Origin of the sequence: Achromobacter veterisilvae, from assembly GCF_900496975.1 — a bacterium.
Taxonomy (GTDB): Bacteria; Pseudomonadota; Gammaproteobacteria; order Burkholderiales; family Burkholderiaceae_B; genus Achromobacter; species Achromobacter veterisilvae.
In genome coordinates this window covers 115,343-169,739 of record NZ_UFQC01000012.1, presented here as the reverse complement: position 1 = coordinate 169,739, position 54,397 = coordinate 115,343, and the positions used below count along the sequence as shown (strand labels likewise).

56 protein-coding genes (2 of these 56 cut by a window edge) are annotated in these 54,397 nt (G+C 68.8%); 16 read left to right on the top strand and 40 right to left on the bottom strand.

Annotated features, from left to right (window positions below; all coding sequences use genetic code 11):
- Positions 1-1,396: the 5' portion of a formate dehydrogenase-N subunit alpha gene (gene fdnG / locus AVE30378_RS13700; RefSeq protein ID WP_165360182.1), read on the bottom strand. 1,673 nt of this gene lie to the left of the window's left edge; only the first 1,396 of its 3,069 coding nucleotides appear in the window; it begins with the start codon at positions 1,394-1,396; its stop codon lies off the left edge, out of view.
- A gap of 298 nt (positions 1,397-1,694) precedes the next feature.
- Between fdnG and AVE30378_RS13690 the strand changes: the two genes are divergently transcribed.
- Together AVE30378_RS13690 and AVE30378_RS13685 are read left to right on the top strand one after the other, a co-directional pair.
- On the top strand, positions 1,695-3,149 hold the full coding sequence (locus AVE30378_RS13690) for a DUF1254 domain-containing protein (protein ID WP_129241419.1): 1,455 nt from the start codon (positions 1,695-1,697) through the stop codon (positions 3,147-3,149).
- Between the two features lie 50 nt (positions 3,150-3,199).
- Entirely contained in the window at positions 3,200-3,709 is a 510-nt protein-coding gene (locus tag AVE30378_RS13685; RefSeq protein ID WP_129241418.1) for an acyl-CoA thioesterase, read from the top strand.
- Positions 3,710-3,738: 29 nt separating this feature from the next.
- On the opposite strand, the gene AVE30378_RS13680 is transcribed toward AVE30378_RS13685, so the two are convergent.
- Complete coding sequence (locus AVE30378_RS13680) at positions 3,739-4,704, bottom strand: GlxA family transcriptional regulator (RefSeq protein WP_129241417.1); 966 nt, start codon at positions 4,702-4,704, stop codon at positions 3,739-3,741.
- 106 nt (positions 4,705-4,810) lie between these two features.
- Between AVE30378_RS13680 and AVE30378_RS13675 the strand changes: the two genes are divergently transcribed.
- The gene (locus tag AVE30378_RS13675; protein WP_129241416.1) at positions 4,811-5,452 is read left to right on the top strand and encodes an HD domain-containing protein; all 642 of its coding nucleotides are present in this window, start codon (positions 4,811-4,813) and stop codon (positions 5,450-5,452) included.
- 13 nt (positions 5,453-5,465) lie between these two features.
- On the opposite strand, the gene AVE30378_RS13670 is transcribed toward AVE30378_RS13675, so the two are convergent.
- From AVE30378_RS13670 to AVE30378_RS13585, 18 genes are all read right to left on the bottom strand, one after another.
- Positions 5,466-6,473 carry a sterol desaturase family protein gene (locus AVE30378_RS13670; protein ID WP_129241415.1) on the bottom strand — a complete coding sequence of 336 codons (1,008 nt, stop codon included), beginning with the start codon at positions 6,471-6,473 and terminating at the stop codon, positions 5,466-5,468.
- A gap of 2 nt (positions 6,474-6,475) precedes the next feature.
- A complete protein-coding gene (locus AVE30378_RS13665) occupies positions 6,476-7,261 on the bottom strand; it encodes a polysaccharide deacetylase family protein (RefSeq protein ID WP_129241414.1) in 786 nt (261 codons plus the stop codon).
- Positions 7,262-7,358: 97 nt separating this feature from the next.
- Positions 7,359-8,339: a YVTN family beta-propeller repeat protein gene (locus AVE30378_RS13660; protein WP_165360181.1), complete on the bottom strand. Its 981-nt coding sequence runs from the start codon at positions 8,337-8,339 to the stop codon at positions 7,359-7,361.
- A 173-nt stretch (positions 8,340-8,512) separates the two neighbouring features.
- Entirely contained in the window at positions 8,513-9,379 is an 867-nt protein-coding gene (locus AVE30378_RS13655; protein WP_244235036.1) for a DUF2950 family protein, read from the bottom strand.
- A gap of 5 nt (positions 9,380-9,384) precedes the next feature.
- Complete coding sequence (locus AVE30378_RS13650) at positions 9,385-10,794, bottom strand: DUF3300 domain-containing protein (RefSeq protein ID WP_129241412.1); 1,410 nt, start codon at positions 10,792-10,794, stop codon at positions 9,385-9,387.
- 125 nt (positions 10,795-10,919) lie between these two features.
- Complete coding sequence (locus AVE30378_RS13645; protein ID WP_129241411.1) at positions 10,920-11,135, bottom strand: TOBE domain-containing protein; 216 nt, start codon at positions 11,133-11,135, stop codon at positions 10,920-10,922.
- 70 nt (positions 11,136-11,205) lie between these two features.
- Positions 11,206-12,105, bottom strand: a complete 900-nt coding sequence (locus AVE30378_RS13640) for an ATP-binding cassette domain-containing protein (protein ID WP_129241410.1) — start codon at positions 12,103-12,105, stop codon at positions 11,206-11,208.
- Positions 12,106-12,140: 35 nt separating this feature from the next.
- A complete protein-coding gene (locus AVE30378_RS13635) occupies positions 12,141-12,968 on the bottom strand; it encodes a MetQ/NlpA family ABC transporter substrate-binding protein (RefSeq protein ID WP_129241409.1) in 828 nt (275 codons plus the stop codon).
- 15 nt (positions 12,969-12,983) lie between these two features.
- Positions 12,984-13,646 (bottom strand): methionine ABC transporter permease, encoded by a 663-nt coding sequence (locus AVE30378_RS13630; RefSeq protein ID WP_129241408.1) that lies wholly within the window; start codon positions 13,644-13,646, stop codon positions 12,984-12,986.
- Positions 13,646-14,455, bottom strand: coding sequence for a methionine ABC transporter ATP-binding protein (locus AVE30378_RS13625; protein WP_129241407.1), 810 nt, complete (start codon positions 14,453-14,455; stop codon positions 13,646-13,648). The genes AVE30378_RS13630 and AVE30378_RS13625 overlap by 1 nt, the downstream gene beginning before the upstream one ends.
- A gap of 11 nt (positions 14,456-14,466) precedes the next feature.
- Positions 14,467-15,693 carry an acyl-CoA dehydrogenase family protein gene (locus AVE30378_RS13620; protein WP_129241406.1) on the bottom strand — a complete coding sequence of 409 codons (1,227 nt, stop codon included), beginning with the start codon at positions 15,691-15,693 and terminating at the stop codon, positions 14,467-14,469.
- Complete coding sequence (locus tag AVE30378_RS13615; RefSeq protein ID WP_129241405.1) at positions 15,693-16,481, bottom strand: ABC transporter permease subunit; 789 nt, start codon at positions 16,479-16,481, stop codon at positions 15,693-15,695. Before AVE30378_RS13615 ends, AVE30378_RS13620 begins: the two co-directional genes overlap by 1 nt.
- A complete protein-coding gene (gene ssuD / locus AVE30378_RS13610; protein WP_129241404.1) occupies positions 16,481-17,653 on the bottom strand; it encodes an FMNH2-dependent alkanesulfonate monooxygenase in 1,173 nt (390 codons plus the stop codon). Before ssuD ends, AVE30378_RS13615 begins: the two co-directional genes overlap by 1 nt.
- Before the next feature lie 15 nt (positions 17,654-17,668).
- On the bottom strand, positions 17,669-18,262 hold the full coding sequence (gene ssuE, locus AVE30378_RS13605; RefSeq protein ID WP_129241403.1) for an NADPH-dependent FMN reductase: 594 nt from the start codon (positions 18,260-18,262) through the stop codon (positions 17,669-17,671).
- Between the two features lie 21 nt (positions 18,263-18,283).
- Complete coding sequence (locus AVE30378_RS13600; RefSeq protein WP_129241402.1) at positions 18,284-19,084, bottom strand: MetQ/NlpA family ABC transporter substrate-binding protein; 801 nt, start codon at positions 19,082-19,084, stop codon at positions 18,284-18,286.
- A gap of 106 nt (positions 19,085-19,190) precedes the next feature.
- Complete coding sequence (locus tag AVE30378_RS13595) at positions 19,191-20,561, bottom strand: LLM class flavin-dependent oxidoreductase (RefSeq protein ID WP_129241401.1); 1,371 nt, start codon at positions 20,559-20,561, stop codon at positions 19,191-19,193.
- A 21-nt stretch (positions 20,562-20,582) separates the two neighbouring features.
- Positions 20,583-21,800 carry an SfnB family sulfur acquisition oxidoreductase gene (locus tag AVE30378_RS13590; protein ID WP_129241400.1) on the bottom strand — a complete coding sequence of 406 codons (1,218 nt, stop codon included), beginning with the start codon at positions 21,798-21,800 and terminating at the stop codon, positions 20,583-20,585.
- A 4-nt stretch (positions 21,801-21,804) separates the two neighbouring features.
- Complete coding sequence (locus AVE30378_RS13585; RefSeq protein WP_129241399.1) at positions 21,805-23,046, bottom strand: SfnB family sulfur acquisition oxidoreductase; 1,242 nt, start codon at positions 23,044-23,046, stop codon at positions 21,805-21,807.
- A gap of 203 nt (positions 23,047-23,249) precedes the next feature.
- Between AVE30378_RS13585 and AVE30378_RS13580 the strand changes: the two genes are divergently transcribed.
- Positions 23,250-23,444, top strand: a complete 195-nt coding sequence (locus tag AVE30378_RS13580; RefSeq protein WP_129241398.1) for a hypothetical protein — start codon at positions 23,250-23,252, stop codon at positions 23,442-23,444.
- Positions 23,445-23,549: 105 nt separating this feature from the next.
- Positions 23,550-23,987, top strand: coding sequence for a universal stress protein (locus AVE30378_RS13575; protein ID WP_129241397.1), 438 nt, complete (start codon positions 23,550-23,552; stop codon positions 23,985-23,987).
- Positions 23,988-23,999: 12 nt separating this feature from the next.
- Here AVE30378_RS13575 and AVE30378_RS13570 read toward each other — a convergent pair whose 3' ends face one another.
- The 4 genes from AVE30378_RS13570 to AVE30378_RS13555 form a co-directional block, all read right to left on the bottom strand.
- A complete protein-coding gene (locus AVE30378_RS13570; RefSeq protein WP_129241396.1) occupies positions 24,000-25,010 on the bottom strand; it encodes a 2Fe-2S iron-sulfur cluster-binding protein in 1,011 nt (336 codons plus the stop codon).
- A 12-nt stretch (positions 25,011-25,022) separates the two neighbouring features.
- The gene (locus AVE30378_RS13565) at positions 25,023-25,502 is read right to left on the bottom strand and encodes a GlcG/HbpS family heme-binding protein (protein WP_129241395.1); all 480 of its coding nucleotides are present in this window, start codon (positions 25,500-25,502) and stop codon (positions 25,023-25,025) included.
- A 44-nt stretch (positions 25,503-25,546) separates the two neighbouring features.
- The gene (locus AVE30378_RS13560; protein WP_129241394.1) at positions 25,547-27,007 is read right to left on the bottom strand and encodes an aldehyde dehydrogenase family protein; all 1,461 of its coding nucleotides are present in this window, start codon (positions 27,005-27,007) and stop codon (positions 25,547-25,549) included.
- Between the two features lie 85 nt (positions 27,008-27,092).
- Positions 27,093-28,625: a hypothetical protein gene (locus tag AVE30378_RS13555; RefSeq protein ID WP_129241393.1), complete on the bottom strand. Its 1,533-nt coding sequence runs from the start codon at positions 28,623-28,625 to the stop codon at positions 27,093-27,095.
- A gap of 226 nt (positions 28,626-28,851) precedes the next feature.
- Between AVE30378_RS13555 and AVE30378_RS13550 the strand changes: the two genes are divergently transcribed.
- Positions 28,852-29,595, top strand: coding sequence for a sulfite exporter TauE/SafE family protein (locus AVE30378_RS13550; RefSeq protein WP_129241392.1), 744 nt, complete (start codon positions 28,852-28,854; stop codon positions 29,593-29,595).
- Positions 29,596-29,674: 79 nt separating this feature from the next.
- Positions 29,675-30,394, top strand: coding sequence for a GntR family transcriptional regulator (locus AVE30378_RS13545; RefSeq protein ID WP_129241458.1), 720 nt, complete (start codon positions 29,675-29,677; stop codon positions 30,392-30,394).
- Between the two features lie 28 nt (positions 30,395-30,422).
- Here the strand turns inward: AVE30378_RS13545 and AVE30378_RS13540 are convergent, their stop codons facing one another.
- The 4 genes from AVE30378_RS13540 to AVE30378_RS13525 all read right to left on the bottom strand — a co-directional run bounded on the left by AVE30378_RS13540 (position 30,423) and on the right by AVE30378_RS13525 (position 32,204).
- Complete coding sequence (locus AVE30378_RS13540) at positions 30,423-30,773, bottom strand: 2Fe-2S iron-sulfur cluster-binding protein (RefSeq protein WP_129241391.1); 351 nt, start codon at positions 30,771-30,773, stop codon at positions 30,423-30,425.
- Complete coding sequence (locus AVE30378_RS13535) at positions 30,770-31,096, bottom strand: ferredoxin (RefSeq protein WP_129241390.1); 327 nt, start codon at positions 31,094-31,096, stop codon at positions 30,770-30,772. The genes AVE30378_RS13540 and AVE30378_RS13535 overlap by 4 nt, the downstream gene beginning before the upstream one ends.
- A 5-nt stretch (positions 31,097-31,101) precedes the next feature.
- Positions 31,102-31,401, bottom strand: a complete 300-nt coding sequence (locus AVE30378_RS13530; RefSeq protein WP_129241389.1) for a 2Fe-2S iron-sulfur cluster-binding protein — start codon at positions 31,399-31,401, stop codon at positions 31,102-31,104.
- Between the two features lie 71 nt (positions 31,402-31,472).
- Positions 31,473-32,204, bottom strand: a complete 732-nt coding sequence (locus tag AVE30378_RS13525; protein ID WP_129241388.1) for an iron-containing redox enzyme family protein — start codon at positions 32,202-32,204, stop codon at positions 31,473-31,475.
- Between the two features lie 226 nt (positions 32,205-32,430).
- Between AVE30378_RS13525 and AVE30378_RS13520 the strand changes: the two genes are divergently transcribed.
- Positions 32,431-32,646 carry a hypothetical protein gene (locus tag AVE30378_RS13520; RefSeq protein ID WP_129241387.1) on the top strand — a complete coding sequence of 72 codons (216 nt, stop codon included), beginning with the start codon at positions 32,431-32,433 and terminating at the stop codon, positions 32,644-32,646.
- 49 nt (positions 32,647-32,695) lie between these two features.
- Here AVE30378_RS13520 and AVE30378_RS13515 read toward each other — a convergent pair whose 3' ends face one another.
- Complete coding sequence (locus AVE30378_RS13515; RefSeq protein WP_129241386.1) at positions 32,696-33,088, bottom strand: DUF2809 domain-containing protein; 393 nt, start codon at positions 33,086-33,088, stop codon at positions 32,696-32,698.
- A 145-nt stretch (positions 33,089-33,233) separates the two neighbouring features.
- On the opposite strand from AVE30378_RS13515, the gene sorA reads away from it, so the two are divergent.
- The 3 genes from sorA to AVE30378_RS13500 all read left to right on the top strand — a co-directional run bounded on the left by sorA (position 33,234) and on the right by AVE30378_RS13500 (position 36,666).
- Positions 33,234-34,469: a SorA family sulfite dehydrogenase catalytic subunit gene (gene sorA / locus AVE30378_RS13510; protein ID WP_129241385.1), complete on the top strand. Its 1,236-nt coding sequence runs from the start codon at positions 33,234-33,236 to the stop codon at positions 34,467-34,469.
- Positions 34,470-34,479: 10 nt separating this feature from the next.
- A complete protein-coding gene (gene sorB / locus AVE30378_RS13505; RefSeq protein ID WP_129241384.1) occupies positions 34,480-34,818 on the top strand; it encodes a SorB family sulfite dehydrogenase c-type cytochrome subunit in 339 nt (112 codons plus the stop codon).
- A gap of 162 nt (positions 34,819-34,980) precedes the next feature.
- Complete coding sequence (locus tag AVE30378_RS13500; RefSeq protein WP_129241383.1) at positions 34,981-36,666, top strand: MFS transporter; 1,686 nt, start codon at positions 34,981-34,983, stop codon at positions 36,664-36,666.
- On the opposite strand, the gene AVE30378_RS13495 is transcribed toward AVE30378_RS13500, so the two are convergent.
- Genes AVE30378_RS13495 through AVE30378_RS13485 form a run of 3 tightly spaced genes read right to left on the bottom strand, consistent with a single transcriptional unit; the run spans position 36,602 to position 39,608 of the window.
- Positions 36,602-37,402: a phosphoribosyltransferase gene (locus AVE30378_RS13495; RefSeq protein WP_129241382.1), complete on the bottom strand. Its 801-nt coding sequence runs from the start codon at positions 37,400-37,402 to the stop codon at positions 36,602-36,604. The two genes, AVE30378_RS13500 and AVE30378_RS13495, sit on opposite strands and share 65 nt — an antisense overlap.
- Positions 37,399-38,607 carry a M20 aminoacylase family protein gene (locus AVE30378_RS13490; RefSeq protein WP_129241381.1) on the bottom strand — a complete coding sequence of 403 codons (1,209 nt, stop codon included), beginning with the start codon at positions 38,605-38,607 and terminating at the stop codon, positions 37,399-37,401. Before AVE30378_RS13490 ends, AVE30378_RS13495 begins: the two co-directional genes overlap by 4 nt.
- Before the next feature lie 17 nt (positions 38,608-38,624).
- Positions 38,625-39,608, bottom strand: coding sequence for a Bug family tripartite tricarboxylate transporter substrate binding protein (locus AVE30378_RS13485; protein WP_129241380.1), 984 nt, complete (start codon positions 39,606-39,608; stop codon positions 38,625-38,627).
- 131 nt (positions 39,609-39,739) lie between these two features.
- Between AVE30378_RS13485 and AVE30378_RS13480 the strand changes: the two genes are divergently transcribed.
- From AVE30378_RS13480 to AVE30378_RS13470, 3 genes are all read left to right on the top strand, one after another.
- Complete coding sequence (locus tag AVE30378_RS13480; protein ID WP_129241379.1) at positions 39,740-40,681, top strand: LysR family transcriptional regulator; 942 nt, start codon at positions 39,740-39,742, stop codon at positions 40,679-40,681.
- 97 nt (positions 40,682-40,778) lie between these two features.
- A complete protein-coding gene (locus AVE30378_RS13475) occupies positions 40,779-42,188 on the top strand; it encodes an MFS transporter (RefSeq protein WP_129241378.1) in 1,410 nt (469 codons plus the stop codon).
- 169 nt (positions 42,189-42,357) lie between these two features.
- Positions 42,358-43,956: a methyl-accepting chemotaxis protein gene (locus tag AVE30378_RS13470; protein WP_129241377.1), complete on the top strand. Its 1,599-nt coding sequence runs from the start codon at positions 42,358-42,360 to the stop codon at positions 43,954-43,956.
- Between the two features lie 14 nt (positions 43,957-43,970).
- Here the strand turns inward: AVE30378_RS13470 and AVE30378_RS13465 are convergent, their stop codons facing one another.
- The 6 genes from AVE30378_RS13465 to hutC form a co-directional block, all read right to left on the bottom strand.
- Complete coding sequence (locus tag AVE30378_RS13465; RefSeq protein WP_244235035.1) at positions 43,971-44,723, bottom strand: carbon-nitrogen hydrolase family protein; 753 nt, start codon at positions 44,721-44,723, stop codon at positions 43,971-43,973.
- 147 nt (positions 44,724-44,870) lie between these two features.
- Positions 44,871-46,088 (bottom strand): imidazolonepropionase, encoded by a 1,218-nt coding sequence (hutI, locus tag AVE30378_RS13460; RefSeq protein ID WP_129241375.1) that lies wholly within the window; start codon positions 46,086-46,088, stop codon positions 44,871-44,873.
- A 15-nt stretch (positions 46,089-46,103) separates the two neighbouring features.
- Positions 46,104-47,633: a histidine ammonia-lyase gene (hutH, locus tag AVE30378_RS13455; protein ID WP_129241374.1), complete on the bottom strand. Its 1,530-nt coding sequence runs from the start codon at positions 47,631-47,633 to the stop codon at positions 46,104-46,106.
- A 39-nt stretch (positions 47,634-47,672) separates the two neighbouring features.
- Positions 47,673-49,352: a urocanate hydratase gene (gene hutU, locus AVE30378_RS13450; protein ID WP_129241373.1), complete on the bottom strand. Its 1,680-nt coding sequence runs from the start codon at positions 49,350-49,352 to the stop codon at positions 47,673-47,675.
- 152 nt (positions 49,353-49,504) lie between these two features.
- Positions 49,505-50,110 carry a HutD/Ves family protein gene (locus tag AVE30378_RS13445; RefSeq protein ID WP_129241372.1) on the bottom strand — a complete coding sequence of 202 codons (606 nt, stop codon included), beginning with the start codon at positions 50,108-50,110 and terminating at the stop codon, positions 49,505-49,507.
- Entirely contained in the window at positions 50,107-50,850 is a 744-nt protein-coding gene (gene hutC, locus AVE30378_RS13440; RefSeq protein ID WP_422393641.1) for a histidine utilization repressor, read from the bottom strand. The genes AVE30378_RS13445 and hutC overlap by 4 nt, the downstream gene beginning before the upstream one ends.
- A 138-nt stretch (positions 50,851-50,988) precedes the next feature.
- On the opposite strand from hutC, the gene AVE30378_RS13435 reads away from it, so the two are divergent.
- Both AVE30378_RS13435 and AVE30378_RS13430 read left to right on the top strand, forming a co-directional pair.
- A complete protein-coding gene (locus tag AVE30378_RS13435) occupies positions 50,989-51,279 on the top strand; it encodes a metal-sensing transcriptional repressor (RefSeq protein ID WP_129241371.1) in 291 nt (96 codons plus the stop codon).
- Between the two features lie 28 nt (positions 51,280-51,307).
- Positions 51,308-52,417 carry an S-(hydroxymethyl)glutathione dehydrogenase/class III alcohol dehydrogenase gene (locus AVE30378_RS13430; RefSeq protein ID WP_129241370.1) on the top strand — a complete coding sequence of 370 codons (1,110 nt, stop codon included), beginning with the start codon at positions 51,308-51,310 and terminating at the stop codon, positions 52,415-52,417.
- 20 nt (positions 52,418-52,437) lie between these two features.
- Here AVE30378_RS13430 and AVE30378_RS13425 read toward each other — a convergent pair whose 3' ends face one another.
- Together AVE30378_RS13425 and AVE30378_RS13420 are read right to left on the bottom strand one after the other, a co-directional pair.
- Positions 52,438-53,583, bottom strand: coding sequence for a glycosyltransferase family 4 protein (locus AVE30378_RS13425; RefSeq protein ID WP_129241369.1), 1,146 nt, complete (start codon positions 53,581-53,583; stop codon positions 52,438-52,440).
- Positions 53,580-54,397, bottom strand: the 3' portion of a protein-coding gene (locus AVE30378_RS13420) for a hypothetical protein (protein WP_129241368.1). Its footprint extends 187 nt past the window's final position; the window shows 818 of its 1,005 coding nt (coding positions 188-1,005); the start codon falls outside the window, past its right edge; it ends in the stop codon at positions 53,580-53,582. Before AVE30378_RS13420 ends, AVE30378_RS13425 begins: the two co-directional genes overlap by 4 nt.

Below are 54,397 nucleotides of genomic sequence, written 5' to 3'. Positions count from 1 at the left end.
GCAGCAGGTTCGACATCAGCCCCAGATCGGTCAGGCCCTGGATGTTCGAGTGCCCGCGCAGCGCGTTCATGCCGCCGCCGGCGATGCCGATGTTGCCCAGCAGCAACTGCACCATCGCGCCGGTGCGGATGATCTGCGAGCCGATGGAGTGCTGCGTCCAGCCCAGCGCGTAGAGAATGGTCGCGGCGCGGTCCTTGCCGGCCGTGCTGGCCAGCATTTCGCACACCTTCAGGAACTTGTCCCTGGGCGTGCCGCAGACGCGCTCGACCATGTCCTCGGTGTAGCGCGAGTAGTGCTTCTTCAGCAGTTGGTAGACGCTGCGCGGATGCTCCAGCGTGGGATCGGTCTTGACGTAGCCGTCCTCGCCGCGCTCGTAGTCCCAGCTCGACTTGTCGTAGCTGCGCTTCTCGGCGTTGTAGCCCGAGTACAGCCCCGCGTCGAACATGAAGTCCTCGCGCACGATGAACGAAAAGTCGGTGTAGTTGCGCACGTACTCGTGCTGGATCTTGTCGTGATCCAACAGGTACTTGATGACGCCGCCCAGGAAAATGATGTCGGTGCCGGTGCGTATGGGCGCGTAGAAGTCCGCCACGGACGCCGAGCGCGTGAAGCGCGGGTCCACGACGATGAGTTTCGCCTTGTTATGGGCTTTCGCTTCCGTGACCCATTTGAACCCGCAAGGGTGGGCCTCGGCGGCATTGCCGCCCATGATCAGTACTACGTCCGCGTTCTTGATGTCGACCCAATGGTTCGTCATCGCTCCACGGCCAAACGTCGGGGCAAGACCTGCCACCGTCGGGCCATGTCAGACACGGGCTTGGTTGTCGAACGCCAGTATCCCCATGCTGCGCACGGTCTTGTGCGTGATGTAGCCGACCTCGTTGCTGCTTGCCGAGGCGGCCAGCATGCCGGTGGTCAGCCACCGGTTGACCGTCTTGCCGTCCGCAGTCTTCTCGACGAAGTTCGCGTCGCGGTCGGCCTTCATGAGCTTGGTGATGCGCGTCAGGGCGTCGTCCCACGACATCCGCACCCACTTGTCCGAACCGGGCGCCCGGTATTCCGGGTACTTCAGGCGGTTGGGGCTGTGGATGAAGTCGATCAGGGCCGCGCCCTTCGGACAGAGCGTGCCGCGGTTGACGGGGTGGTCGGGGTCGCCTTCGATGTGGACGATGCTGGCGCGCGCATTCTTGGCGCCGTCGCCCAGGCCGTACATCAGCAGGCCACAGGCGACCGAACAGTAGGGACAGGTGTTGCGCGTTTCAGTCATGCGCGCAAGCTTGTACTGGCGGACTTCGGCCATGGCCGTGCCGGGGGCTGCCCCGAGCAAGGCCAGGCTGGAGCCTGCCAGCGTCGCACCGGTCACCTTGAAGAACTGGCGGCGATTCATGTTGACCATGAAGCACTCCTCTCCGGGTGAATGAAGAAGGCCGGGCCCGCCGAAGCAAAAAGCCCTGCGGCCTCCAAGGACATGTGTTCGAGTATAGGCCTTGCGCAACGGACGCGCCATGCCCATCCGGCCCCCTCGGGTATCGTCCCTATGGCTGGAATTTGACGGCGAAATCTCGTCATTTCGCAGATTTTGGATGATTCCGGGACTGCTACCATGGCCGGCAGCCTGGAGGTCCCGGCGGGCCCGCGATTCCGGGGACGCCGCGCCGGCCTCCCGTTTTTCCCGCTAGACCATAGGAGCGCCGATGCGCCGCCTTGCTTTCCTGGCCCTGTGTTTCGCCGCCGCGCTCGCGCCCGCCGCCTCCGCCGGCGCGGCGCCCGCCGCCCCGACCCCGGCCGCCGCCGCGACGGAGGCCGCCCGCCAGGCCGCGATGGAGGGCTACCTCTATTTCTATCCCCTGGTGACGATGGACCTGGCCCGCCGCCAGTCCATCCACCCGTCGCGCGGCGCGCAAGGCGCGCCGGCCAACGCCTTCCTGCACGGACGCGCCTTGCCGGTGCCGGGAGCCGCCGCGCCCTGGGCCAACCCCGACATGCTGCGCAGCGCCGCCTGGCTGGACCTGACGGCCGGGCCGGTGGTGCTGTCCGTGCCGGACACCCAGGGGCGGCTCTACACGCTGACCCTGCTGGATATGTGGACGGACGCCTTCGCCGCGCTGGGCAAGCGCAGCACCGGCACGGCCAAGGGCAATACCGCGATCGTGCCGCCCGGCTGGACCGGCGCCCTGCCCTCGGGCATGTCCCGCATCGACGCGCCCACTGCCTACGTGTGGGCCAAGAACCTGATCCAGACCGAAGGTCCGGCCGACTATCCCGCGGTCCACGCCTTGCAGGACGGCTTCGTCCTGACGCCGCTGGCGCAGTGGAACCTGCCCCCGCAGGCGCAGCGGCCGCGGTCGGATTCCACCCTGGACCTGGCCACCCCGGTGCGCGAACAGGTGGAATCCATGCCGACGGACGCCTTCTTCACCTACGCGGCCGAGCTGCTGCGCAGGAATCCGCCGCATCCCACGGACCAGCCCGTGCTTGCGCAGTTGCGCCGCGTCGGGCTGGTCCCGGGCCGGCCGTTCGATTTCGACAAGCTCGACCACCCCGCCAAGCAGGGCATGCGCCGGGGGCTGCGCGCGGCGCGCGAACGCATGGCGGCCGCGGCGGGCGGCAGCGTGCGCGGCGTGAACGGCTGGCAGCAGGAAACCGGCAGCATCGGCGTGTACGGCAACGCCTATCTGCGGCGCGCGCTGGCCGCGCAGGCGCAGCCGGGCTCGGGCCTGCCCGAGGACCTGTCGGTGCTGCTGCTGGCCGCCGACAGCCAGGGCGCGCCGCTGGACGGCGCGCACGGTTATGCGCTGCGCTTCGAAAGCGGCCAGTTGCCGCCCGCCGGCGCGCTATGGTCGCTTGCGGCCTACGACGGCCAGGGCATGCCGGCCGCCAATCCTCTGGGGCGCTACGCGCTCGGCAGCCGCGATCCCCTGCGCTATAACGCGGACGGTTCGCTGGACCTGCGGGTCAGCCATGCCCCGCCCCCGCCCGAAGAGCAGGCCAACTGGCTGCCGCTGCCGCCCGCCGGCCCGGTCAGCGTGCTGCTGCGCGCCTATGCGCCGGAACCGGCGCTGCTGGACGGTTCCTGGACGCCTCCGCCCGCGCTGCGGGACGCGCCGCCGGAAGAAACCCCGGAGGCCGCCGAAAAGACGGCGCCATGACGGGCGCCTGCCGCTACCATAGGCGTTTTATCCGAGATTGAACGCCCGCCATGGACGACGCCTTTAGCCACCAATTGTCGATGACCATCCTGATGACGCCGGACATGGCGAACTTCTCGGGGAATGTGCACGGCGGAACCATCCTCAAGTACCTGGACCAGGTGGCCTACGCCTGTGCCAGCCGGTACGCCGGCCAATATGTCGTGACCCTGTCCGTCGACCAGGTCGTGTTCCGCGAACCCATCCACGTGGGCGAACTGGTGACCTTCCTCGCGGCCGTGAACTACACGGGCCGCACGTCCATGGAAATCGGGATCAAGGTCGTCACCGAAGACATCCGCAAGAAGCTCGTGCGCCACACCAATAGCTGTTACTTCACGATGGTGGCGGTGGACGATCAGGGCGCGCCCACCGCGGTGCCCCCGCTTGCGCCGCGCACGCTCGAGGAAAAGCAGCGCCTGGAAGCGGCCAGGCTGCGCCGCGAACTGCGCCAGGAAATGGAGCGCCGCCACGGCGAAATCAAGCGCGAAACCACGCACGACACCCAGGCCCGCCCCTGACCGCCGGGCGGCGGAATGGCTGCCGCGGTTCAGTCCGCGGCGCCGCCGTAATGCCGCCGGTACATCGCCGGCGATACCCCCACGTGCTTGACGAAGGCCCGGCGCAGCGTATCCACGTTGGCGAAGCCGCACTGCGCCGCCGCCTGCTTGGGCGTGGCGGCGCCCGTCTCAAGCAAGGCGCGCGCGGCCGACACGCGCGTCATCTCCACCCAGGCCGCCGGCGTGATGCCGACTTCCGCGTGGAACAGGCGCGCAAAGTGCCGGGGGCTGAGACCCGCATGCCCGGCCAGGGCCTCCACCGATAGCGGCAGTTGCGGGTGCGCGGCCACCCAGCGCTGCACCTCCTGGAGCACCGATCTGCCGACCGGCCCGGCCTGCCCCTTGCGGCTGAACTGCAACTGTCCGCCCGGGCGCTTGAAGAACATCACCAGTTGCGATGCCACTTTCGCCGCCACGCCGCGCCCCAGGTCTTCTTCGACCAGCGACAGCGCCAGGTCCAGCCCGGCCGTCACGCCCGCGGAGGTGCGCAGCTTGCCGTCGCGCACGTGCAGCGCGTCTTCCTCGACCACGACACGCGGATAGGCCTGGCGCAGTTCCCGGGCCGCGTTCCAATGCGTCGTCACCCGCCGCCCCTCCAGCAGGCCCGCGGCGGCCAGCACGAACGCGCCGGTGCAGACCGACCCGTAGCGCCTGGCGTCCCTTGCGGTCGCGCGGATCCATTGCAGCGCCGGCGTGCTGAGGACGGCGCGCGACGCCCGCGGCGTGCCGGCGACCAGCAAGGTGTCGATGCGCGGCAGCGGGTCGCCCACCGCCGCGTCGGGCAGGAGGCATACGCCCGACGAACTGCGGACGGGCCCGGGCTCGTAGCCCACCACGCGCAGCGCGTAGTACGGACGCCCCAGTTCCGCGTTGGCCTGGGCGAAGACGTCGAGCGGACCGGACACGTCGAGCATCTGCACGCCCGGCAGGGCCAGCACGGCGATGGTTTTGGTCATGGCAGCGGATCGCGGTATTTGGCAGGAATTGGCGTATTACTTCTATTGAAGCCATTCTAGCGCGGCAGCAGAATGAACGGCGTACCCCTACCAGGAGGCCCATGCCATGAATTTCTCCCTCGACGACGTCCGGATCCCCGACAGCCAATTGGTCCGCGAAATCACCGAGCTGGTGCGCGACACCGAATCCCCGCTGCTGTTCCATCATTCAAGCCGCGTCTACTACTTCGGCGCGCTGGCCGGCAAACAGCGCGGCCTGAAGTTCGACCCCGAATTGCTTTACTGCGGCTGTATGTTCCACGACATGGGGCTGACCCGGCAGCACAGCAGCGATTGCTGCCGCTTCGAAGTGGACGGCGCCAACGCGGCGCGGGATTTCCTGCAAAGCCGCGGCATCGCTCAGCGCGACATCGAGCTTGTCTGGACGGCGATCGCGCTGCACACCACGCCAGGCATCCCCGAGTTCATGGATCCGGTGGTGGCGCTGGTGACGGCGGGCGTGGAGATGGACGTGCTGGGCCTGACCTATGGCGAATACAGCGACGCGCAGCGCGAGGCGGTGGTGGCGGCCCATCCGCGCGGGCCCCGGTTCAAGGAGGAGATCATCCAGGCCTTCTACGATGGCATCCGGCACAAGCCGCAGACCACGTTCGGCAACGTCAAGACCGACGTCGTCGCCGACAAGGAGCCGGCCTTCCGGCCCGGAAATTTCTGCAGCGTCATCCGCAACTCGCGCTGGGCGGGCTGACGGCCGGAACGCGTCAGGCGCGCTCGGCGGCCGGCGGCGGATCGGCCGGCGCGCCGGCCGGTTCGCGGTCGCGGCCTGCCAGGCGCTTGAGGCCGAGCCACTGCTGCGACCAGAAGCCGCGGCCGTAGTCCCGGCCGCCGGCCTCGGGGTGCTGGTCATGGATGCCCGTGGGGCCGTAGCCCACGCCGAAGCGGGCGGTGCGGAACAGCACGTCCCAGATGGGGAACAGCGCGGCGAAGTTATAACCGCCCGCCGGCCCCGGCGACGAGGCGTCGTAGGCGATGGAATGGTGATGGCGATGGAACCGGGGACTGACCAGCAGGCGTTCGCCCACGGCGCCGAAATGCATGCGCAGGTTGGCGTGCGAAAAGCTCTGCGCCAGTTGGGTGATGGCCACCACCATCACGAACTGCGCCGGCGGCACGCCCACCAACTGCGAAACGAACACCACCAGCACGTCGCGCAGCATGTCGTCCAGCAGGTGATTGCGGTCGTCGCTCCAGATCGTCATCTGGCGCTGGCTGTGGTGCACGGCGTGCAGCGCCCAGAGCCAGCCGAACCGGTGCTGGGCCCGATGGTAGAAGTAGTCCACCGCGTCGAACAGCAGCAGGTAGATGATCAGGCTGACCCAGGCCTTGTCCGTCACGCCCGGCCAATACTGGTCCAGTTGGAAGCCGGCGTAGCCCCATACGTGCAGTTGCCCGAACACGCTGTCCCACAGCGGGTCGATGGTGAAGAACAGCACCAGCCGGAACGCGCCCAGCCGGTGGATCAGCGTGTACAGCACGTCCACGCCGATCTGGCGGCGGTCCGTGACGGGCTCCACCGGCCGCAGGCGCTGCAAGGGACCGAACACCAGCACCAGCACCGCGACCTGCAGCAGGCCGACCAGCAGCCACATCGTGGCGTCATAGCCGTCCTCGATGAAGTTGCTCAGGCCCAGGTGGAACAGCGCGGGCTGAATCGCCGTCTCGAAGATCCATTGCTGGCATTCTCCGAAAAGTTGACTAAGCGTATCCATGGTCAGTGATGAGTGGCGATCCAGCCGCGGTAGGACGGATGCGTGTTCAGGGTAGCGAAACAATAGCCCTTGCGCTGCAAACCTTCAATCAGCGGCTCCAGCACGGCCGGCGCCCAGGGATCCTGGCGCGACCAGATGCCCAGGTGGGCCAGCAGGATGTCGCCGGGCTTGATGGCGCGCAGCGCCTGGTCCAGCAGGCGGGCGTTGGGGTATTTATCGCTGGGCAGCTCATCGCCCAGGAAGCCGGCCGGCGCCCAGCCCACGTGCTCGAACCCGCAGGCCTTGGCGGCCTGCAGCAGCGCGGGCGAGGTCTTGCCGCCCGGCGCGCGGTACAGCGGGAGCATCTCCTGGCCGGTCATCTGGCGAAAGCGCGTGGCGGAGCGCTTGATCTCGGCGCAATACTGCGCCGCGGTCCATTCGGCGCGCTTGCCCGCGTCCGGGCCGGCGCTGGGCTTGACCCGGAACTTGCCGCCGGGCAGGTCGCCCTGCCAATAGACATGGTCGTACGTGTGCGACCCGAAGACGTGGCCTTCCGCCGCGCGCGCCTTCCACCACGGCGCCCACACGTCGTCCAGGCTGGAGCCGCCGGTCAGCGTGCGCTCGTTGGCCAGGAAGAACGTGGCCTTGACGCGGTGGCGGGCCAGCACCTCGGCCACCAGCGGCGCCACGCCCATGTGGCCGGTGTCGAACGTCAGGTAGACGGGCTTGTCGCAGACTGCCTGTCCGGCGGCGCCGAATGCCGGCGCGGCCAGGGCCAGAACCGCCACCACAGCAAACTTGCGCAGCATGGAGGCCCTTTTTGCCGCCGGGCCGCCCCAAGGCAAAAAGCGCCCCCTCGGGGGGCAGCAAGCACGCATAGCGTGCGCGGCGTGGGGGCTCTTCCCCTTACCTTGTAGGAGCATGGTTCAAGGTCCAGACGCCGTGGGGCGACTTGCCTACCGGCACCTGATTGACGACCTTCTTCTGCTCCAGGTCCACCACGGTGAGCTTGCGCGCCCAGCGGGAAGTGACGAGCAGCGTCTTGCCGTCGGCCAGCACGTCCATACAGTCGGGGCCGCCGGGCACCGGGAAGGTGTCGGTGACGGCAAGCGTCTGCAGGTCGATGCGGCTGATGGAGTTGGCCGTGCGGTTGCTGACGAACAGATGGCGGTGGTCGCCCTGGGCGCGGAAGGCGTGCGCGCCCGCGGCCGTCTTGATGCGCGCCACCAGCTTGGCCGGGCCGTTGCTGACGTCATAGGCCTCGACGTAGGAATCGCCCGTCAGGGCGATCAGCAGCGTCTTCTGGTCGGGCGTCAGGAATACGTCGGCGGGCGTCTTGCCCACCGGCACCGTCCACTTCGGCGTCTGCGTGGCCAGGTCGATGGCGATCAGCTCGTCGCTATCCTGCAGAGTCACGTAGGCCGTCGTGCTCTTCTTGTCGATCATGATGTGGCTGGGCGTCTTGCCCGCCGGGATGCGCTTGACCAGCGTCAGGTCGAACCCCTTTTCCAGCGGCTTCCACGCGTAGATGTCGATATGGTCCAGGCGGTTGGCCGCGGTCACGAACCACTTCATGTCCGGCGAGAACTGCAACTGGTAGGGATCGACGATGCCGGTCAGGGTGCGCTGCACCTCGCCGGTCTTGGGGTCCATCAGCGTGATCGTGTCGCCCGTGGCGTTGGCCACCATGAGCGACTTCTCGTCGGGGGTGAGATACAGGTGGTGCGGTTCCTTGCCGGTGGGCACGCGCCGCAGTTCCTTGTAGGTGGCCGGATCGATGATGCTGACGTTGGCGTCCAGGGAATTCAGGACGAAAATCGGGGCAGATGCCGCCGCAGCGCTAAGCGCCATCCCTACGCCGAACAGGGCGTAGCGGACAAAATGCATGGGGTTCAATTTCTAGGTCCGGCAAGGGAAAATCGGGCAAGGTCCCGACGCTCGCCATTGTAGGCACGGCGACCTGACAAAAGCGCGTCAAACGCGGGTTTCGCGACAAACGCACACGCCTGTTGCGACCCAGCAACAGGCGTGCGCCGATCCCGCCTCCGGCGCCGGAAAAATCATTTGGCGCCAAGGGGTTGCGCGGCCGCGTCGACCCAGTTTCCGGCCCCGATATCGCGCTCGCGCAGCGCCGCCGCGCGCGCCGCGGACGAGGGTCCCAGATCGGCCTCCAGGACGCCGCCCTCGGGCCCCACGACGAAGGATCCGATGCCCGTCTGCCCGTAGCGGACCGGCCAGGCGACGATGCGGTACGAATTGTCTTGGCCGCCGGAAATCACCTTGTAGCGGTATCCGAAATAGGCATCGTCCGGCGGCACGTCAGGCCCCATCGCCAGGGCATCCGGTCCAAAGGCCTGCGGCGGCGAGCCCGGCAGCTCCGGCCAGTACAGGCCGTCCCGCTCGCCCGGGCGGCTGACCAGGCGGGCCGCGTAGCGCCCCTGGCCCACGCCGTCCCGGTAGCGGGCCTGCGCCGCCTGCAACTGGCGCAGGGTTTCGATGGCGGTCAGTTCGTTGCGGCCGATCGCGCGGCGGCGGATTTCGGCCGTGCCGGCCGCCGGATCGAAGCGCCAGCCGTGCCCGGCGCGCACCAGGGGCACCGGCAGGGTCCAGCCCGAATCGCCGACCGCCAGCCAGGAACGGCCGCCGTCGGCCACGATGTCGTGCTTGCGCGACCATGCCGCCAGGAAACGGTAGATGTCGTCCTGCGCCACGCCGCCCGGCACGATCCGATGGTGATTCGGCCCCAGCACCTTGGCCAGCCCGTCGAGGTCGCCGGTGGCCAAGGCGTCGACGAAGGCGTCCGCCGCGGCCTGGGGGCTCGGGTACAGGCTTTGCGCCGCGGCGGGAACCGACAGTCCGAGCGCCAGGGCCGACGCGGCGCCCAGCGCGCGCAAACGGGCAAAAGTCATGAAAACGCTGTTTTCCATGGTGCTTATCTCCGGCCGCCGAAATGTCCGCCACCGCCACCGCCGCGTCCCCCGCCCATGTGCCCCCCGCCGCCGCGCTGGACGCCGCCCTCGCCGCCGCGGCTCACCTCGCCGCGATGGCTCTGCTGCCGCATGCGTTCACCGTTGCCGGCGTCGCTCAGCGCACTGGTGCTGTTGGAGGCGCGGGCCCGGTTGCGCGCGGCCGATTCGTCCGCGCGCTGGCGCTGGGCCGCGGCCTGCCGGTCTTGCGTCGACACGCTGGAAGAAGCCCGGTCGCGCTGCGCCTGTGCGCCGCCCTGGGGCCGTTCGCGCGTGCCCTGCCCCGCCTGGTGCGCCTGGCCTTGCCCGCGGCCCGCGCCGCCGGCTTGCTCCCTGCCGGCCGCGCCCTGCCCCCGTCCGGCGCCCGGCTGGGCATGGCCGGGAATGGCTTGCCCGGTGCGGCCTTCGAAGGACTGCGCCGCGCGTTCGCGGGCGGCGTCGCGGGAACCGGGAGCGGGCGTCCGGCCCGCCTGGCCAGGCTGCTGCTGCGGCCGGTTCTGCAGGCCGGCCTGGCGCTGGCCGTCGAAGCGCTGGCGGCTGGCCTGGTCGGCATACGGCGTATTGCCGCGGTTGGCGGCGTTGTGCTGCCAGGCGACCTTGTTGTTGTTGACGTTGGTCCGGTCTATGCGCTGGTTGACGTTGATGTTGTTGTACCGGTTGACGTCGATGTCGACGTCGTTGTGCCCCCAGTCGAAACCGCCCCACATGGAGTTGACCGCGGCGACGCCCAGGCCGAAACCGATGCCGGCCACCAGCGAGGTGGCGAACACCGAACCCGGCGGCGGCGGGTAGTAATAGGGAGGGTAGGACGGATAGGCCCAGGTGCCATAGACCACGCTAGGGTTATAGCTGGGCACGTAGACCACCTGCGGATCGGCCGGCTGGATCACCACCACCGTCTTGTCATTGGTGGTGCTGGAGGTGACCTTCTGCTGGGACGTGCTTTTCAGGTTGCCCGCGTTCTGGGCCTGGACGCGCAGCCGCTGGGCCGAATCCATGACCGCATCGGGTTGCGCCAGGAACGCGTCGCCCAGGGATTTCACCCAGTCCGGCTGCCGGCCCATCATGTCCATGACCGAGGGAAAGGCCACCAGGGACTTGACGCTGGGGTCCCAGGATTCGCCTTCGACCGCCTTGACGGCCGCGTCGCCGGATTCCGAGGCATGCGCCGCCGACCACTTGGCGGCCGCCGCCACGTCGTCGGGGTAGGTCGCCGCCATGAGTACCTGCGACAGCAGCGAGTCCGGATACAGCGCCACGGGCGCCATCAGTTGATCCAGTTGCGCGTTGTCCAGTTTGGTCTGCGCCACCGCGGGCAGGCAGGCCGCCAGCCCCAGGCATAACCAGCCGATGAACCACCGTTGCAGTCGACGCATTTTCCGTTCTCCGTGAATCGCAAAGCATGACGCCACAAACCAGGAGGAACCTGCCGGATATCGCGGAGATCAATATATGCCTAACGGCGGCGCAGGGGAAGCGCCGCCGAAGGCGGGCTCCAGCATTACAGTTTGGCGACGGAAACCTCGGTGGCCTTGACGAACGCCAGCACCTCGGTGCCTATCTGCAGATCCAGCTCCTTCACGGAACGCGTGGTGATCACGGACGTGACGATGCCGGCGGGCGTCTCGACGTCCACCTCGGACACCACCGGCCCCAGGATGATCTCCTTGATCTTGCCGCGGAACTGGTTGCGGGCGTTGATGGATTGAATGCTCATGGTTCTGCTCCTGAAAGGAAAAGGGCGGCGCCGCCTTGGCGCCTACGTGTGAATAACGGCCTGCGCGGCGTCAGACCGCGAGCCTCAGATGCCGGATCTGGATGACCGGCGCCAACGGCCTGTCCGCATCCGGTGAAGATTCCTGCCCGAGCGCCGCGCGCAGCACTCGCGCCTCCAGGGCGGCGAACGCCGCCGAACCGCGCGCCCGGGGCCGTTCCAGCGCCACGCGCTCGTCGAACACCACGCCGCCCTCGTCCAGGACGAGAATGCGGTCCGCCAGGGCCGCGGCCTCCGCGGCGTCGTGGGTCGCCAGCACGGCCGTGAAGCCCTCCTGCCGCCAGATGTCCTCGACGATCCGCTGCGTCTCGATCCGCGTCAGCGCATCCAGGCCGGCCAGCGGTTCGTCCAGCAGCAAGAGGCCCGGCCGGCGCGCCAACGCCCGCGCCAGCGCGACGCGCTGGCATTGCTCCTTGGACAACTGCGCGGGCCAGTCGCCGCCGCGGTCGCCCAGCCCCACCTGCCGCAGCGCGGCGGCGGCGCGCGTCCGCTCGGGCAGGCCCAAGGCCACGTTCTGCAGCACGCGCTTCCATGGCAGCAAGCGAGCGTCCGCCAGCAGCAGGCGCACGCGGCTGTCGGACGCCCACTGGGGAAAGTTGTCGAACAGCACCGGCGAACGCGCCGGCGCGCCGCCCTGCTCGCCGCTGGGGGATTCCAGGCCGGCCAGCAGGCGCAGCAGGGTGCTCTTGCCGCTTCCGCCGCGTCCCACCACGGCCACGAACTCGCCCGCCGCGATGTCCAGGTCCAGCTCCCGCAGGACGACACGGCCGCCGTGGCGCTTGGCCAGCTTGCGCAAGGTCACGCGCAAGGCGCGCCTGGGCTCGGGGTCTCCGGCGGCCTCCGCGTCCGGCCCGGTCCGCCCCGGAACGTCCAGATGCTGCAACAGTTCGAACTCGTTGGGATTGATGAACATGGCCGCGGCCTCCGCGCCGGCAGTCGCGGGCAGCCCTAGCGGGCCGCCTCCAGCTTCTGCTGATAGTCCGTCTTGACGAAGCCTGCGAAAGACTTCTCGGTCACTTCCAGGAATTCGCGGGACCCGTACGCCGCCGCGATGTCCTTCACAAAGGGCTTGTCGCGGTCCGCCGTCCGGACCGCCACCAGATTCTGGTAGGTGGGCGTGGTCTTCTCCAGCGCCAGCGCCTCGGTCAGCTTCAGGCCCGAGGCCAGCGCGAAGTTGCCGTTGACGAACGAATAGTCCGTGTCCTCGAGCGAGCGGGGCAGTTGCGCCGCCTCCAGCGGAATCAGCTTGATCTTCTTCAGGTTCACGGCCACGTCCTTCTCGGACACCTGCAAGGGGTCGTAGCCTTCGCGCAGTTTCACCCAGCCCAGTTCCTGCAGCACGACGAGTGCGCGCGCCTGGTTGGTCGGATCGTTGGGCACGGCCACGCTCACGCCGTCCGGCGCGGCGTCGACGCTCTTGTACTTCTTGCTGTAGATGGCGATGGGCGCCGTGGGCACCTTCACCAGTTCCGACAGTTCCAGTTTGTTCTTGGCCGCGAAGTTCTGGAGATAGACGATGTGCTGGAACGCATTGGCGTCCAGCGCGCCCTGCGCCAGCGCGAAGTTCGGCTGCACGTAGTCGTTGAACTCGACGATCTTGACGGTATAGCCCTGCTTTTCCAGGATCGGCTTGATGCCGAGCTTGATCTGGTCGCTGTAGGGGCCGGCGGTCGCGCCGAACACGATTTCCTTCTTGGCGGGATCGGCCGCGTGGGCCGCGCCCGACAGCGCCAGCACGGCCAGCGCCGCGCTCAGGATATTGCGGGTGAAAGACATGTCGGTCCTTTGGGTTCAGCGTTTGTCGATGCGTCGCGCGACGGTATTGCCGGCGAACTGGAGGATCTGCACCAGGATGACGAGCAGCGCCACGGTCAGCACCATCACGTCGGTCTGGAAGCGGTAATAGCCATAGCGGATGGCCAGGTCGCCGATGCCGCCGCCGCCCACCACGCCGGCCACCGCCGAATACGACAGGAAGCTGACGGCCAGCACGGTCAGCGCCAGCACCAGGCCGGAACGCGCCTCCACCAGCAGCACGCGGCGCACGATCTGTAGTTCCGACGCCCCGGCGGCGTGGGCGGCTTCGATCACGCCGCGCGGCACTTCGCGCAGGCATTGTTCGACCAGCCGGGCGAAGTAGGGAATGGCCGCGAACGACAGCGGCACCGCGGCCGCCACCGGGCCGATGGACGTGCCGGCGATGACCCGCGTGAACGGCACCAGCGCCACCAGCAGGATGATGAACGGGAAGGAGCGCACGGTATTCACCGTCCAGCTCAGGAGCCGGTGCGCGACGGGCCGGTCCAGCGACTGGCCGGGCCCGGTGAGGAACACCAGCACGCCCAGCGGGCCGCCCAGCAGGATGGACGCCGCCAGCGCGATGGCCAGCATCAGGAAGGTCTGTCCGACCGCCACGCCCAGTTCGGGCAGCAACTGCACAAAGGTTTCCAGCATCACGCGACCTCTTCATAGGGATGGGTGGCTTCACGGATCAGCTCTCGGCCCAGCGCCGACGACAGATGCACGTTGGCACCGGAGATCTCGGCCTGTTCCAGCACCCGGCCGTTCTCCATCACCGCCACGTGGCGGCACAGCGCCCGCACCACGGCCAGTTCGTGCGTCACGATCACGATGGTGACGCCCAGCCGCTTGTTGATGTCGCGCAGCACGCTCAGCACCGAACGCGTGGTTTCCGGATCCAGCGCCGAGGTGGGCTCGTCGCACAACAGCACCGCGGGCTCGCTGGCCAGCGCGCGCGCGATCGCCACCCGCTGCTTCTGTCCGCCGGACAACTGGGCGGGATAACTGGCGGCCTTGTCCGTCAGCCCCACGATCTCCAGGCATTCGCGCACGCGCGCCGCGATCTGCCCGCCGTTGCGCCCGCCGTGCACGCGCAGCGGAAACGCCACGTTCTCGAACACGGTCTCGTTCTGCAGCAGGTTGAACTGCTGGAAGATCATGCCGATGTTCTGGCGCGCGGCGCGCAGGTCGCGCTTGGACAGCGCGGTCAGTTCAGTGCCGGCCACGTGCACGGCGCCTTCGTCCGGACGTTCCAGCAGGTTGATCAGGCGCAGCAGCGTGGATTTCCCCGCGCCGCTCTTGCCGATGATGCCGAAGGTATCGCCGGCCCGGATCGACAGGGAAACGCTGCGCACGGCGTCGAACCGGCCGGCCCGCGTGCCGAACGACTTGCTCACTTCGTCCAGCCTGATCACGGGCTGCGGCACGACGGAGACGTCGGGAAAATTGGAAACTTCGGTCATTGAACGGTCCGTCAGGAATAAGCGGTGGCTTCGGGAAGCTGGTCCAGGAGCGCATAGCGGCCCAGGTCGCGGATCTTGTAGGCGACGGGATCGTGCAGCGTGTGCACCCGGGCGTTGCGCCAGTAGCGGTCGTAGCCATGGCGGGAAGCGGTGGAACTGGCGCCGGTCACGTCGAACAATTCCGATCCCACCTCCAGCGCCGCGCGGTGCGCCAGCACCTTGGCCTGCGCGCCGGCCACGGCCACCTCGCCGCGCTCGCCGGCGGTGACGGACGGGCCGCGGGCCAGCGCCGCGTCGAGCTTCAGCCCCGCCAGGTCGGCCAGCGCCTGCGCGGCCTGCACGCGCAGCCAGAATTCGCCGAAGCGTTCCTGCACGTAGGGGTCGTCGGCATGCCGCTGCACGCCGGCCGCGAACCAGGGCCGGGCGTCCTCGCGCACATAGCGCCGCGCTTCCTGGAGCGCGCCGCGGGCGATGCCCAGGTAGAGATTGGTCATGATCAACTGCGCCACCTGCGAGCGCAGCGTGGCGCGCGCGGTGGGCTCGGCGCCCGGCGCCTGCAGCACGTGCACGGATTCCAGGCGCACGTGGTCGAAACGCACCGTGCCGCTGTCCGTCTGGCGCTGGCCGAAGGCATCCCAGTCGGGGTTGACGGTGATGCCCTCCGTCCCCGTCGGCAGCGCGGCGATGAGCGCCGTGCCCGACGGCTTGTGCCAGGCGGAGAAGGTCAGCAGGTCCGAGCCCACCGAGCCGGAACTGAAACTCTTCACGCCGTCGATCCGGTAGCCGTCCAGCTCGGCGCGCGCGACGACGCGGCGGTCCAGCGGATTGAGCGCGTTGCCCCAGAACAGCTCGCGCTCGACGGTGGGCTGAAGAAAATAGGCATGCTGATCGGGGGTGCCGTACAGCAGCACGCCCGCGATCTGCAGGTGATGGAAACCGAACACGTGCGCCAGGGCGCTGTCGGCTTCGGCCAACCTGCGCACCGCCGCCAGTACCGTCGACCAGTTGGCGCCCGCGCCGCCGTAGGCGGTCGGCACCGACAGCCGCAGCAGGCCGCTGGCGCGAATCAGTTCGCGCTCGGCGGCGGCGTGGCCGCCCAGGCGGTCGCGTTCGACGGCGGTGGCGGCCAACTGCGCCGCCAGCGTTTCCAGCGCGCCGGCGGCGTCGGCCGCGCGCGCGGGCGCGGCCCCGGCATCGGCCGCCGGGCGCGCTTCTTGAGCAGAAGGGATCTTGGCCATCAGTTCATTCCTAAAGCGCGTTCAGGCCGCCACCGGGCCGGGCTCCACCGCAACAGGCGGCGCTCCAGCGCAACGGCCAGCCCATCGGCCGCCCAGCCCAGCGCGGCGTAGAGCAAGACGCCCACCAGCAACACATCGGCCTGCGCCATCAGGCGGCCGATGCCGGACGGCGCCAGGAAGACCTCGAACGCGATGAGCACCAGCCAGACCAGGCCCAGCGCCTGCCGCAAGCCCGTCAGGATCGACGGCAGCGCGCCCGGCAGGACCACGTCGCGATACAGGCGCCATCCGGCCAATCCGCAGGACCGGCCCATCTCGACCAGCGCGGGATCCACCGAACGGACGCCGCGGAAAGCCTGGAAATAGAGGGGAAAGAACGCGCCCAGCGATAGCAGCGTCAATCCGGCGGCATCCTCCGCGCCAAACCACGACAGGACCAGCGGGGCAAGCGCCAGCACGGGAACCGCGCGGGCCGCCCGCAGGATGCCGTCCAGCCAGGCGCCCGCCCGGCGCCAGGCGCCGTTCAGCGTGCCCAGAACCAGGCCTGCCGCGCCGCCCAGGAGCAGGCCGGCCAGCGCGCGCAGCAGACTGTCGCGCACCGGCGGCCAAAGCTCGCCCGACACCGCCAGCGATCCGGCCGCGGACGCGACGGCGGACGGGGCCGGAAGAATGCGGGGCGGCAGCCAGCCCGCCTGCGCGGCCCATTGCCACGCGGCCAGGAGGAGGACGGGCGCGAACCAGGACGCAAACCGCGCCCGCGGGCGGCCGGGATTGCCGGAGCGATCCATCAGCTTGCCGACTCCCTGGGCACCAGCTCGGTCGCCATGACCTCGCCGAAGGGACCGGTCAGCACGGTGCTGCCCGCCTTGCGCGCGTCCTTGCCGGGCAGCAGCGGGAACACCAGCTCGGCGAAGCGGTACGACTCTTCCAGATGCGGATAACCCGAGAAAATGAAGGTGTCGATGCCCAGGTCCGCGTATTCCTGGATGCGCTCGGCCACGGTCTTCGGATCGCCCACCAGCGCGGTGCCCGCGCCGCCGCGCACCAGTCCCACGCCCGCCCACAGGTTCGGCGATATCTCCAGGTGGGAGCGGCCGCCCTTGCCGTCGCCGAGCTTGCCGCCATGCAGCGCGGCCATGCGGCGCTGCCCCTCGGAGTCCATCTTGGCGAACGCCGCCTGCGCGGCGCTCACGGCGTCCTCGCTCAGATGGCTGATGAGGTCTTCCGCGGCGGCCCAGGCCGCCTGTTCGGTCTCGCGCACGACGACGTGCAGGCGGATGCCGAAACGCACGCTGCGGCCATGGCGCGCCGCGCGCTCGCGCACGTCGGCGATCTTGCGGGCCACGGCGTCGGGCGGCTCGCCCCAGGTCAGGTACACGTCCAGTTGTTCGGCGGCCAGGTCGTGGGCCGCCTCCGACGAACCGCCGAAATACAGCGGCGGGTAGGGTTTCTGCACCGGCGGATAGATCACCTTTCCGCCCTTGGAAACCAGTTGCTCGCCTTCAAAGCTGTAGCCTTCGGCCCGATGGCTGTTTTCCAGGATGCCGCGCCAGATCTTCAGGTAGTCGGCCGTGATGGCGTAGCGTTCGTCATGGCTGACGAAGACGCCGTCGCCTTCCAGTTCGCCCGGGTCGCCGCCCGTCACCACGTTGACCAGCAGGCGGCCCTCCGACAGGCGGTCGAAGGTGGCGGCCATGCGGGCGGAAACTTGCGGCGAACTGACGCCGGGCCGGATGGCCACCAGGAACTTCAGCCGGCGCGTCGCGCCGATCAGGCTGGAAGCCACCACCCAGGCATCCTCGCAGGAGCGGCCCGTCGGCAGCAGCACGCCGTCATAGCCCAGGGTGTCCGCGGCCACGGCGATCTGGCGGAAATAGTCGTAGCCGGCCGCGCGCGCGCCGCGGCTGGTGCCCAGGTAGCGCGAATCGCCATGCGTGGGAATGAACCAGAAAACATCCATCGGCGAACTCCGGGGTCAGACGCTGAAGCCGCCCGCAAGCGCGAGCCGGCCCAGGTCATAGGCTTCGTTGACGACGGCGCCGCGCGGCAGCACCTGCTCGGACAGACGGTCCACGGAGTCCTCCAGCCGCAGGCGCACGTCGTCGTCGATATCGGCCAGGCCCTGCTCGTCCACCCGCACTTGCTTGTCGGTGGCATAGACGCCGGCCAGGATGTGGCGCGCGCCCAGCGCGGACAGCACGGGCTTCAGGCCGTACTCCAGCGCCAGCAGGTGCGCGGGACTGCCGCCGGTGGCGATGGGCAGCACCACTTTGCCGGCCAGCGCCTTTTCGTCCAGCAGGTCCAGCACCGCCTTCAACCCGCCCGAAAACGAGGCCTTGTAGACGGGAGTCGAGATCAGCACCGCATCGGCGGCCGCCACCCTGGCCCGCAGCGCGCCCGCCGCGGCGCCGGTGTAATGGCCTTCGATCAGTTCTTCGGCGGGAATGTCGCGCAGGCCCAGTTCGCTGATGCCCAGTCCGCGCGAGCGCAGGATCTGCGCCGCGTGGCGCAGCAGGGCGGAAGAACGGGAACGCGGCGCCGGGCTGCCCGCCAGGGTAAGAATGCTCATGATGTGTCGCCAGGGGCCGGGTTAGAAAGCGGGAACGAGGGAACCCTTGAATTCCTTCTCGATGTAGGCCCGCACCTCGGGCGATTGATAGGCCGAAACCAGCTTCTTCACCCAGGGCTGGTCGCGGTCCTTGGTGCGCACGGCGATCAGGTTGGCGTACGGGCCATCGGCGGCCTCGCGCCCGATCGCATCGCGGGCCGGCACCAGGCCCGCCTGTTCGGCGTAGTCGTTGTTGATGGATGCGGCGGTCAGGTCGTCCAGCGAGCGCGGCAATTGCGCGGCGTCCAGGGCCACCAGCTTGAGCTTGCGCGGGTTGGACACGACATCCAGCGGCGTCGCGTTGTTCTTCTGCTCGGCCTCGGGCTTGAGCGTGATGAGCTTGTACGCGGCCAGCAGGCGCAGGGCCCGGTTGCCGTTGGAGGGATCGTTCTGGATGCCCACCGAGGCGCCCTCGGGCAGTTGGTCCAGGGACTTTATCTTGCGCGAATAGAACCCGAGGGGAGCGGTCACCGTCAGGCCCACGGGAACGATGTCGAAGCCGCGCGCCTTGATCTGGTTGTCCAGGAAGGGCTTGTGCTGGAACGCGTTGGCGTCGAGGTCGCCGGCGTTGAGCGCGGCGTTGGGAAGCTGGTAGTCGTTGAACTTGACCAGCTTGATCTGCAGGCCGTCGCGGGCGGCCACTTTCTGCACGACTTCGAAAATCTTCTCCGCGGTGCCGACGGATATGCCTACGGTGATAGAGGGCTTGTCCTGCGCATGCGCGCCGGCGGTGAATGCAAGGGCCAGCGCGGCGGTGGAAAACAAGCGGCGTAACGGGGACATGGAATCGTTTCCGGGTTTATTGAAGAGACCGGTTGATTCTGTCATCGCATCGCGGCCGGCAAAAATACTTAGTCGGCATGACCTTATGTCGGAGCGCGCCAATCCGCTAGGCGGGAACCGCGCGCGGGGCGGCGCCCGCGTGCGCTTCCGGCAGCCTTCCCCTGCCCGGCCCGAACAGTTTCTCCCGCAGCGGACCGTCCGCGTACGCCGTCTTGTACGATCCGCGCGACTGAAGTTCCGGAATGACCAGGTCTATGAAATCCTCGTAGCATTCGGGCGTCACTGTCCTGGCGAGATTGAAGCCGTCGATATCCGTTTCGGCCACCCAGGATTCGAGTTCGTCCGCGATCTGCGCGGCGCTGCCGACCAGCGCGGGATAGCGGCCGCCCAGCGCCATGTCCGCCAGCAGATCGCGCACCGTGCGGTCCGTCCTGGCGACCGTCAGGCTCTTCACCGCCGATTCGATGGCGTTGTTCTTCACGTAGCGGATCGGCTCGTCCGGCCCATAGCGGGAAAAGTCGATGCCGGTGGAGCTGGCGTAGTGGGCCAGGCCCGCCTCGGGATTCGCGTAGCGCAGATAGTCGGCGTGCTTTTCCCGGGCCAGGGCTTCCGTTCCGCCGGCAACCGCCGTGACGCCCATGAAAAACTTGATGTCGCGCGGGTCGCGGCCCTCGCGCGCGGCCGATTCCCGTATGTCCGCCACCAGTTTGCGCAGGCCCTCCTTGGTCTGGCTGGACACGAACACGCATTCGGCGTGGCGGGCGGCGAACGCCTGGCCGCGGCCGGACGAGCCGGCCTGGTACAGCACGGGCGTGCGCTGCGGCGAGGGCTCGGACAGGTGATAGCCCTGGACGCTGTAGTACTTGCCGGCGTGGTCCACTCGCCGGACCGCCCCGGGGTCCGCATAGACGCGGGCGCGCCTGTCGGCCCTCACCGCGCCCTCGTCCCAACTGCCTTCCCACAGTTTGTAGGCCACTTCCAGGAACTCGTCGGCGCGGTCGTAGCGTTCGTCGTGCGCGATCTGCTCGGACAGGCCCATGGCGCGCGCCGCGCTTTCCAGATAGCCGGTGACGATGTTCCAGCCGATGCGTCCGCCGGTCAGGTGGTCCAGGGTCGAGAAGCGGCGCGCCAGCAGGTAAGGCGCTTCGTAGGTCAGGTTCACCGTCACCCCGAATCCCAGGTGGCGCGTGGCGGCGGCCATGGCCGAAACCGTCAACAGGGGATCGTTCACGGGCAACTGGATGGACTCGCGCAGCGTCAGATCGGCCGAATCCCGATAGACGTCGTACACGCCCACGATGTCCGCCAGGAACAGGCCGTCGAACAGGCCGCGTTCCAGCAGGCGCGCGAGGTCCGTCCAGTAATCCAGCGTCTTGTACTGGACGGAGTTATCGCGCGGATGCGTCCACAACCCGTGGTTGATGTGTCCGACGCAATTCATGTTGAACGCGTTCAGGAGGATTTTCTTCTTCGCCATCGCGGCCCGCTCCAACGGATTTCAGGTAGTGCCGACGCGCGCGGGCGCCGCGTCGTTCAAGTAGTAGTTGCCCACGGCATGCAGCTTCCAGCGCACGGGGTCGTGCAAGGTGTGCGTGCGGGCATTGCGCCAGTGCCGGTCCAGGTTCAGAGGGTCCAGCGTCGACTGCGTGCCGGCGAGTTCGAAGAGCTTGCTGCCCGCGGCCAGCGAGGCCTCGGTCGTCAGCACCCGGGCCTCCGCCACCGCGATGGCGGCCGCGGCCACGTTCTGCGGCGACGCGTCGGCGGTGGCGGCGTCCAGGATCCGGCCGGCGCGCGCGACCAGGGCGCGCGCGGCATCCAGCCGGATGGACAGGCGCCCGAATTCGCCGATCGTGAGCGGGTCGTCGGACGCGCGTTCGACGCCGGCGTCGACCCAGGGGCGCGAGCGCTCGCGCACGAAATCCACGGCGTCGGCCAGCGCGGCCTGCCCGATTCCCAGGTCGATCGCGGCGTGGATGATCTGCGCCAGCGGCTTGATAGTGTTGGCGGGCGCGGCCGGGTCCGTCAGCACCATCACGTTTTCGTCCGGCACGGCGACGTTCTTGAACAGCACCGTGCCGCTGCCCGTCACGCGCTGGCCGAAACCCGACCAGTCGTCGATGATTTCCACCCCCGGGCTGTCGCGCCGCACGAAGGCCAGGCGCTGAATCCCGTCTTCGCCCACCGTCGCGGTGGGAACCCATTGGGCGTAGAGCGCGCCGGTGCAATAGAACTTGCTGCCGTCGATGCGCCATCCTCCCTGGGGATCCGCCGTCAGGCGCGTGCGGCGCTCCGCCGCGGTCCGGGTGCCGATCTCGGCCAGCGCGTTGCCGAAGCGCTCGCCCGCCAGCGCGCGGGCATAGAAGCGCCGCTGCTGGTCCGCGCTGCCGTTCACGCGCAGGACCTCCAGCGCGTAGTAGTGGTTCTGGGGGATCTGCCCCAACGAACCGTCGGCGCGGGAGATGATCGCCGTCACCTCCGCCAGGGTGGCGCGGGACACGCCCGCGCCGCCATGCTCCCGCGGCACGGTGATGCCCCACAGGCCGGACTGCGAGTAGCGCTCCAGCTCCGGCAGCGGCAGGCGGCGTTCGCGGTCGCGCTGCGAAGCTTCGCGGACGAAATCCGCGGCCAGCGCCCGGGCGGTCTCCAGCGCCTGGGCGTCGGTTTCGATGACGGCGGCGCGGCGAGGGGCCAGCGAGGAGACGTTGTCGTGGGACATGGATTCAGATCCAGGAATGGCGGTTGGGCCGCCGGCCGTTCAGCACGTAATCCCCGACCGCGTGGTATTTCCAGCGCACGGGATCGTGCAGCGTGTGCGTGCGCGCGTTGCGCCAATGGCGGTCCAGGTTGAATTCGGACAGCGATGAACGCGCGCCGGACAGCTCGAAGAGTTTTTCGCCCGCGGCCAGCGCAATCTCGGTCGTCAGCGCCTTGGCCCGCGCTACCGAGATGGACGCGGCGGCCGCGCCATCGGCGTCCAGCGGACGTTGCCCGGCATCGTCCAGGTGGCGGGCGGCTTCGTCCAGAACGGCCCGGGCGGCATGCAGTTCGATGTGCAGCCGGCCGACGTCCGCGATCACATAGGGGTCGTCCGTCGCGCGTTCGACACCCGCTTCCGCCCAGGGGCGCGAGCGTTCGCGCAGGAACGTCACCGCGTCCCGCAGCGCGCCTTGCGCGATGCCGGCGTCGATGGCCGCCTGCATTAGCTGCGCGAAGGCGCCTTGCAGCGTCGGGCTGTCCTGCACGGTCCATGCGGGAAGGATGCTGCCCGCCTCGACGCGCACATTGTCCAGCAGCACGGTGCCGCTGGCGGTGGTGCGCTGCCCGAAGCTGGACCAGTCGTCCACGACCGCGAGGCCCGGCGCGCCGCGTTCCAGCACCACGGTGACCAGGCGGCCTTCCGCGTCCAGCGCCTTGGTGGGAATCCAGTGCGCGAACAGCGCGCCGGTGGAGTAGAACTTGCGCCCGCTCAGGCGAAATCCGTCGCCGTCCGGGGTCAGGCGCGCCTGGATGTCGCGCGCATGGCGCGTGTGCCGTTCCGGCCCCGCGTTGCCCAGCCGGCGGCCCGCCAGCACGCCCTCGTAATAGCGGCGTTTCTGCGCCGGCGTACCGGTCAGCCGCAGCAGGTTGAGCGCGCCGAAGTGATTTTGCGGAATCTGGCCCAGCGAGGGATCCGCTTCGCTGACGATGCAGAACACTTCGGCCAGCGTCGCGTGCGAGACCTGCGCTCCGCCGAACTCGCGGGGCACGGTGATGCCACCCAGCCCGCTGGCCGAATAGCGTTCGATCTCGCGCCACGGCAGGCTGCGTTCCAGATCGCGCGCCGCCGCGCCCTGGGCGAAGTCGACGGCCAGCGCGCGCGCGGCCTCGATGGCCTGGGCATCGCTCTCGATCCTGGCGGCGGGGACGACCCGCGGCGCCTCGTCGTCTTCCTGGGCGGTAGAGGGGCTTGAAGCTTGCGGCATGTTTCGCCCTGCGGTTGGGGAAAGCATGCAGCCTAAGACGGCGCGCCGGCCCGCGGAAGAACTGATTTCGCATGGGGATATTTGGAATCGGTATATGCGGCGCAAGCCCGCGCCGCGCATATCGAAATCACCAATCGGTGTTTGTGCTGCGTCCGACCTCTTGCTTAGAGTCGAGGCTTTCTTTCCGACCGAAGGACGCTTCCATGACGCCGCCTGTTCCTCCCGTTCCGGACCCGCAAGCCAGCGCCTTGCACCGCTGGCTCATGGCGGCGGGCGCGCTGATGGGCACCGGCGCGCTCTTTCCCAACGTGGTCTGCGCGCCGCCGCGTGCAGGCCTGCCCACCCCTCCTCTCCAGGAGCCGGCGCCTTGCGCCGACGCGCTGCGCGGGACAGCCTGAAACCCGCGTCCGCCTCGTCCTTATGCTGGACTGGATTGCGCCCGGCGGCGGGCCTATACTGGATCGGCCGCTGCCCGGGATTCCTTTTCCTAAAGGAGAGGCAACATGTACAAGCACTTGCTCATCGCCGTGGACGGTTCGCTCCTGTCCGAGTCGGCCTTCAAGCGCGCTCTTGTTTTCGCCAAGGAAATGGGAGCCACGGTCACGCTCATCCGCGCCATCCCGGAAGACCATCTGCTGATCTACCAGGCCGAGATGCTGGGCACCACGCAGGCGCATCACACCGATCAGGCGCGCAAGAACGCGCAAACGTATCTGGACGGCCTGGAAGCGGAGGCCCGCCACGCGCTCGTTCCCTGCAACGCCGTCGTCACGGTCAACGACCATCCCCATGAAGCCATCGTCGAAACGGCGCAGAGCCAGGGCTGCGACCTGATCATCATGGGCTCGCACGGCCGCCATGGCATGACGGGATTCCTGCTGGGCAGCGAAACCCAGCGCGTGTTGGCGCACACTCGCCTGCCGGTGCTGGTGTTCCGCTAGAAGCCGGCCGGCTCAGCCGGCGGCGGCCAGCGCGTGCTGGAAGGTGAAGCTGTCGGCGTACATATGGTCCAGGCTGGCGCCGCGGGCGGCCAGCAGATGCTTGGCCTGCCGGATCATCTCCGGCGCCCCGCAAAGGTAGAACGCGTGCTCGGAGAGGTCCTCGTGGTCTTCCAGGACAGCCTGCTGCACGTGGCCGCGCCGCCCCTGCCAGCCGGCGCCCGCGCGCGACAGCACCGGCACGAAATTGAACTCGTACAGGCGCCCCGCCCAGCCTTCGATCACGTCGCGCAGGTACAGGTCGGCCTCGGTGCGCATGCCCCAGTACAGCGTGACCGGCGGGCAGTCCTCATTGTCCAGCAGCGATTCCAGGATGGCCTTGATCGGCGCGATGCCGGTGCCGGTGGCCATCATGATGAGCGGCCGCCAGTCTTCCTCGTGGTAGCTGAACACGCCGAGCGGCGCCTCGATCTCCACGCCGGCGCCCGCTTGCGCCTGCCCCAGCCAATGGTCGGTGTAGCGTCCTCCCGGGATGCGGCGCACGTGGAAATCCACCAGGTTGCCCGCCGGCGCGGAAGCCATGGAAAAACTGCGCGTTTCGCCGTCGGGCAGCACCACGTTCATGTACTGGCCGGGCACGTAGTCCAGGCCCGGCTCGGGCAGCGCCAGGGTCAGGTGGATGACGTCGTCGCAAAACCGCTCGAGGCGGTGGATGGTGGCCGGCAGGCGGCGCGGCTCCGGAAACGACTGCCGGCTGCTGGCCACGCTGATGCGCAGATCGCCGAGCGGCCGGGCCTGGCAGGCGAGCGCGTAGCCGTCGGCCGCCTCTTCCGGCGTCAGCGCCATCGGGAATTCGTCGTACGCGACGGCGCCCGACTCCAGCTTGATGCGGCAGGTGCCGCAGCCGCCGAAGGTGCACTCGTGCGGCAGTTTCACCGCCGAGCGCTCGGCGGCCTGCAGCACGGATTCGCCTTCTTCGACGTGGAACGCCTCGTCGGTTTCCAGGATATGCACTCGGTATGCCATGGCCGGCCCCGCCTATTTCTTGATGTCCGCCTCGACCAGCACCTTCATGCCGCGCGGCTCCAGGAGCGCCGCCAGCGCGGCCAGCGCCGCCACGCCCGCCTTGGTGTCCTGTTCGCCGTTGCCGCCGCTCAGGCCCACGCCGCCGATCACCTCGCCGTTCACCACGATGGGAAAGCCGCCGACGAACACCGCGAACTTGCCGTCGAAGCTCCACTGGATGCCGAAGGCCTCGTTGCCGGGCAGCGCCGGCCCGTTGGGCGGCGTATTGAACAAATGCGTGGAGCGCTTGTGCCCGGCCGCGGTGAACGCCTTGTTCCAGGCGATCTGCGGGCCGGTGATGCGCGCCCCGTCCATGCGTTCCAGCGCGATGGGGTAGCCGCCGTCGTCCACGATGCAGATGGATTCCAGCACGCCGATCTCTTCCGATTTGGCGATGGCGGCGCGCACCATGACGCGCGCTTCTTCAAGTTCCAGGCGATAGACCTGCTTCATAGCGATATCCTCTTCCGATTGCGATGGACGGGACCGCCCGGGCGTCAGCCCGCGCGGTACACGGTCTTGATCTGGGTATAGAACTCCAGCCCCGCGCGCCCCGACTCGCGGAACGTGGACGTGCTGGAATGCTTGAGCCCGCCGAACGGCGCGTTGATCAGGTTGCCGGTGGTGGTCCGGTTGATCTTCACCGTGCCCGCCTGGATGTCGCGGGCGAAGCGGTGCGCATAGCGCGCGTCGGTGGTGGCGATCGCGGCCGCCAGGCCGTATTCGGTATCGTTGGCCTTGGCGATGGCGTCTTCGTAGCCGTCGACCTCGATCAGCGCGATCACCGGGCCGAAGATTTCCTCCCGAGCGATGCGCATCTGCTGCGTCACCCCGGTAAAGAGCGCCGGCGTCACGAAGTAGCCGCGGTCGAACCCCGCGCCGGTGAGGCGGTCGCCGCCGTACAGATGGGTGGCCTCCTGCTTGCCGAGCGCCACGTAGCCCAGCACGCTGTCCAGTTGCTTGGCGGTGGCCAGCGGGCCCAGGTCGAAGTTGCCGTCCAGGCCGTTGCCGATGGTCAGCGCCTTCATCCGGGCCAGCAGCCTGTCGGTGAAGTCCTGCCGCACCCGCTTGTCCACCAGCACCCGGCTGGTTCCCGTGCAGGCCTGGCCGCTGAGCGAAAAACCGCCCTTCACGGCGAGGTCCACGGCCCGGTCCAGGTCGGCGTCCGCCAGCACGATCAGCGGATTCTTCCCGCCCAGTTCCATCTGCGTGCGCGTGGTCAGCCCGGCCGTCCGATGGATCTGTTCGCCGGCGGCGGTGGACCCAGTGAACGAAATCGCGCGGACCGCGCGCGCCCCGGTGATGGCCTCGCCGACCGCGCCGGCCGGCCCGGTCAGGAAATTGAGCACGCCGGCGGGCAGGCCGGCGTCGATGAAGGCCTCGGCCAGGCGGTAGCCCGACAGCGGCGCGTCGGAGGACGGCTTGAACACCACGGTATTGCCGGATATCAGCGCCGGGGCGATCTTGCGGGCCGGAATGGAAATGGGGAAGTTCCAGGGCGAGATCACCGTCACCACGCCCAGCGGCTCGCGCTGGCTGTAGACCACCATGTCCGGATCGTCGTTGGGATAGGTCTCGCCGGTGTAGGACTGCCCTTCCACGGCATAGAAACGGATGGTCTGCGCGGAACGCAGCACTTCGTCCTTGGCCAGGCCCAGGCTCTTGCCTTCCTCCCGCGTCAGTTCGCGGGCGATGTCGCCGGCGCGGTCTTCGAGGTATTGGGCCGCGCGGAACAGGATGGCGGCGCGCTTGGAGATCGGCGTATCGCGCCAGCCGGGAAAGGCGGCCTCGGCCGCTTCCACCGCCTGCCGCGCGTCGGCCGCGTCGGACACCTGGAAGCGGCCCACGATATCGGCGGTATCCGCGGGATTGACGTTGGGCGCCGTTTTGCCCGCGGCGCCGGGAATCCAGTTGCCGCCGATGCGGTTCAGGAATGTTTGCTGCGAGAGATCGTCCACGGGAGCGCTTCCTTAGGCTGAACCAGGCGCCGCCCGGGAGGACGGCCATCTGGTTTTGAACATTGTATACTTTAATCTGAGCTACTCAACTCCAGATCAGCACGGCGCAGATCGTCGAGATGAACAGCGCCAGCAGCACCGGCAGCAGCAGGGCGCGCACCAGGGACAGCACGTTCACCCGCGCGAAACCCGCCACCGCGATCAGCGAGGACCAGGCGATCAGCGTGCCGCCGCCCGTCCAGACGGCGCCCATCTGCCCGACCGCCGCCAGCGTCGCCGGGTCCACGCCCACCACCGGCCCCAGGGCGCCGGACAGGGTGCCGGTCAGCGGCAGGCCGGCGAAGCCCGAACCGTCGATCCCGGTGATCATGCCGACCAGCAGCACGCCGAACGCCACCAGGAAATGGTTTTCGGGAATCAGGTGCTGCCCGGCCGAGATCACCTCGAACAGCAATCCCGGCGCCTGCGCCTGGGGCACGCCCAGGATCTGCGCGGCCGTTTCATTGGCGCCCACGAAGAAGAAGCCCGCGATCGGCAGCACCGAGCCCATGGCCTTGAAGGCGAACACGAACCCGTCGGTGACGTGTTCGGGGCAGACGTCCAGCATCTTGCGCGGCCCTTCCGCCGCCAGGGTGACCAGCATCATCACGACGAAGGCCACGCCGCCCACCAGCGCCGCCGCGTCGCCGCCGCGCAGCGCGGGCAGGGACGGGAACAGGCGCGGCAGCACCATCACCGCGATCACGCCCAGGAACGCCAGCGGCGTCACGATGGCGAAGGTCTTGGACCAGCGCACCCGGCGGCGTTCTTCGCCGCTCAGTTCCGGCTCGCGGGGCAGGGCCGGGTCCGCGCCCATGGTGCCGCGCGCCAGTTCCGCCTTGTCGAAAGAGCCGGACTGCTCGATGCGGGCCAGGCTGCCGTCCTGCCCGCGCTCCTGCCAGGCGGACAGGAGCGCCGGATCGGCCGCCACGATGTGCTTGCGGACCAGCAGGTAGGCGGCCACCAGCGCCACGGCCCCGGTGATTACCGACAGCACCAGCGCGCGGTCCGCCACCACCGCGGCGCTGACCGCCGCCCCCGCCGCCTTCGCGCTGATGCTCGGCGCCACGCCGATCACGTAGTCCGAGGACAGGGCCATGCCCTGGCCGGCGATGGCGATGGCCATGGCGCCCGCCAGGGGCGGCAGGCCGGCCGCGATGGCCGCGGGCAGCAGGATGGCGGACACCAGCGGCACCGCCGGCGTGGGCCAGAAGAACAGGGAGATCACATAAGTACAGAGGGCGATGATCGCGAACGAGGAATGGCCGCCCCGCATCACGCGGCGGAACGGCTGCACCATGCGCACGTCCGCCTGCAACGTCTTGAGCGCGTTGAGAAGCGCCGTCATGAAGGTGATCACCAGGAAGATATTGAACAGCTCTTTGGCGGCCACGAAGCTGGCCGAGAAGATGCCTATCAGCGCGCTGACCGGGTTGCCGGTGATGGCGAACACCACCAGGAAGGTGCCGATGACCGATGGCACCACCACGTTGGCCCGCAGGATCATCGTCAGGATGATCGCGGCCACGCTGAATAGGTACATCCAATGCGCGGAATTGAGCACTACGTCCGATTGCATGCGTTTTCCCCTTGTATGCGTGGCTGTCGGGTCACCACTGTCGGTATACTATATTTCGTTTTGATCTATATCAATCAAAATATGCGTACCCTGGGAAAAGCGATAACTCTAGGAAACCCTTGAATAACATCAAAGAATCAGGGGATTACCCTAGTTTTTCATCCCTATCGGGAAATTCCGCCGAATCATGGATAGACTACCGTATACATAAAAATCTAAGCCAGGCATGACCTCCTCCCTGCCGACTCCCGATCTGATGCAATACGCCACCATGGCCGTCGTCGTGTTCGGCGCGGCGATCGCGCAGGGCGTGGGCGGCGTCGGCTTCGCGATGTTCGCGGCGCCCGTGGCCGCCATGTTCTTTCCCCAACTGGCGCCCGGCCCCCTGCTGACGCTGGGCGGCTGCATTTCCCTGCTGACCGCGCTACGCGAACGCGCGGCCATCGACTGGCCGGCCGTCTCCTACGCGTTGGCGGGCCGCGCCGTGGGCACGCTGATCGCCATCTACGCCATGACGCGCTTCGCGCCCCAGGCGCTGGGCGTCCTGTTCGCCTGCCTGATCCTCGCGGCCGTCGCGCTCAGCGCGGCCGGCCTGCGCTTTTCCGCGACGCCGGGGCGCGTCTCGGGCGCGGGGGTCGCATCGGGCATCATGGGCACGATGACCTCGGTGGGCGCGCCGCCCATCGCCATCGTGATGCAGCATGCGCCGCCGCCGCGGCTGCGGGCCACGCTGGGCATGGTGCTGTTCCTGGGATCGATTTTCTCGCTTGCCATGCTTGCGCTGGCCAAGCGGTATACGGGTTACCACGCCGGGCTGGCGCTCAGCCTGGCGCCCTTCCTGCTGGCCGGTTTTGCGGTCTCCAACCGGCTGCGCAACCGGCTGCCCCCGCGCGCGGTGCGCGGCGTGCTGCTGGCGGTGTGCGCCCTGGGCGCGCTGGGAGTGCTGGCCAAGGCTTTCTGGGGCGGTTGATGCCTTGCGTCCCGGCCGGCACTCGGCTACACCCGGTAATACAATGGAGACTGTATCCATTACGCCAAACCTGCTCGCCATGACCACGACTCCCGTCAGCCCGCAAGCTGTAGCCACGCAGCATTCCGCTCCGCTGAAGATCGGCGAGCAGCACCCGCAATTGTTCGCCGTCATCCGCGACAAGCTGCGCGAACGCATCCTCAGCGGCGAATTCACGCCCGGCGACCGCCTGGTCGAAGGGCGCCTGTCCGAAGAAATGGGCGTGTCGCGCATCCCGGTGCGCGAGGCGCTGCGCGCGCTGGCGGCCGAAGGGCTGGTCACCATCGAGCCCCGGCGCGGCGCGTCGGTGTCGGTGCTGTCCGACGCGGTGGCCTACGACATGGTGGAAGTGCGCGCCACCCTGGAAGGGTTGAACGCCAAGCTCGCGGCGCAGCGCCGCGACGAAAAGACGGTGGAACGCCTGCAGGCGTTCCTGCGCGAAGGCATGGAGGCCGCCCGCAGCGAACAACTGGACAAGTTCCTGGCCCTGAATTCGCAATTCCACGAAATGCTCGCCACCATCGGCGGCAACGTGGTGCTGACCGACCTGATGCGCTCGCTGCGCGACCGCACCGCGCTGCTGTTCGCCCCCAGCAATATGCGCCGCGCCAAGCAGAACTGGGACGAGCACTCGCAGATTCTGAACGCGGTCATCGCCGGCAACGGCGACCTGGCCGCCCTGCTGGCCAGCCAGCACGTGCACAACGCCGCCAAGGCCTACACCGAGGCGCAACAGGCGCAGCACGCCTCGGTGGCGTGAGCGGCGCCGTCCCGCCCGGCCCCGGCCCTCAGGTTTCGGCCCGCACGGGGTCGGCGGGCGCGCCCACCACCACGCCCTTGCCGTTCTGGATCACCCACGACACCTTGATGTCGCCGTTCACGAAGGTCTGGCACGCCATGCGGTAGCCCGCCTCGAAATCCTCGGGACGCAGATGCTTGCGCTCCTTGGGCTTGATCGCGTCGGTATTTTCCAGCCCCTCTTCGATACGGCATTTGCAGGTGCCGCACAGGCCGCCCCCGCACTTGAACGGAATGCCGCCTTTTTCCCTGAGCGACACGCGCAGCAGGTTGCTGTTTTCGGGCGCCGTGGCGACCTTGCCGCCATTGGAGATGAAAGTGATCTGGACCATGGTGTTCAGTGCTCCGCGGAAACGGCGCCGGGACGCAGCGTCAGGGTCGATTCCATGCTGCCGAAGTGCGTGAGGTGGCCGAGTTCCTTGCGGGCGGCTTCCACCGATTCGAACTTCTCCAGGAACTTGGAGGGCACGCGGTTCACCACGTACGGCGGAGTCTCTTCGGTGACGATCAGCTTCGTCTCCCCATGCAGCCGGGCGATACGGTATTCCGCCAGCGCGCGGCCGTAGAACACGTAGTCGTAGGTTTCGATGATGTCCACTCCGTCGCCGGTTTCCGTGCGGAACACGCCGGGCTTGGAGGTCAGGATTACGTATACCGGGTCCATCGCCGCTAGGCCTCCACGTCCTGGGTCAGCTCGATATCGCTGTTGAGCCACAATTGGCAGGCCAGCCGGTAGCCCTGGTCGATGCGGTCGCCCAGTTGCTTCTTTTCCTTCCAGTTCACCGGGGGCAGGTGCTCGGCCCCGGCCAGCACGCGGCAGGCGCACTTGGCGCACTTGCCCATGCCGCATTCGTAGCGCAGGTGCGGATAGGGGAACTGCTTGATGCCGGCCCGCACCACCAGGTTGGTGTTTTCCTTCACCACGTCGGTGTAGGTCTGGCCGCCTTTATGGAATACAACGGTAGGCATGGTTCTCGGATCCAGGGTCTGCGGTCCGGCAGCCGCCCGGCGGCAAGGCCGGGGCGGCGGGCGCCGGAGAATCAGGCGGCGAGGCCCAGCTCGGGCAGCGCGATGTCGTTCTGCACGTAGTCGGTGTAGAGCGCCGTGGTGTACAGCAGCCGCATCTGGGCGCCGATCTCGCAGATCTTCAGGCAGCGCTGCTGCAGCTCCACCGTGTCGGCGTGCTCCAGCACGATCTGGTAGCCGCGTTCGCCGTGGATTTCGTCCGACACGATGTGCAGGTCGAAGAATTCCACTTCCTCGTCGGTGAATCCGTACTTTTCGCGCAGGGTCGGCGTCTGCTTGCGGTAGATGGAAGGCACCTGCGATTCCAGGCCGACCACCAGCCCGGCCACGGCCACGATGGGGTCCTCGCGCATGGCCACGGCGTAGCACCAGCTTTGCAGCGCCCGCGTGGTGGGCGACATATTGTCGGGATCGACCACCCGTTCGCGGGTGGTGCCGCAGGCCTCGGCGAAGCGGATCAGCAGGTCCGTGTGGCGGTCTCCGCCGATCTCTTCCTCATACATATTGGCCAGCAGGAAGTCCTTGGCCTCGGTATAGGTGTCGGGCGTGCGCGCGTACAGGTATCCCAGGTAGTCGGCGAAGGGCCCGACGTAGTGGTAGTGGTTCTCGGCCCAGCGCTGCAGGTGCTGGCGGCTGAGCTTGCCTTCGGCCCAGGCAATCGAAAAAGGCGAGGCATTGGCGCTCTTGCCCTTGATCGCGTTTTCCAACGCGGTGCGGAATTCATCTCGGTTCATCAGTTCAGCCATGACGGGCTCCAGGTCCAGTAGGGAGGATTCCAGGCTGCCTTAGCCCGGGCATGTTGAACATTGTATACCGTCTACTGTTTTGGGGTCCTAGGGCAATCCCGGACAAATGGCCGATAAACAGGGACAGTCTTTTCAGATCAAGCACTTGGAGCGTACCGGGTGGGGCTGGCGTCCAAAGGCCATCGCTGGTACACTGAATACACTTTCAATGCAATACGGAAATACCATGAATACCCGCCACCCCCTGGGAGATGCCCCGATCGGCCAGCAACTGCTGACGCACTACGCCCGCCGCGATGCCGTGCGCCATGCCACCCCCTTGTTCCCTTCGTCGTGGTCCGAGTGCTTCGCGCCGTTCCGCACTGCGCGGCTGCAACCGCTGCGCGCGGCAACGCCCGCCCCGCATCGGCACGATGACGCGGCGGCCTGCCAGGCAGGCTGAATAGCGGAAAAAGGCCGGCCCTTGCGGCCAGGCCCAGGTGCAGGCGCGCCTAAGCGGCGCGCAGTCCGGCGCGCCGCCGTTGCCAGGCGGCCAGCGCCAGCACCAGCCCGAACCCCAGCGTATAGGCCAGCATGTCCCACCAGTCGGGCACGCTGCCCAGCACGATCCTCAAGAGCGGCTGCTCCAGCCGCCAGCCGAAATGCCGGGCCAGGTACTGGCCCAGTTCCACCGCGTAACCCGTCAGCAGCGCCGCCATCGCCAGCGGCAGCACGTCCGCCCGGATGAAGCTGCGGTACGCCAGGTACGCCCACCCCACCGCCACCACGTCGCCCACGAACCCCCGCAGCACGGGATAAGGCGCGCCCAGGGTGGCGATCAGCGCTTCCAGCACGGTCACGGCCAGCAGCGCGCCGAATGCGCGCCGATTGAAAGTCAGGGTCATCGAATCGGAAAAGTCGGATATTGGAACGGCCAGCGCGGACATTAACGCATTTGTCAGGCCGCGGCGCGTAGCCTCGTCCAGGCAGTGTTCGCACCCAAAAAAACGCCGCGGGCAGGGCGTTCGACAAAAACGAGGAGACACGAAGATGAGCGCATTCGATACGAATGGGCGCCGGCGCTTCCTGCGCCAGGCCTGTACCCTGGGAGCAACCGGCACGCTGGCGGGCCACGCGCTGACCAGCCTGGCCGCGCCCGCCACCGTCACGCTGCCCTTCGCCAACGGCGAACGCGACCTGATCGCATATCCGCAGAAACGCCCGCTGATCCGGCAGACCTCCCGTCCGCCGCAACTGGAAACGCCGTTCGCGGTCTTCAACGAGAACGTCATCACGCCCAACGACGCCTTCTTCGTGCGTTACCACCTGGGCAATATCCCGACCTCGATCGACCTGGACACCTACCGCATCCGGGTGAGCGGGCTGGTGGACAAACCGCTGGAACTGTCGCTGGCCGACCTGAAACGGCAATTCGGCAAGCCGGTGGAACTGGTGGCCGTCACCCAATGCTCGGGCAACAGCCGGGGCTTCTTCACGCCGCGGGTGGGCGGCGGGCAATCGGGCAACGGCGCCATGGGCAACGCCCGCTGGGTCGGCATCCCGCTCAAGCGCATTCTTGAACAGGCCGGCCTCCATGCGGGCGCGCGGCAGGTCACGTTCGAAGGCATGGACCGCCCGGTGCTTCCCGGCACGCCTGAATTCATCAAGGCGCTGGACACCGCCCACGCGATGGACGGCGAGGTCATGCTGGCGTATTCCATGAACGGCGCCGACCTGCCCATGCTCAACGGCTACCCCGTGCGCCTGGTCGTGCCCGGCTACTACGGCACCTATTGGGTCAAGCACTTGGCCGACATCAAGGTGCTGGACAAGGAGTTCGACGGCTTCTGGATGCAGAAGGCCTATCGCATCCCCGACAACGATTGCGCCTGTACGCCGCCGGGCAAGGCCCCGGAAAAGACGCGCCCCATCGGCCGCTACAACGTGCGCAGCTTCATCACCAGCCTGGCGGAAGGCACCCGGGTCGCCCGGGGCAAGTCCGTGCAGGTGCGCGGCATCGCCTTCGACGGCGGCAAGGGCATCCGCGAGGTCCAGTTCTCGTCCGACGGCGGCAAGACCTGGCGCGCCGCTTCCCTGGGCAAGGACCTGGGCCGCTATTCCTTCCGCGAATGGCATGCCGACTTCACGCCCAAGAACACCGGCGACTACGAACTGAAGGTCCGCGCCACCAACATGGCGGGCGACACCCAGCCCCTCGAGCCGCTCTGGAACCCGGCCGGCTACATGCGCAACGTGGTCGAAACCATCCGCGTCACCGCCGCCTGAGGAGCCCGCCATGATCCGCCACTTCCGTCGTTGCGCGCCGGCGCTGCTTGCCCTGGCCGCCGCCTGCCTGGCCCCCGCGGCCCAGGCCCTGGAAATCAAGCTTCCCCAGGAAACCGCCAAGCTGCATCCCGGCACCGGCCCCGGCGCCCAGGGCGCGTCCCTGTGCCTGATGTGCCACTCGGTGGACTACGTGTCGTCGCAGCCGCCAATGCCGCTGGGCTTCTGGGACGCCGAGGTCAAGAAAATGGTCGGCACCTACGGCGCCCCCATTCCCGCCGAGCAGGTCCCCCTGATCGTGGAATACCTGAACCAGGCGTACCCGCCCGCGCCGTCCGCCGCCAAGCCGTAGCCAGGACTGGGCGCCCGGCAAGGCCGTCCCGGCCCCGCCGACAGCGGGCCGGGGCGCATCCGCCTGCGGCCTCGGCACGCCCCGCCGTCCATCCGCTTGGCGTACCATTACCCGACCCAGACAGCCCGCCGCGGCGCCTCCGGGCGCCTCGCCTCCCTCTCCATGCTGCAACCCGTTTCGGCCACGAACGACCTTCCCCCGGACGCGCCGGCCGCCCCCGTCCTGCGGGTAAGCACGCTTTCCCCCTTCGCCTTTCCCGCGTTCCGCATCATCTGGATCGCCAACCTGTTCGCCAACCTGGGCACCTGGGCGCAATCCGTCGCGGCCGCCTGGATCATCACCACCGAGCAAAGCAGCCCGCTGATGGTCGCCATGATCCAGGTGGCCGCCGCCTTCCCCCTGGTGGCGCTGTCCATCCTGACCGGCGTGCTGGCCGACAACTACGACCGGCGCAAGGTCATGCTGACCGGCATGCTGCTGGAACTGGCGGGCGGGGTCTTCATCACCGTGCTCGCCTTCGCCGGGCTGCTGCACCCCATCACGCTGATCGCGTCCGTCTTCTGCATCGCGATCGGCAGCGCCGTGGTCACCCCCGCCTGGCAGGCCGCCGTGGGAGAACAGGTGCCGCGCGCCCACGTCGGCAGCGCGGTGCTGCTGAACAGCGTCAACTTCAACGTGGCGCGCGCCGTGGGGCCGGCCATCGGCGGCCTGCTGCTGGGCGCCATGGGCGCGCCCTGGGTGTTCCTGCTGAACTGCTTCTGCTACGGCAGCCTGATCTGGGCGATCTGGCGCTGGAAGCGCGACCTGCCCGTGCGCCGGCTGCCGCCCGAAGGCATTTTCGAAGGCGTGGTGGCGGCGCTGCGCTACACCCAGCATTCCACCGTGACGCGCGTCGTGATGCTGCGGTCCTTCGCCTTCGGCCTGTCGGCCAGCGCGCTCTGGGCGCTGCTGCCGCTGCTGGCGCACGAACACGAAGGCGGCAGCGCCCTGCTGTACGGCTACATGCTGGGCGCGCTGGGCCTGGGCGCCATCGTCGGCAGCGCCGCGGTGCGGCGGGCGCAGGCGGCCTGGGGCGCCAGCCGCCTGGTCAGCGTCGCCGCCGGGCTGCTGGCCGCCTGCCTGCTGGCCCTGGGCCTGGCCGGCTCCCTGTGGATCGCGTTTCCGGCGCTGCTGCTGTCCGGCGGCTGCTGGATCGGCGTGCTGGCCACCTACAACACCACCGTCCAGATGCTGGTGCCCGACTGGGTCAAGGCGCGCGCGCTGGCGCTGTACCAGACGGCCATCTTCGGCGGCCTGGCGGCCGGCTCGTTCATGTGGGGCCACTTCGCCGGCACCATGGGCGTCTCGGGCGCGCTGGCCGCCGCCGGCATCATGCTGGGCATCACCGTGGCGCTCCTGTACCGTTCGCGCCTGCCCGAACACGTGGACACGCAATCCCTGGCGCGCGCCGACAGCGCCGAACCCGCGCTGGCCGCGGCGGGCTTCAATACGCAGCACGGCGCCGTGCTGGTCGCGGTGGAATACCAGATCGAGCGGGACAAGCTGTCCGCGCTGATCCAGGCCGCCCATCCCCTGCGCCTCCTGCGGCTGCGCAACGGCGCGCAGCAGTGGCAGCTATTCCGCGACCTGGAGCGCGAAGGGGTCTGGCGCGAAGTCTTCCTGGTGGAAAGCTGGATGCAGTACCTGCGGATGATCGACCGCATGACGCTGGCCGACAAGATGGTGCTGGACAAGGTGCACGCGCTGCACGCCGGCGGCAAGCCGCCGGTGGTGTCGCGCAACGTCAGCTATCTGGCGATGAACGAAGCGCAGGGCTTTTCCCTGCGCCGGGACCCGGAATCCCTGTAGGCCAGGCCTTCTCCGGCGCCCACCCGCCCGGCACCCGGCGCATGCGCGGGGACTCGAACGCGCAGGCCACCGGTATCGGCGCGCCGTTCCCGTCCACCAGGCGCGCGCGCCAGCGCTCGCCCTGGCACATGGCCACGACGATGCCCGCCACCTCGGCGCCGCAGCGGGCAAGCAGTTCCAGCGCGGACACCATCGTCTGCCCGGTGCTGACGGCATCGTCCACCACCAGCACCCGGCGGCCCGCCAGGCTGCCCGCCAGATTGGGGTCCACATACAGCAGCTTGCCGGCGTCCGGCGTGGTCAGCGAGCGCACCGGCACGGCCAGGCGCTCGTCGTACCAATACTTGCGCGAATAGCCGAACGGCACATAGCGTTTGAACCCGAGCCCGCGCGCCACCATCGGCGCGAAAGCCAGGCCCAGCGTGGGCAGGCCCACCACCATTTCGGCGCCGAAGGCGCGCGCGCGCTCGGCCATGAAGCCCGCCAGCGCGTCGGCCACGTCCAGGCTCGCCTGGTTGGCGATCAACGACGCCACGCAGCGCTCGGGGTCGCCGGGCACGCCGCGCAGCGGCAGCACCAGATAGCGGCCGTCCGGCAGCCGCGCGGGATAGCCGCGGACATAGGGCGGATCCAGGGGCAGGGACAGCGCGTCGGCGCCCACGATCTCCTGCCAATAGTCGGTCGTGGCGTCGAACGCCGGCGCGCCGGCGGGGATCGGATCGTGGGTAGCGGTCATGCGTCGCGGGAGGAACGGCCGCCGGCGGCCAGATAGGCTTCCGCCAGCGTCACCCAGTAGCTGGCCGTGACCGGCAGGATATCGTCGTTGAAATCGTAGTCGGGGTTGTGGACCATGCAGCCGCCTTCGCCCTCGCCGTTGCCGACGATGAAATAGCTGCCGGGCACCGCCTCCAGCATGAAGGCGAAGTCGTCGCTGGCCTGCAAGGGCTCCAGGTCGGGGATGAGCAGGCCTTCGCCGAGCCAGTCGCGCGCCACGGCCGCCGCGAACTGCGTGGCGCCGCGGTCGTTGACCACGGGCGGGTAGCGCCAGCGGTAGTCCACCTCGACGGTGGCGCGGTGCACGGCCGCCTGGGCGGTGGCGATCGCGGTGATGCGTTCGCGCAGGAGCGCGCGCGTCTCGGGGCGGCGCGCCCGCACCGTCAGGCGCAACTCCACCGACTTCGGGATCACATTGGGCGCGTCGCCCCCGTGGATGGCGCCGATGGTCACCACCGCCATGTCGTTGGGATCGATCTCGCGCGACACGATGGTCTGCAGGGCCAGCACGATGCTGGCCGCGGCCACGATGGGATCCACCGCCACGTGCGGCATGGCGCCATGGCCGCCGACGCCGCCGACCGTCAGCACCACCGTATCGGACGAGCTGTACATCACGCCGGAACGGAAGCCGAAATGGCCCGCCGGATAGCCGGGTTCGTTGTGGAATGCGTAGACCGCGTCGCAGGGGAAGCGTTCGAACAGGCCGTCGGCGATCATCTTCTGCGCGCCGCCATGGCCTTCCTCGGCCGGCTGGAAGATCAGGTGCAGCGTGCCGTCGAAGCGGCCGCGCTCGGCCAGGGCGCGGGCGGCGGCCAGCAGGGTGGCGGTGTGCCCGTCGTGGCCGCAGGCGTGCATCTTGCCGGGGTTGCGGCTGGCGTAGGGCAGGCCGGTGGTCTCGTGGATGGGCAGGGCGTCCATGTCCGCCCGCAGGCCCAGCCGGCGCGTGCCGGCGCCCCGCCGCAAGGTGCCCACCACGCCGGTCGCGCCCAGGCCGCGGTGCACCTCGTAGCCCCATTCCGCCAGCCGCTGCGCCACCAGGTCGCCGGTGGCGATCTCTTCGTAGGCCAGTTCGGGATTGGCGTGGATGCGGTGGCGCAGGGCCACCATTTCGTCCTGGATGGCCTGGATTTCGGGCAGCACGGGGCCGCGCGCGGGAAGGTTCATGGCGTGGTGTCCTTGTCTTATTCCTGCTGGATGTCGGCGCTCTTGACGATGTGGGCGTACAGGGCCTTTTCCTTCTTCAGGAACCCGGCGAAATCCTGCGGCGTCCCCTGGCCGGCGATGGCGCCGCCTTCGGCCAGGCGCTTTCGCACCTCGTCCATCTTCAGCACGGCGTTCAGTTCCTGGTTCAAGCGCCGCACCACGGCGGGATCCGTGCCCGCCGGCGCGAACACGCCGGTCCAGGTATTCAGTTCGAAGCCCTTGAGCGCCGGCGTTTCGCCGAACGCCTGCACGTCCGGCAGCGTATCGACGCGGCCCGCCGAGGTCACGCCCAGCGCGCGCAGTTTCTTTTGCTGTACCAGCGGCGTGGCGCTGGTGGTCACCAGCAGGCCCAGGTCCACCTGGCCGCCCATGACGTCGTTGGTGATCTGCGCGCCGCCGCGGTAGGGCACGTGCACCAGCTTGACCTTGGCCTGGTCCTGCATCACTTCCATCGCCAGGTGCAGCACGGTGCCCACGCCCGACGAGGCGTAGGTCAGCGTGTCGGGCTTCTCGCGGGCCAGCGCGATGAGTTCGCCCATGTCTTTTACCGGCAGGCCCGGGCGGGCCAGCAGCACGACGGGCGCGGTGGTCACCAGGGCGATCGGTGCCAGGTCGGTCTCGGCGTCGTACTTCACCGCGGAATTGATCAGCCGCGCCACGCTGACCGGGCCGTCGAAGCCCATCACCAGCGTATAGCCGTCGGGCTTGGCGTGCACGGCCTTGGCCACGCCCAGCACCCCGCCGGCGCCCGCCACGTTGTCCACGATGACGGATTGCTTCAGCCGGTCCGCCAGTTTCTGCGCCACCAGCCGGGCCGTGGTGTCGACGTTGCCGCCGGGGCTGAACGGCACGATCAGGGTCAGCGGTCTGGCCTCGGGCCAGGCGGGATCGGCGGCGGCGGCCGGGGCGATGCACAGCGCGGCCGCCAGCGCGGACACGGACAGGAACAGGCGTTTGAACATGGCGGGAACGGTCGGAACGGACGAAGCGCGCGCGCAAGGCGCGCGGCGCGGAGGAGGGCGACGGCGCCATCCTACCCAGATCCCGGTAATAACTGAAATGTTATATTTTTATAGATTCATCAGGTAAATCTATGACTAAGCGCCCCCCGCCGGACAGCCCGCCCGTCCCGGCGCGCCAGCCCACGCTGCGGCAGTTGCGCGGCTTCAAGGAAGTGGCCCGCCACGCCAGTTTCAGCCGCGCCGCCCAGGCGCTGGCGCTGAGCCAGCCCGCCCTGTCCGCCGCCATCCGCGAACTGGAGGCGCTGATGGGCGTGGCGCTGTTCGAGCGCAGCACCCACCACGTGCGGCTGACGCCGGCCGGCCTGGCCGCCCGCGCCCAGATCGAGTGGCTGCTCAACAGCTACACCCAGGGCGCCGAAGACCTGCGGCGCCTGCTGGACACCCAGGCCGCCACGGTGCGCATCGGCTGCATCCCGTCCACCATGCATTTGCTCGCCCCCGTGGTGGCCCAGTGGCGCCTGCGGCATCCGGACGTCGCGCTGATCCTCAGCGACCACCTGAACGACGAACTGATGGCCGCGCTGGGCAATGGCGAACTGGACATCGGACTGGGCCTGGACTTCGGCCTCACGCCCGGCCTGGCCGCCGCCTTCGTGGCCGAAGACGAACTGGTGGCCGTGCTGGCCGACACGCACCGCCTTTCGCGGCGCCAGGCGCTGACCTGGCAGGACCTCAAAGCGGAGCCGCTGGCCGTGCTGTCGCGCGGCAGCACCTACGAAATGATCGTCTCCACCCTGCGCCAGCAGGGGTCGGACCTGGCCGCGACCGACACCTTGAACTACACCGATACGCTGTACAGCCTGGTGCGCGCCGGCCTGCGCGTGGGGCTGATCTCGCGGCTGTACACGCAGGGCCAGCGCCAGGACGGCCTGGCCATCGTGCCCTTGCGGCGCCCGCGGCTCACGCGGCGCATCTGCCTGATGGCGCGCGCCCCGGAGCAGCAGGCCCGCGCGGCGGTCCGGCGCTGCTACGCCGAACTGGCCGAACGGCTGCGCGTCCACAACGTGGAATAGGCGGACGGCGCCCGCGGGGCCGCGCCGCCCGTGCCGTAGAATCGACGGTCACGATTCCCGGTCCGCAACCCGGACGCCTCGCGAGGCGGCCTGACACATGCTCACGTTCTCCCACCATACCGTTTATCCGGCCGGCGTCGGCCTGCCGGCATCGGAACGCCTGGGCGCGCTCCTGGCCGTCATGCTGGCGCTGTGCATGGCCAGCCTGGACACCGCCATCGCCAACACGGCGCTGCCCACCATCGCCCGCGACCTGCGGGCCGACGACGCGGCATCCATCTGGGTCATCAGCGGCTATCAACTGGCCATGGTGGCGGGCCTGCTGCCGGCCGCGGCGCTGGGCGAGATCCTGGGCCACCGCCGCGTCTATATCGTGGGGTTGGCCATATACACCGTGTCGTCGCTGACCAGCGGCCTGGCGCCGTCGCTGCCCACCCTGGTCGCGTCGCGGATCCTGCAGGGCCTGGGCGCGGCCGGCGTCATGAGCGTCAACGGAGCGCTGCTGCGCTTCATCTACCCCTCGCACCTGCTGGGCCGCGGACTGGGCCTGAACGCCATGGTGGTGGGCCTGTCCTTCGCGGCCGGCCCCACCGTCGCGTCGGCCATCCTCCTGCTGGGGAACTGGCACTGGCTGTTCCTGATGAATGTGCCCGTCGGCACGCTCTGCGCGGTGCTGGCCCTGCGCGGCCTGCCCCAAACCACCCGCGCGCGGCATGGCTTCGACGGCGTGGCCGCGGCGCTGTGCGCGCTGACGCTGGGCATGTTCGTGCTGGGAACGAACGAGCTTGCCCACCGCGCCCCCCTGCCGCGCGTGGCGCTGGAATGGGGGATCGCCGCGGCCAGCCTGTTCCTGCTGATGCGGCGGCAGGCGGGCCACCCCGCCCCCATCCTGGCCGTCGACCTGCTGCGCCGCCCCCTGTTCGCCCTGTCCGCCGCCACGGCCATCTGCGCGTTCGCGGCCCAGGCGCTGGCGTTCGTGTCCTTGCCCTTCCTGCTGCAGACCACGCTGGGCTATACCCAGGTCGAGACGGGCTTCCTGATCACGCCCTGGCCCGTTGTGGTGGCCTTCATGGCGCCCATCGCGGGGCGCCTGTCCGACCGCTATCCCGCGGGCGCGCTGGGCGGCGTGGGCCTGGCGCTCATGGCGCTGGGCATGGCGCTGCTGGCGCTGATGCCGGCCGACCCGCCCATCTGGGACATCGCCTGGCGCATGGCCGTGTGCGGCGCCGGATTCGGCTTCTTCCAGTCGCCCAACCTGCGCGCCATCATGATGTCGGCGCCGCCCTCTCGCGCGGGCGGCGCCAGCGGCATGATCGGAACCGTGCGCCTGCTGGGGCAGGCCTCGGGCGCGGCCATGGTGGCCGCCTGTTTCAACGTGTCCAGCACGCAGGGCGCCGTCGCCGCGCTGTGGCTGGGCGGCCTGTGCGCCGCGCTGGCCTGCGCCGCCAGTTTCTCGCGCCTGCGCTTCGACGCCTCGGAACCCGTGCAGGCGCCATCGACGCGGTAGGTCCGGGGCCCGCCGAGGCCTCTGCTCAACCGCAACAATGTTGCGTTATTTCCCCGTACTCCAGCATCAAACCGATATATTCGTAAGTTGTGCAACAGCGCCTAAATATCGTTGGCGCCGCGCCGTTGTTGTCGTTGCAGCCCCCCCGCTGCACCAGGGAACGACACGCATGAAACAGTTATTGAAAGACATCACCATCCGCCGCATGATCCTGTGCACCCTGCTCATGGTCAGCGCCTTGCTCGCCGGCCTGTCGGCCATCAGCGTCAATGGCTTGAACAGCGCGGGCCAGGCGCTCGCCGCCAGCAGCGAACTCCTGAACGAAGTGTCCGCCCTGTCCCGGGTCAACGATCAGATCATGCGCGCGCGCCTGCGCCTGTCCCGCCAACTGGAATATGCCGGCCTGGGCCAAACCGCCCAGGCGGCCGAGGAAGGGCGCAGCGTCGACGCCGCGCTGGACCAGGCCAGGAAGCAGCAGGCCGTTTTTGTGGAACGGGCCAGGAAAGACATCCCGGCGGCCATCCTGGATCCCATGCAGGCCGGCTTCGACGCCCTGGTCAACGGCGGCATCGCGGTGCAGCGCCAGCATCTGGAAGCCGGCGACATCGAACAGGCCCGCAAGCATGCGGCCGGCGCCGTGGTCACGGCCAGCCGCGCCTTCGGCAAGAGCATCGAAGCCTACGAAGCCTATGCCAAGGAACGCGAAACGCAATTGATGCAGGACGCCAGCGCCAAACGCCAGCGTGCCTATACCGGCATGGGCATCGTGCTGGGCGTCTGCCTGCTGCTGCTCGTGCTCGGCGACCGCTACGTGGCGGCTTTCGTCAAGCGGCCGCTGGACGACATCAAGAACCACTTCCGGCGCATCGCCGGCGGCGACCTGACCACCCCCATTCCGCCCTTTGGCCGCAATTGCGTCGGCCAGATCATCCCGTACCTGCAAGACATGCAGGACAGCCTGGTGCGCACCGTGCACACGGTGCGCGACGGCGTCGTCGAAATCAATACGGGCTCCAGCGAAATCGCCGCCGGCAACCAGGACCTGTCCAGCCGCACCGAGCAGCAGGCGGCCTCGCTGGAGGAAACCGCCGCCAGCATGGAACAATTGTTGTCCACCGTGACCAGCAACGCCGAGAACGCGCGCCAGGCCAACCGCATGGCCGCGGCGGCAAGCGAAGTGGTGCAGCGCGGCGGGCAGGCGGTGCAGCAGGCCGTGCGCACCATGCGCGAAATCGCCGAAGACTCGGGCCGCATCGAGGACATCGTCAGCGTCATCGACGGCATCGCCTTCCAGACGAACATTCTTGCGCTGAACGCGGCCGTGGAGGCCGCGCGCGCGGGCGAGGAAGGCAAGGGCTTTGCGGTGGTGGCGGCCGAAGTGCGGTCGCTGGCGCAGCGCAGCGCGGGCGCGGCCAAGGAAATCAAGCAGTTGCTGGATGCCTCCGGCGCCACGGTGCAGGCCGGGTCGGCGCAGGTGGAAGACGCGGGACGCACGATGGAAGAGATTCTCCAGACCATCGAACGCCTGACCGTGCTGGTCAACGACATCGCCACCGCCTCGCATGAACAGGTGACCGGCATCGGCCAGGTCAACACGGCCGTGACGCAGATGGACAATGTGACGCAGCAGAACGCGGCGCTGGTCGAAGAAGCCGCGGCGGCGGCGTCCTCGCTCGAAGCCCAGGCGCAGCGCCTGCAAAGCGCGGTCAGCGCGTTCCGGCTGCCCCCGCTGATCCGCCATGAGCCGCGCGCGGCGATAGCCGCCTGAAGCCGGCGCCCCTGCTATTCGCGCACGTAGCAGGGGTATTGCGATTGCTGTGCCCGCGATCGGGCGGGATCCACCTCGATCGCCACGATGGACTCGGTATCCGTGGACCCCGCCAGCGGTTCGCCGTCCGGCTGGAAGGCGAACGCGCGGCCGCCGAACACCTGCCCGTCCGCCGTACGTCCGGCGCGATTCGAGCTGACCACATAGCAGCCGGACACCAGCGCGGCCATGGCGCCGGCCGTCATCCAGCGCCCGATCGACGCGCCGCTGGCGCGCGGCGCCACGATCAGCTCCGCGCCGTCCCGCCCGTAGCGCCGCGAGCGCTCGTTGAACATCAGCTCCGTGCATAGCTGCACGCCCAGGCGGATGCCGCCCACCTCGAACACTTCGAAACCGGGCATGGCCGGCTGGAACCACGACGCTTCATAAAAGCCGGGTTCCTGCGGGAAGTATTGCTTGTGGTGCAGCGGCGTGTAGCGGCCGTCCTGCAGGGCGAAGGCCTCGTTGGCCAGGCGTTCGCCGGCCGGCACCGGCCGCGAGGACACGATGGCCGGCAATTTGAGCGCGGCCAGCGCTGCAAGCCCTTCCTCATGGATGCGGACCGACGCCGCGGCGCGGTCCGCATCGTAGGCTGGGCTCGCCGCCAGCCAGGGACCGAACGGCATTTCGTTGGTCACCAGCAGGTCCGGGGCAAGTTCGCCGATGCGGTCGGCCATCCCCTCCCAGGTCGCGCCCCGGGGCTCCAGGTCCACCGGACCTTCCATCATGCAAATCCGCATGCGTTTTCCTTCCACGATGTGCCTGCCCGGCATCGGGCACGCTGCCGCGACATCGTAAAGCGCCGCCGCCCGCTCCGGTGCGCGAAAACGGTATCCGGTCCTTTTCGGACGCATATCGGTCCGGATCCGCCGCCCTCAATCCAGCGGCATCGCGCCCACTTCCCCGGCGTGCCGGATGACGCGCTTGGGAATGTCTCCGCCTATCCAATAGGCCAGTTCGGACGGGTGGCCGATGTCCCAGGCCACAAAGTCCGCGACCCGGCCGGCCGCCAGCTCGCCGTGCGTCGCCTGCAGCCCCAACGCCCGCGCCGCGTGCACGGTCGCGCCGGCCAGCGCTTCCTCGGGCGTCATCCGGAACAGGGTGCAGGCCATGCTGAGCATCAACCGCAGGGACAGCGCGGGCGACGTGCCCGGATTCAGATCGCTGGAAATGGCGATCGGCACGCCATGCCGGCGCAATAGCTCAAGCGGGGGCAACCGGGTTTCGCGCAGCGCGTAGAAAGCGCCCGGCAACAGCACCGCGACCGTGCCAGCCCCGGCCATCGCCAGCACATCGCCTTCGGTCGCATGTTCCAGGTGGTCCGCGGACAGCGCGCCATAGCCCGCCGCCAGCGTTGCGCCATGCAGCGAAGATAGCTGTTCGGCATGCAGCTTGACCGGCAGGCCCAGGTGCCGGGCGGCCTGGAACACGCGGTCGACCTGCCCGGGCGAGAACGCCAGGTGTTCGCAGAACGCGTCCACGGCGTCGACCAGGCCCTCGGCCGCCAGCACCGGCAGAATGCGCCGCGCGACTTCGTCGATATAGTCGTCCGCGCGCCCGGCGAATTCGGGCGGCAGCGCGTGCGCCGCCAGGCAGGTGGCCTGGACCGTCAGGGGCAGAGTCTGCCCCAGGCGCCTGGCCACCCGCAGCATCTTGCGTTCATTCGGCAAATCCAGCCCATAGCCCGACTTGACCTCCAGCGTGGTCACGCCGTCGCGCAGCAGATGCAGGGCCCGCCGGCGCGCGCTGGCGTAGAGTTCGCCCTCGGTGGCGGCCCGCGTGGCGCGCACGGTGCTGGCGATGCCTCCGCCTTGCGCGGCGATGCTGGCGTAATCCACGCCTTGCAGCCGCTGCTCGAATTCCCGGCTGCGGTTGCCGCCGAACACCAGGTGGGTATGGCAGTCGATCAGCCCGGGCGTGACCCAGGCCCCGCGCAAATCATGGACCGGAGCGCCGTCGGCGCGCGGCAGCGCGTCTTCGGGGCCGATCCACTCGATGCTTTTCCCGCGCGTCAGGATGGCGGCGCGCTCGATCGCCGCATACTTGCCCCCCGCCATCGTGGCCGCGTGGCAGTTGCGCCAGACCTGTCTCATCCGCAACCTCCTGTTTCACGAACTGGGCAGCAGGCCGGCCGGCATCAGCGCCGTCAGGCCGCGCGCCGCGATGAGCTCGCTTGCCGCCGCGATGTCGGGCGCGAAGAAGCGGTCCCGCTCGTAGTGCGCCACCCGCCCGCGCAACAAAGCGCGGGCCTGCTCCAGCTTGGGCGAGGTTTTCAGCCCCTGGCGGAAATCCAGGCCCTGGCAGGCGCCCAGCCATTCGATCGCCAGAATGTCGCGCACGTTCTCGGCCATGGGCCAGAGCCGCTTGCCCGCGTTCGGCGCCATCGAAACGTGGTCTTCCTGGTTCGCCGAGGTGGGCAGGCTGTCCACGCTCGCGGGATGCGCCAGCGCCTTGTTGTCGCTGGCCAGCGCGGCCGCCGTGACCTGGGCGATCATGAAGCCGGAATTCACGCCGCCGTTGTTCACCAGGAAAGGCGGCAATTGCGACATGTGCTTGTCCATCATCAGCGAAATGCGGCGCTCCGACAGCGCGCCGATCTCGGCCAGCGCCAGCGCCAGGTTATCGGCCGCCAGCGCCACCGGTTCCGCGTGGAAATTGCCGCCCGACACCACGTCGCCCTGTTCGGCGAACACCAGCGGGTTGTCCGACACGGCGTTGGATTCGATTTCCAGCACCTGCGCCACCTGGCGGATCTGGGCCAGGCAGGCGCCCATCACCTGCGGCTGGCAGCGCAGAGAATAGGGATCCTGCACCTTGCCGCAGTTCGCGTGCGAATGCCCGACCTCGCTGTCTTCGGTCAGCAGTTCGCGGTAGACGGCGGCCGCGTCGATCTGGCCCGGCTGGCCGCGCGCCGCGTGGATGCGGGCATCGAACGGCGCGCGCGAACCCAGCATGGCTTCCACGCTGAGGCTGCCGCAGACCAGCCCGGCGGCCAGCAGGTCCTCGGCCTCGAACAGGCCGCGCAGCGCATAGGCCGTCGACACCTGGGTCCCGTTGAGCAGCGCCAGGCCTTCCTTGGCCGCCAGCGTCAAGGGTTCCAGGCCCGCCTTCGCCAGCGCTTCCGCGGCGGGCAGCCAGACGCCCTGGCTGCGCGCCTTGCTCTCGCCCAGCAACAGCAGGGACATATGCGCCAGCGGCGCGAGATCGCCCGACGCGCCCACCGATCCCTTCAGCGGGATGTGCGGGTATACCTCCGCGTTCACGAGGGCGATCAGGGAGTCGATCACCTTGCGCCGGATGCCGGAATAGCCGCGCGCCAGGCTGTTGATCTTCAGCACCATGATCAGCCGCACCATGGCGTCGTCCAGGGCCTCGCCCACCCCCGCGGCGTGCGACAGCACCAGCGAGCGCTGCAGGGCCTCCAGGTCCTCCGGCGCGATCCGCGTCGTGGCCAGCATGCCGAAGCCGGTATTGATGCCGTAGGCCGTGCGCCCCTCCGCCACGATGCGGTCGACGCAGGCCACGCTGGCCTCGATGGGCGCGGCGGCGCCGGGATCCAGCGCCACGCGCACCGGCTCCTGGTACACGCGCCGCAGGTCGGCAAGCCGCAAGCACCCGGGTTTCAAATGCAATTCCATTCTTGATCTCCTGTCGGATAACGCTGCGCGGGCGCCGGATCAGCGGGCGCTTGCCAGCATCGGCAGCTTGAGGCCTTGTTCCTTCGCGCATTCGATGGCGGCTTCGTAGCCCGCGTCCGCGTGCCGCATGACGCCGGTGCCGGGATCGTTGGTCAGCACGCGAGCGATGCGTTCGGCGGCCGCGTCGGTGCCGTCGCACACGATCACCATGCCGGCGTGCTGCGAATAGCCCATGCCCACCCCGCCGCCGTGGTGCAGCGACACCCAGGTCGCGCCGCCCGCGGTATTCAGCAGGGCGTTCAGCAGCGGCCAGTCGGATACGGCGTCCGATCCGTCGCGCATCGCTTCCGTCTCGCGGTTGGGGCTGGCGACGGACCCGGAATCCAGGTGATCGCGGCCGATCACCACCGGCGCCGCCAGTTCGCCGCTGCGCACCATTTCATTGAACGCCAGGCCGAGCCGGGCGCGCTGGCCCAGGCCGACCCAGCAGATGCGCGCCGGCAGGCCCTGGAAACTGATGCGCTCGCGCGCCATGTCCAGCCAGCGGTGCAGGTGCGCGTCGTCCGGAATCAGCGCCTTGACCTTGGCGTCGGTCTTGTAGATGTCCTGCGGATCGCCGGACAGCGCCGCCCACCGGAACGGGCCCACGCCGCGGCAGAACAGCGGCCGGATATAGGCGGGCACGAAGCCCGGGAAGTCGAACGCGCCGGCCACGCCTTCGTCCTTGGCCATCTGGCGGATGTTGTTGCCGTAGTCGAAGGTGGGCACGCCCTGCGCATGGAACGCCAGCATGGCCCGCACGTGCTGGGCCATCGACGCCTTGGCGGCCTGGACGACCGCCGCCGGCTCGCGCTGGGCGCGCTCGCGGTAGGCCTCCCAGGTCCAGCCGGCGGGCAGGTAGCCGTTCAGGGGGTCGTGCGCGCTGGTCTGGTCCGTGAGCAGGTCGGGGCGCGCGCCGCGGCGCAGCAGTTCCGGCAGGACCTCGGCGGCGTTGCCGCACAGCGCGATGGACACCGCCCTGCCTTCCGACGTGTACTCCTCGATGCGCGCCAGCGCGTCGTCCAGGTCCCTGGCCTGTTCGTCGACGTAGCGGGTGCGCAGGCGGAAGTCGATGCGGCTCTGCTGGCATTCGATGTTCAGCGAGCAGGCGCCGGCCAGGGTGGCGGCCAGCGGCTGCGCGCCGCCCATGCCGCCCAGCCCGGCGGTCAGCACCCAGCGCCCCGCGAGATCGCCGCCGTAATGCTGGCGGCCGGCCTCGACGAAGGTCTCGTACGTGCCCTGCACGATGCCCTGGCTGCCGATGTAGATCCAGCTTCCCGCCGTCATCTGGCCGTACATCGCGAGGCCCTTGGCGTCCAGTTCGTTGAAATGCTCCCAGGTGGCCCAATGCGGCACCAGATTGGAATTGGCGATCAGCACGCGCGGCGCGTTGGCGTGGGTCTTGAACACGCCCACCGGCTTGCCCGACTGCACCAGCAGGGTTTCGTCGTCGTTCAGTTCCTTGAGCGACTCGACCAGCCTGTCATAGCACTCCCAGTCGCGGGCGGCGCGGCCGATGCCGCCGTACACCACCAGTTCCCGGGGGTTCTCGGCCACGTCGGGATCCAGGTTGTTCATCAGCATGCGCAACGGCGCTTCGGTGAGCCAGCTCTTGGCTGTCAACTGGGTGCCGCGAGGGGCGCGGATCTCCACGTCTCGGTAGCGGTTCGGCTTTTCCATGGAATTCTCCCTGAACGGTTGTGCCGCGCAGGCCCATGGGCGCGGCTGTTCCCCGCATCATAGGATGACTATGCTTGTATATACAAGTTAAAAAACGATCGGCCGGATCAGGGATTCCCCGCATCCGCGCCCGCGCCCCGGCGGGGGCCGGATCAGCCGGCTCGCGGCGACAGTTCGATCACGCAGGCGTCCAGCGCTCCGTCCACCGCGGCCAGCCGGTATTCCGCCAGGCCGTCCTGCCCTTCGATGTGCAGGCAGTCGTAGCGCGACGGCAAGGCGTGCTCCGCGCCGCCGGCCGCGAGCGACAGGGCGGCGCCCGCGTTCAGCACCAGCACGCTGCGGGCGCTGCTGTGGAAGGTCCACGGACCCTCGCCCGCCGCCCATTGCAGGCGGGCGTCGTAGCGCGCCGGGGAATAGATCAGGTTGAAATCGCGGATGGGCCCGCCGACCAGGCGGCATTCCACCTGCGCGCCGCCGGAGAAGGCGTAGGCCCGCCGCGGCGCCAGCGGCGCCTGCCTGCGCCCGTCCACGGTCAGTTCTATGCCCTGGCCCTCCAGCACGGTGATGATGCGCTGATAGCCGGCGAATGCCGAAAAGCCGCCGTCCTGCCCCACGTCGGCGATGGACAGGCGCCAGTCGAACGCCGCGGTGCTGCCGCCGGGATTGCAGGCGACTTCCTGCGTGGTGCCGCCGCCGTTGCGCCACGGCATGCGGGGATGGGCCTCGGCCCGGTAAAGATGGATCCGGGGATGCTTCATGTCGTGAATTTGCCTTCCAGGCGGTGCCGCGAACCCGGGTGGATCAGCCGCGCCAGGGTCACGGCGCGTTCGCCCGACCAGGTGCGCCGCCGGATCAGCAGGCAGGGTTCGCCGCGCTCGATCTGCAGCAACTGGCATTCGCGCGGCCGGGCCAGGATGGCCTCGACGATATGCTCGCCTTCGGTCAGCGGCGCCACGCGCGTCAGGTATTCATAGGGAGTGGCTTGCGTGAAATCCTGCTTGAGGTAGTCGGGCGCCAGCTTCACGTTGACGTAGCGGTCCTCGAGCTGGATCGGCATGTCGTCCTCGTAGTGGACGATGACGGAATGGAACACCGGCTGCCCCGGGCGGATGTCCAGCGCCTGCGCCTGTTCGGCCCCGGCGGGTTCTTCGGCCAGGCGCACGACCCGGCTGTGGTGCCGGTGGTTGCGGGCCGAGATCTCGTCGGCGATGTTGTTGACCGCGAACAGCGCCGAACGCGCCTTGGGCTGGGCCACGAAGGTGCCCACGCCCTGCATCCGCACCAGCAGGCCTTCCGCGGTCAGTTCGCGCAGGGCCCGGTTGATGGTCATGCGGCTGAAGCCCAGCTCGTCCACCAGTTCGGCCTCCGAAGGCACGCGGTAATGCGCGGGCCACGCGCCGCTGCGTATCTGCTGCGCGATCATCTGCTTGACCTGGGCGTAGAGCGGCGCGGGCAAGGCGTTCGCCTGTACCGGCAATCTGGGCGGAGAAGAGGCCACGGGTCGTCCTGTTTTATACCGTTGAGCTGCGGGGGAGTCCGGGGATAAAGTATAGACAGGTACAGACCGACCGTTGCGCGCCTGGACGCGCGCGGCGGCTTTACGTATACTCCCCCCCTGTATTCATCGGAGCCCGCCGTGCCCCATTCCCCGGAAGAAAAGAAACGCGTCGTCACTCGCCTGCGCCGTATCCAGGGACAGGCGCTGGCGCTGGAACGGGCCGTCAACGAAGGCACCGAGTGCGGGGCGCTGCTGCAGCAACTGGCCGCCTTGCGGGGCGCCGCCACCGGCCTGATGGCCGAGGTGCTGGAAAGCCATCTCCGGGAAACCTTCCTGCAGTCCGCCCAGGGCGGCCAGCGCGAGGCCAAGGTCGAACCCGAAGCGGAGATCGACCTGTTGATGCGTCTCGTCCGTTCGTATTTGAAGTAACGCCACCTGACATTCGTGGAGCAAAGCTATGAAATCACGCGCAGCAGTCGCATTCGGACCCGGCAAGCCGCTGGAAATCGTTGAAATCGACGTCGCGCCCCCGCAGCGCGGCGAGGTGCTGGTGCAGATCACCCACACCGGTGTCTGTCACACGGACGCCTTCACCCTGAGCGGCGACGATCCGGAAGGCCTGTTTCCGGCCGTGCTGGGCCATGAAGGCGCCGGCGTCGTGGTCGAAGTCGGCGAAGGCGTGGCCTCGCTGAAGCCGGGCGACCACGTCATCCCGCTCTATACGGCCGAATGCCGCGAATGCAAGTTCTGCCTGTCCGGCAAGACCAACCTGTGCCAGAAGGTCCGCGCCACGCAGGGCAAGGGCGTCATGCCCGACGGCACGTCGCGCTTCAGCTACCAGGGCAAGCCGCTGTACCACTACATGGGCTGCTCCACGTTCAGCGAGTACACGGTCGTCAACGAAATCTCGTTGGCCAAGATCAACCCGGCCGCTCCGCACGAAAAGGTGTGCCTGCTGGGCTGCGGCGTCACCACGGGCCTGGGCGCTGTGCACAACACCGCCAAGGTCAAGGAAGGCGACACCGTCGCCGTGTTCGGCCTGGGCGGCATCGGCCTGGCCGTGATCCAGGGCGCGGTGCAGGCCAAGGCCGGCCGCATCATCGCCGTGGACACCAACCCCAACAAATTCGTGCTGGCCAGCGCCATGGGCGCCACCGACTGCGTCAACCCCAAGGACCACGACAAGCCGATCCAGGACGTCATCGTCGAAATGACCGACGGCGGCGTGGATTTCTCGTTCGAGTGCATCGGCAACGTCCACGTGATGCGCGCCGCGCTGGAATGCTGCCACAAGGGCTGGGGCGAGAGCATCATCATCGGCGTGGCCGGCGCCGGCCAGGAGATCAGCACCCGTCCGTTCCAGCTCGTCACGGGCCGTGTCTGGCGCGGGTCGGCCTTCGGCGGCGTCAAGGGCCGCACGCAATTGCCGGGCATGGTGGAAGACGCCATGAGCGGCAAGATCGACCTGGATCCGTTCGTGACGCACACGCTGCCGCTGGAACGCATCAACGAGGCCTTCGACCTGATGCACGACGGCAAGTCGATCCGCACGGTGATCCACTACTGAAGCGCCCTCCGGCGCCGCGTTCAGGAAGCCAGCGGCAGCCGGTACGGCTGCCGCGTCCGCCCCTCGCGATAGACGTTCTCGGTCTTGCCCACGAACGCCGCCAGCGAGAAATCCTTCAACGCCGTGCTGCGCGCCTCCTCGCCCATCCGGGCCAGGGCGTCCCGGTTCGCCAGGATCTGCGACAAGGCCTGGACCACGCTGTCGACCGAGGCGGGAGGCACCACCCAGCCGTCGCGGCCGTCGGTGACGTTCTCGGTCAATCCGCCCACCTCGCTGACGATCACCGGCTTGCCGGCGGCCATCATCTCGCGGCAGGCGAACGAAATCGTCTCCAGCTTCGACGACAGCACGAAGCCCACGTCCAGCGCGGACAGGAACGGCCGCACGTCGTCCAGCAGGCCGGTGAACACCACCTGGTCGGACATGCCCAGCTCGGCGACGCGCCGCATCTGTTCGACGTCCGGCAGCTTGCCGGCGATCAGGATCACCACCTGCCGGCGCTGCGGCGCCGGCAACATGGCCACGGCGGCGACCATGTCCAGCCAGTTCTTGTAGACCGCGGTGCCCGCGTTGCTGCCGATGACGAGCCGGCCCTGCATGCCGTCGGGCAGCAGGCTGTCCCGCGCCTGGGCTGCCTGGCGCTGCGTGGGCGGGCGGCATTTCTCCGTATCGACGCCGTTGTGCACCACTCGCAGGTCCTCGTTGCGGAACACCGACTGCTTCATGCGGCGAAAGGTATGGCTGCATACGCAAATGACGCGGTTGGTGCCCCATTTTGCGCGCACCCGCGCCCCCAGGCTCTTGGCGCTGCGGTCCGTATGCTGCGTGTAGACAATGAAAGGGCGCCGCGCTCCCATCCCCATGGTGGCCAGCATGCACAGCCTGTGATCCGCGGAGCCGTTGACGTGCACCACGTCGAATCGTTCGTCGCGCAGCAGGGCGCGCAGCCGGCGCAGCGCGCGAACCTGCTCCAGCGGCCGCCCCTTGAATTCCAGCGGGATCGTGCGCACGCCGGGCAGGGCGCGCGCCTCGGCCAGCAGGCGGCTGCTCGCCGGCGCGGCCACGACCACTTCCGACTTGTGGCAGAGAATGCGCGCCAGCGACATCACATAAGTGGTGTGGCCGCCGCCGTCGCCTTGGTGGAAATTGGTGTACAGGATCTTCATGGGTTCACATTGACTAGCGTTTGCGGAGCCGCCGCCGGGGACAGCAGGCAGCTCCAGTGACGTTTCTCGAACACGTCGCCGCCCAGCCGGCTGGCGGGAGACAGGTTGTAGACCTTGATCCCGCGCTCGGCGAGCAGCCTGCCGGCCCGCCGGAACGCAGGCTCGATGTGTCCTGGGAACTGCCGGTCCAGCGCGGTCGGCAATTGCGCAGCCGCGCTTTCATAGAATCGGGGCCCCGCGGCGGCCGTCAGGTCCAGGCCGTGCAGATAGACGGTCTTTGCGCCCAGCCACGCCAGCAACTGCAAGGCCGTGTAGGCGACGGTCCCGCCGCCGAACAGGCCGCGCGGCGGATCCAGGCTGAAGCCGTGCGCATGCACGGGATGGCGGGCGTCGAACAGCACCAGCCCGGGGTCCGCGGCCGACTGGGCCTCCAGCTCTTCGGGGCGCGCCCGCGGCCGCAAGGCGCGCTGGTGCACTTCCTCGAACAGGGCGATGCGGCAGCGCACGGACTCGCGGTCGAACAGGAATGCGATCCAGCGGTAGACCTCGGGCGTAACGAACAGCGTCAGGTCCTGCGCCAGCACCTCCGCCACGAGGTCGCGGCGGCGCCTGACGAAGCCGGCGTCCAGCATCGCGTAGTAGTCGAAACGCAGCGTAGGCTGTTGCCGCCGCAAGGCGATGGAACCGTTGACGCCCATCGCCACGCCCAACGGGCAGCGCGCGTAATCGATCTGGGCCACCGAGGGGCCGCTGAGTATCAGGTGCGCGTCGCCGCGGATGGGACGCGCCAACTGCTCCAGCGGCGTCGTGGCCG

Coding starts and splice junctions, on each gene's coding strand:
- AVE30378_RS13690 (WP_129241419.1), top strand. CDS start 1,695: ATGCGCCGCCTTGCTTTCCTGGCCCTGTGTTTCGCCGCCGCGCTCGCG.
- AVE30378_RS13685 (WP_129241418.1), top strand. CDS start 3,200: ATGGACGACGCCTTTAGCCACCAATTGTCGATGACCATCCTGATGACG.
- AVE30378_RS13680 (WP_129241417.1), bottom strand. CDS start 4,704: ATGACCAAAACCATCGCCGTGCTGGCCCTGCCGGGCGTGCAGATGCTC.
- AVE30378_RS13675 (WP_129241416.1), top strand. CDS start 4,811: ATGAATTTCTCCCTCGACGACGTCCGGATCCCCGACAGCCAATTGGTC.
- AVE30378_RS13670 (WP_129241415.1), bottom strand. CDS start 6,473: ATGGATACGCTTAGTCAACTTTTCGGAGAATGCCAGCAATGGATCTTC.
- AVE30378_RS13665 (WP_129241414.1), bottom strand. CDS start 7,261: ATGCTGCGCAAGTTTGCTGTGGTGGCGGTTCTGGCCCTGGCCGCGCCG.
- AVE30378_RS13660 (WP_165360181.1), bottom strand. CDS start 8,339: ATGCATTTTGTCCGCTACGCCCTGTTCGGCGTAGGGATGGCGCTTAGC.
- AVE30378_RS13655 (WP_244235036.1), bottom strand. CDS start 9,379: ATGGAAAACAGCGTTTTCATGACTTTTGCCCGTTTGCGCGCGCTGGGC.
- AVE30378_RS13650 (WP_129241412.1), bottom strand. CDS start 10,794: ATGCGTCGACTGCAACGGTGGTTCATCGGCTGGTTATGCCTGGGGCTG.
- AVE30378_RS13645 (WP_129241411.1), bottom strand. CDS start 11,135: ATGAGCATTCAATCCATCAACGCCCGCAACCAGTTCCGCGGCAAGATC.
- AVE30378_RS13640 (WP_129241410.1), bottom strand. CDS start 12,105: ATGTTCATCAATCCCAACGAGTTCGAACTGTTGCAGCATCTGGACGTT.
- AVE30378_RS13635 (WP_129241409.1), bottom strand. CDS start 12,968: ATGTCTTTCACCCGCAATATCCTGAGCGCGGCGCTGGCCGTGCTGGCG.
- AVE30378_RS13630 (WP_129241408.1), bottom strand. CDS start 13,646: ATGCTGGAAACCTTTGTGCAGTTGCTGCCCGAACTGGGCGTGGCGGTC.
- AVE30378_RS13625 (WP_129241407.1), bottom strand. CDS start 14,455: ATGACCGAAGTTTCCAATTTTCCCGACGTCTCCGTCGTGCCGCAGCCC.
- AVE30378_RS13620 (WP_129241406.1), bottom strand. CDS start 15,693: ATGGCCAAGATCCCTTCTGCTCAAGAAGCGCGCCCGGCGGCCGATGCC.
- AVE30378_RS13615 (WP_129241405.1), bottom strand. CDS start 16,481: ATGGATCGCTCCGGCAATCCCGGCCGCCCGCGGGCGCGGTTTGCGTCC.
- ssuD (WP_129241404.1), bottom strand. CDS start 17,653: ATGGATGTTTTCTGGTTCATTCCCACGCATGGCGATTCGCGCTACCTG.
- ssuE (WP_129241403.1), bottom strand. CDS start 18,262: ATGAGCATTCTTACCCTGGCGGGCAGCCCGGCGCCGCGTTCCCGTTCT.
- AVE30378_RS13600 (WP_129241402.1), bottom strand. CDS start 19,084: ATGTCCCCGTTACGCCGCTTGTTTTCCACCGCCGCGCTGGCCCTTGCA.
- AVE30378_RS13595 (WP_129241401.1), bottom strand. CDS start 20,561: ATGGCGAAGAAGAAAATCCTCCTGAACGCGTTCAACATGAATTGCGTC.
- AVE30378_RS13590 (WP_129241400.1), bottom strand. CDS start 21,800: ATGTCCCACGACAACGTCTCCTCGCTGGCCCCTCGCCGCGCCGCCGTC.
- AVE30378_RS13585 (WP_129241399.1), bottom strand. CDS start 23,046: ATGCCGCAAGCTTCAAGCCCCTCTACCGCCCAGGAAGACGACGAGGCG.
- AVE30378_RS13580 (WP_129241398.1), top strand. CDS start 23,250: ATGACGCCGCCTGTTCCTCCCGTTCCGGACCCGCAAGCCAGCGCCTTG.
- AVE30378_RS13575 (WP_129241397.1), top strand. CDS start 23,550: ATGTACAAGCACTTGCTCATCGCCGTGGACGGTTCGCTCCTGTCCGAG.
- AVE30378_RS13570 (WP_129241396.1), bottom strand. CDS start 25,010: ATGGCATACCGAGTGCATATCCTGGAAACCGACGAGGCGTTCCACGTC.
- AVE30378_RS13565 (WP_129241395.1), bottom strand. CDS start 25,502: ATGAAGCAGGTCTATCGCCTGGAACTTGAAGAAGCGCGCGTCATGGTG.
- AVE30378_RS13555 (WP_129241393.1), bottom strand. CDS start 28,625: ATGCAATCGGACGTAGTGCTCAATTCCGCGCATTGGATGTACCTATTC.
- AVE30378_RS13550 (WP_129241392.1), top strand. CDS start 28,852: ATGACCTCCTCCCTGCCGACTCCCGATCTGATGCAATACGCCACCATG.
- AVE30378_RS13545 (WP_129241458.1), top strand. CDS start 29,675: ATGACCACGACTCCCGTCAGCCCGCAAGCTGTAGCCACGCAGCATTCC.
- AVE30378_RS13535 (WP_129241390.1), bottom strand. CDS start 31,096: ATGGACCCGGTATACGTAATCCTGACCTCCAAGCCCGGCGTGTTCCGC.
- AVE30378_RS13530 (WP_129241389.1), bottom strand. CDS start 31,401: ATGCCTACCGTTGTATTCCATAAAGGCGGCCAGACCTACACCGACGTG.
- AVE30378_RS13525 (WP_129241388.1), bottom strand. CDS start 32,204: ATGGCTGAACTGATGAACCGAGATGAATTCCGCACCGCGTTGGAAAAC.
- AVE30378_RS13520 (WP_129241387.1), top strand. CDS start 32,431: ATGAATACCCGCCACCCCCTGGGAGATGCCCCGATCGGCCAGCAACTG.
- AVE30378_RS13515 (WP_129241386.1), bottom strand. CDS start 33,088: ATGACCCTGACTTTCAATCGGCGCGCATTCGGCGCGCTGCTGGCCGTG.
- sorA (WP_129241385.1), top strand. CDS start 33,234: ATGAGCGCATTCGATACGAATGGGCGCCGGCGCTTCCTGCGCCAGGCC.
- sorB (WP_129241384.1), top strand. CDS start 34,480: ATGATCCGCCACTTCCGTCGTTGCGCGCCGGCGCTGCTTGCCCTGGCC.
- AVE30378_RS13500 (WP_129241383.1), top strand. CDS start 34,981: ATGCTGCAACCCGTTTCGGCCACGAACGACCTTCCCCCGGACGCGCCG.
- AVE30378_RS13495 (WP_129241382.1), bottom strand. CDS start 37,402: ATGACCGCTACCCACGATCCGATCCCCGCCGGCGCGCCGGCGTTCGAC.
- AVE30378_RS13490 (WP_129241381.1), bottom strand. CDS start 38,607: ATGAACCTTCCCGCGCGCGGCCCCGTGCTGCCCGAAATCCAGGCCATC.
- AVE30378_RS13485 (WP_129241380.1), bottom strand. CDS start 39,608: ATGTTCAAACGCCTGTTCCTGTCCGTGTCCGCGCTGGCGGCCGCGCTG.
- AVE30378_RS13480 (WP_129241379.1), top strand. CDS start 39,740: ATGACTAAGCGCCCCCCGCCGGACAGCCCGCCCGTCCCGGCGCGCCAG.
- AVE30378_RS13475 (WP_129241378.1), top strand. CDS start 40,779: ATGCTCACGTTCTCCCACCATACCGTTTATCCGGCCGGCGTCGGCCTG.
- AVE30378_RS13470 (WP_129241377.1), top strand. CDS start 42,358: ATGAAACAGTTATTGAAAGACATCACCATCCGCCGCATGATCCTGTGC.
- AVE30378_RS13465 (WP_244235035.1), bottom strand. CDS start 44,723: ATGATGGAAGGTCCGGTGGACCTGGAGCCCCGGGGCGCGACCTGGGAG.
- hutI (WP_129241375.1), bottom strand. CDS start 46,088: ATGAGACAGGTCTGGCGCAACTGCCACGCGGCCACGATGGCGGGGGGC.
- hutH (WP_129241374.1), bottom strand. CDS start 47,633: ATGGAATTGCATTTGAAACCCGGGTGCTTGCGGCTTGCCGACCTGCGG.
- hutU (WP_129241373.1), bottom strand. CDS start 49,352: ATGGAAAAGCCGAACCGCTACCGAGACGTGGAGATCCGCGCCCCTCGC.
- AVE30378_RS13445 (WP_129241372.1), bottom strand. CDS start 50,110: ATGAAGCATCCCCGGATCCATCTTTACCGGGCCGAGGCCCATCCCCGC.
- AVE30378_RS13430 (WP_129241370.1), top strand. CDS start 51,308: ATGAAATCACGCGCAGCAGTCGCATTCGGACCCGGCAAGCCGCTGGAA.
- AVE30378_RS13425 (WP_129241369.1), bottom strand. CDS start 53,583: ATGAAGATCCTGTACACCAATTTCCACCAAGGCGACGGCGGCGGCCAC.